The 57,671-nt window shown below is 42.3% G+C and carries 46 protein-coding genes and 1 tRNA gene (1 of these 47 running past the window's edge); 26 read left to right on the forward strand and 21 right to left on the reverse strand.

What is annotated here, in order from left to right; translation table 11 throughout:
• Window positions 1-45 precede the first annotated feature (45 nt).
• Both WAA15_RS11465 and gldA read right to left on the reverse strand, forming a co-directional pair.
• Window positions 46-4,131, reverse strand: a complete 4,086-nt coding sequence (locus WAA15_RS11465; RefSeq protein ID WP_337042891.1) for an immunoglobulin domain-containing protein — start codon at window positions 4,129-4,131, stop codon at window positions 46-48.
• Between the two features lie 428 nt (window positions 4,132-4,559).
• Window positions 4,560-5,267, reverse strand: a complete 708-nt coding sequence (gene gldA, locus WAA15_RS11470; RefSeq protein ID WP_337042892.1) for a gliding motility-associated ABC transporter ATP-binding subunit GldA — start codon at window positions 5,265-5,267, stop codon at window positions 4,560-4,562.
• Between the two features lie 187 nt (window positions 5,268-5,454).
• On the opposite strand from gldA, the gene WAA15_RS11475 reads away from it, so the two are divergent.
• Entirely contained in the window at window positions 5,455-6,543 is a 1,089-nt protein-coding gene (locus WAA15_RS11475; protein WP_337042893.1) for a Gfo/Idh/MocA family protein, read from the forward strand.
• 1 nt (window position 6,544) lies between these two features.
• Here WAA15_RS11475 and WAA15_RS11480 read toward each other — a convergent pair whose 3' ends face one another.
• On the reverse strand, window positions 6,545-8,335 hold the full coding sequence (locus WAA15_RS11480; protein ID WP_337042894.1) for a family 43 glycosylhydrolase: 1,791 nt from the start codon (window positions 8,333-8,335) through the stop codon (window positions 6,545-6,547).
• Window positions 8,336-8,431: 96 nt separating this feature from the next.
• On the opposite strand from WAA15_RS11480, the gene WAA15_RS11485 reads away from it, so the two are divergent.
• A complete protein-coding gene (locus WAA15_RS11485) occupies window positions 8,432-8,854 on the forward strand; it encodes a hypothetical protein (protein WP_337042895.1) in 423 nt (140 codons plus the stop codon).
• An 88-nt stretch (window positions 8,855-8,942) separates the two neighbouring features.
• Here the strand turns inward: WAA15_RS11485 and guaB are convergent, their stop codons facing one another.
• From guaB to recG, 5 genes are all read right to left on the reverse strand, one after another.
• Window positions 8,943-10,409 carry an IMP dehydrogenase gene (gene guaB, locus WAA15_RS11490; protein WP_337042896.1) on the reverse strand — a complete coding sequence of 489 codons (1,467 nt, stop codon included), beginning with the start codon at window positions 10,407-10,409 and terminating at the stop codon, window positions 8,943-8,945.
• Window positions 10,410-10,557: 148 nt separating this feature from the next.
• Window positions 10,558-11,898: a xylose isomerase gene (gene xylA / locus WAA15_RS11495; RefSeq protein WP_337042897.1), complete on the reverse strand. Its 1,341-nt coding sequence runs from the start codon at window positions 11,896-11,898 to the stop codon at window positions 10,558-10,560.
• A gap of 215 nt (window positions 11,899-12,113) precedes the next feature.
• On the reverse strand, window positions 12,114-12,374 hold the full coding sequence (locus WAA15_RS11500; RefSeq protein ID WP_337042898.1) for a SemiSWEET transporter: 261 nt from the start codon (window positions 12,372-12,374) through the stop codon (window positions 12,114-12,116).
• A 242-nt stretch (window positions 12,375-12,616) separates the two neighbouring features.
• Window positions 12,617-13,891, reverse strand: coding sequence for an Hsp70 family protein (locus WAA15_RS11505; RefSeq protein ID WP_337042899.1), 1,275 nt, complete (start codon window positions 13,889-13,891; stop codon window positions 12,617-12,619).
• A 115-nt stretch (window positions 13,892-14,006) separates the two neighbouring features.
• Window positions 14,007-16,112, reverse strand: coding sequence for an ATP-dependent DNA helicase RecG (recG, locus tag WAA15_RS11510; RefSeq protein ID WP_337042900.1), 2,106 nt, complete (start codon window positions 16,110-16,112; stop codon window positions 14,007-14,009).
• Between the two features lie 91 nt (window positions 16,113-16,203).
• Between recG and WAA15_RS11515 the strand changes: the two genes are divergently transcribed.
• The 4 genes from WAA15_RS11515 (at window position 16,204) to WAA15_RS11530 (ending at window position 19,093) form a co-directional block, all read left to right on the forward strand.
• Window positions 16,204-16,277: transfer RNA gene (locus WAA15_RS11515), tRNA-His, on the forward strand.
• A 187-nt stretch (window positions 16,278-16,464) separates the two neighbouring features.
• Complete coding sequence (locus WAA15_RS11520) at window positions 16,465-17,217, forward strand: GNAT family N-acetyltransferase (protein WP_337042901.1); 753 nt, start codon at window positions 16,465-16,467, stop codon at window positions 17,215-17,217.
• Window positions 17,218-17,234: 17 nt separating this feature from the next.
• Window positions 17,235-17,978, forward strand: coding sequence for a hypothetical protein (locus tag WAA15_RS11525; protein ID WP_337042902.1), 744 nt, complete (start codon window positions 17,235-17,237; stop codon window positions 17,976-17,978).
• An 89-nt stretch (window positions 17,979-18,067) separates the two neighbouring features.
• The gene (locus WAA15_RS11530; protein ID WP_337042903.1) at window positions 18,068-19,093 is read left to right on the forward strand and encodes an energy transducer TonB; all 1,026 of its coding nucleotides are present in this window, start codon (window positions 18,068-18,070) and stop codon (window positions 19,091-19,093) included.
• Between the two features lie 58 nt (window positions 19,094-19,151).
• Here WAA15_RS11530 and WAA15_RS11535 read toward each other — a convergent pair whose 3' ends face one another.
• Window positions 19,152-20,132, reverse strand: a complete 981-nt coding sequence (locus WAA15_RS11535) for an acyl-ACP desaturase (RefSeq protein ID WP_337042904.1) — start codon at window positions 20,130-20,132, stop codon at window positions 19,152-19,154.
• Between the two features lie 135 nt (window positions 20,133-20,267).
• On the opposite strand from WAA15_RS11535, the gene WAA15_RS11540 reads away from it, so the two are divergent.
• The gene (locus WAA15_RS11540; protein WP_337042905.1) at window positions 20,268-21,014 is read left to right on the forward strand and encodes a lysophospholipid acyltransferase family protein; all 747 of its coding nucleotides are present in this window, start codon (window positions 20,268-20,270) and stop codon (window positions 21,012-21,014) included.
• A gap of 53 nt (window positions 21,015-21,067) precedes the next feature.
• Here WAA15_RS11540 and fabD read toward each other — a convergent pair whose 3' ends face one another.
• From fabD to WAA15_RS11555, 3 genes are all read right to left on the reverse strand, one after another.
• Complete coding sequence (fabD, locus tag WAA15_RS11545) at window positions 21,068-21,961, reverse strand: ACP S-malonyltransferase (RefSeq protein ID WP_337042906.1); 894 nt, start codon at window positions 21,959-21,961, stop codon at window positions 21,068-21,070.
• 42 nt (window positions 21,962-22,003) lie between these two features.
• Window positions 22,004-22,549 (reverse strand): SPOR domain-containing protein, encoded by a 546-nt coding sequence (locus WAA15_RS11550; RefSeq protein ID WP_337042907.1) that lies wholly within the window; start codon window positions 22,547-22,549, stop codon window positions 22,004-22,006.
• Between the two features lie 116 nt (window positions 22,550-22,665).
• Window positions 22,666-24,294 carry an NADP-dependent glyceraldehyde-3-phosphate dehydrogenase gene (locus WAA15_RS11555; protein ID WP_337042908.1) on the reverse strand — a complete coding sequence of 543 codons (1,629 nt, stop codon included), beginning with the start codon at window positions 24,292-24,294 and terminating at the stop codon, window positions 22,666-22,668.
• 340 nt (window positions 24,295-24,634) lie between these two features.
• On the opposite strand from WAA15_RS11555, the gene WAA15_RS11560 reads away from it, so the two are divergent.
• Genes WAA15_RS11560 through WAA15_RS11570 form a run of 3 tightly spaced genes read left to right on the forward strand, consistent with a single transcriptional unit; the run spans window position 24,635 to window position 26,682 of the window.
• The gene (locus tag WAA15_RS11560; RefSeq protein WP_337042909.1) at window positions 24,635-25,438 is read left to right on the forward strand and encodes a 1-acyl-sn-glycerol-3-phosphate acyltransferase; all 804 of its coding nucleotides are present in this window, start codon (window positions 24,635-24,637) and stop codon (window positions 25,436-25,438) included.
• Window positions 25,439-25,465: 27 nt separating this feature from the next.
• Complete coding sequence (locus WAA15_RS11565) at window positions 25,466-26,200, forward strand: ribonuclease H-like domain-containing protein (RefSeq protein ID WP_337042910.1); 735 nt, start codon at window positions 25,466-25,468, stop codon at window positions 26,198-26,200.
• Window positions 26,201-26,220: 20 nt separating this feature from the next.
• Window positions 26,221-26,682, forward strand: coding sequence for a protein-disulfide reductase DsbD domain-containing protein (locus WAA15_RS11570; RefSeq protein ID WP_337042911.1), 462 nt, complete (start codon window positions 26,221-26,223; stop codon window positions 26,680-26,682).
• 69 nt (window positions 26,683-26,751) lie between these two features.
• Here WAA15_RS11570 and nagB read toward each other — a convergent pair whose 3' ends face one another.
• Together nagB and WAA15_RS11580 are read right to left on the reverse strand one after the other, a co-directional pair.
• Window positions 26,752-28,674, reverse strand: coding sequence for a glucosamine-6-phosphate deaminase (nagB, locus tag WAA15_RS11575; protein ID WP_337042912.1), 1,923 nt, complete (start codon window positions 28,672-28,674; stop codon window positions 26,752-26,754).
• A 188-nt stretch (window positions 28,675-28,862) separates the two neighbouring features.
• A complete protein-coding gene (locus WAA15_RS11580; RefSeq protein ID WP_337042913.1) occupies window positions 28,863-29,756 on the reverse strand; it encodes a PIG-L family deacetylase in 894 nt (297 codons plus the stop codon).
• Between the two features lie 281 nt (window positions 29,757-30,037).
• Between WAA15_RS11580 and WAA15_RS11585 the strand changes: the two genes are divergently transcribed.
• Together WAA15_RS11585 and WAA15_RS11590 are read left to right on the forward strand one after the other, a co-directional pair.
• A complete protein-coding gene (locus WAA15_RS11585) occupies window positions 30,038-30,358 on the forward strand; it encodes a putative quinol monooxygenase (protein WP_442892786.1) in 321 nt (106 codons plus the stop codon).
• Window positions 30,359-30,402: 44 nt separating this feature from the next.
• Window positions 30,403-30,615, forward strand: coding sequence for a hypothetical protein (locus WAA15_RS11590; protein ID WP_337042914.1), 213 nt, complete (start codon window positions 30,403-30,405; stop codon window positions 30,613-30,615).
• 1 nt (window position 30,616) lies between these two features.
• Here WAA15_RS11590 and WAA15_RS11595 read toward each other — a convergent pair whose 3' ends face one another.
• The gene (locus tag WAA15_RS11595) at window positions 30,617-31,480 is read right to left on the reverse strand and encodes an AraC family transcriptional regulator (protein WP_337042915.1); all 864 of its coding nucleotides are present in this window, start codon (window positions 31,478-31,480) and stop codon (window positions 30,617-30,619) included.
• Between the two features lie 286 nt (window positions 31,481-31,766).
• Here WAA15_RS11595 and WAA15_RS11600 point away from each other — a divergent pair, with 286 nt between their 5' ends.
• The 5 genes from WAA15_RS11600 to WAA15_RS11620 all read left to right on the forward strand — a co-directional run bounded on the left by WAA15_RS11600 (window position 31,767) and on the right by WAA15_RS11620 (window position 40,374).
• Entirely contained in the window at window positions 31,767-34,805 is a 3,039-nt protein-coding gene (locus tag WAA15_RS11600) for a SusC/RagA family TonB-linked outer membrane protein (protein ID WP_337043169.1), read from the forward strand.
• 38 nt (window positions 34,806-34,843) lie between these two features.
• Window positions 34,844-36,526, forward strand: a complete 1,683-nt coding sequence (locus tag WAA15_RS11605; RefSeq protein ID WP_337042916.1) for a RagB/SusD family nutrient uptake outer membrane protein — start codon at window positions 34,844-34,846, stop codon at window positions 36,524-36,526.
• Window positions 36,527-36,633: 107 nt separating this feature from the next.
• Window positions 36,634-37,521, forward strand: a complete 888-nt coding sequence (locus tag WAA15_RS11610) for a sugar phosphate isomerase/epimerase family protein (protein WP_337042917.1) — start codon at window positions 36,634-36,636, stop codon at window positions 37,519-37,521.
• 118 nt (window positions 37,522-37,639) lie between these two features.
• Window positions 37,640-38,989 (forward strand): 3-keto-disaccharide hydrolase, encoded by a 1,350-nt coding sequence (locus WAA15_RS11615; protein WP_337042918.1) that lies wholly within the window; start codon window positions 37,640-37,642, stop codon window positions 38,987-38,989.
• Window positions 38,990-39,039: 50 nt separating this feature from the next.
• Window positions 39,040-40,374, forward strand: a complete 1,335-nt coding sequence (locus WAA15_RS11620; protein ID WP_337042919.1) for a Gfo/Idh/MocA family protein — start codon at window positions 39,040-39,042, stop codon at window positions 40,372-40,374.
• A 57-nt stretch (window positions 40,375-40,431) separates the two neighbouring features.
• Here WAA15_RS11620 and WAA15_RS11625 read toward each other — a convergent pair whose 3' ends face one another.
• The 3 genes from WAA15_RS11625 to WAA15_RS11635 all read right to left on the reverse strand — a co-directional run bounded on the left by WAA15_RS11625 (window position 40,432) and on the right by WAA15_RS11635 (window position 44,029).
• The gene (locus WAA15_RS11625) at window positions 40,432-41,160 is read right to left on the reverse strand and encodes a LytR/AlgR family response regulator transcription factor (RefSeq protein ID WP_337042920.1); all 729 of its coding nucleotides are present in this window, start codon (window positions 41,158-41,160) and stop codon (window positions 40,432-40,434) included.
• An 11-nt stretch (window positions 41,161-41,171) separates the two neighbouring features.
• Complete coding sequence (locus tag WAA15_RS11630; protein WP_337042921.1) at window positions 41,172-42,287, reverse strand: sensor histidine kinase; 1,116 nt, start codon at window positions 42,285-42,287, stop codon at window positions 41,172-41,174.
• A gap of 191 nt (window positions 42,288-42,478) precedes the next feature.
• Window positions 42,479-44,029, reverse strand: coding sequence for a long-chain-fatty-acid--CoA ligase (locus WAA15_RS11635; RefSeq protein WP_337042922.1), 1,551 nt, complete (start codon window positions 44,027-44,029; stop codon window positions 42,479-42,481).
• 222 nt (window positions 44,030-44,251) lie between these two features.
• Here WAA15_RS11635 and WAA15_RS11640 point away from each other — a divergent pair, with 222 nt between their 5' ends.
• The 7 genes from WAA15_RS11640 (at window position 44,252) to WAA15_RS11670 (ending at window position 51,026) form a co-directional block, all read left to right on the forward strand.
• Window positions 44,252-45,097, forward strand: coding sequence for a DUF2911 domain-containing protein (locus WAA15_RS11640; protein ID WP_337042923.1), 846 nt, complete (start codon window positions 44,252-44,254; stop codon window positions 45,095-45,097).
• 75 nt (window positions 45,098-45,172) lie between these two features.
• On the forward strand, window positions 45,173-46,249 hold the full coding sequence (prfA, locus tag WAA15_RS11645) for a peptide chain release factor 1 (protein WP_337042924.1): 1,077 nt from the start codon (window positions 45,173-45,175) through the stop codon (window positions 46,247-46,249).
• A gap of 77 nt (window positions 46,250-46,326) precedes the next feature.
• Window positions 46,327-46,911, forward strand: a complete 585-nt coding sequence (gene rdgB / locus WAA15_RS11650) for an RdgB/HAM1 family non-canonical purine NTP pyrophosphatase (protein ID WP_337042925.1) — start codon at window positions 46,327-46,329, stop codon at window positions 46,909-46,911.
• A 226-nt stretch (window positions 46,912-47,137) separates the two neighbouring features.
• A complete protein-coding gene (locus WAA15_RS11655; protein WP_337042926.1) occupies window positions 47,138-47,983 on the forward strand; it encodes an AraC family transcriptional regulator in 846 nt (281 codons plus the stop codon).
• Window positions 47,980-49,470, forward strand: coding sequence for an ATP-binding cassette domain-containing protein (locus WAA15_RS11660; RefSeq protein ID WP_337042927.1), 1,491 nt, complete (start codon window positions 47,980-47,982; stop codon window positions 49,468-49,470). The genes WAA15_RS11655 and WAA15_RS11660 overlap by 4 nt, the downstream gene beginning before the upstream one ends.
• A 93-nt stretch (window positions 49,471-49,563) precedes the next feature.
• Window positions 49,564-50,142, forward strand: a complete 579-nt coding sequence (locus WAA15_RS11665; protein WP_337042929.1) for a TetR/AcrR family transcriptional regulator — start codon at window positions 49,564-49,566, stop codon at window positions 50,140-50,142.
• Between the two features lie 53 nt (window positions 50,143-50,195).
• Window positions 50,196-51,026, forward strand: coding sequence for an SDR family oxidoreductase (locus tag WAA15_RS11670; RefSeq protein WP_337042930.1), 831 nt, complete (start codon window positions 50,196-50,198; stop codon window positions 51,024-51,026).
• A gap of 18 nt (window positions 51,027-51,044) precedes the next feature.
• Here WAA15_RS11670 and WAA15_RS11675 read toward each other — a convergent pair whose 3' ends face one another.
• Window positions 51,045-53,099 (reverse strand): glycosyl hydrolase family 95 catalytic domain-containing protein, encoded by a 2,055-nt coding sequence (locus WAA15_RS11675; RefSeq protein ID WP_337042931.1) that lies wholly within the window; start codon window positions 53,097-53,099, stop codon window positions 51,045-51,047.
• Between the two features lie 123 nt (window positions 53,100-53,222).
• Here WAA15_RS11675 and WAA15_RS11680 point away from each other — a divergent pair, with 123 nt between their 5' ends.
• Entirely contained in the window at window positions 53,223-54,068 is an 846-nt protein-coding gene (locus WAA15_RS11680; protein WP_337042932.1) for a c-type cytochrome, read from the forward strand.
• A 78-nt stretch (window positions 54,069-54,146) separates the two neighbouring features.
• Here WAA15_RS11680 and WAA15_RS11685 read toward each other — a convergent pair whose 3' ends face one another.
• Window positions 54,147-55,631 carry an outer membrane beta-barrel protein gene (locus WAA15_RS11685; protein ID WP_337042933.1) on the reverse strand — a complete coding sequence of 495 codons (1,485 nt, stop codon included), beginning with the start codon at window positions 55,629-55,631 and terminating at the stop codon, window positions 54,147-54,149.
• 45 nt (window positions 55,632-55,676) lie between these two features.
• Window positions 55,677-56,243 (reverse strand): RNA polymerase sigma factor, encoded by a 567-nt coding sequence (locus WAA15_RS11690; protein ID WP_337042934.1) that lies wholly within the window; start codon window positions 56,241-56,243, stop codon window positions 55,677-55,679.
• Between the two features lie 479 nt (window positions 56,244-56,722).
• Here WAA15_RS11690 and WAA15_RS11695 point away from each other — a divergent pair, with 479 nt between their 5' ends.
• Window positions 56,723-57,671 carry the 5' portion of a hypothetical protein gene (locus WAA15_RS11695; RefSeq protein WP_337042935.1) on the forward strand. It continues 1,058 nt past the right edge of the window, so 949 of the gene's 2,007 nt are visible here — the first part of the coding sequence; it begins with the start codon at window positions 56,723-56,725; the stop codon falls past the right edge of the window.

Genomic DNA, 57,671 nt, shown 5'->3' on the forward strand with positions numbered 1-57,671 from the left:
ACCATAAAAGTAAGTCTTAGTTGTCTTGGCTCTATTTCTGCTCTTTCAACCCATTATTCGCATATTTAGTTTATAAGTAAACGGCGGGCTAGAGGTGAAAGATAGTTTCAGATTGGCAGTATCGCCGATATTCAAAGTAGTATCGCCTGAGATTGTTGCAGTTGGTACTTTAGCACTCTCATAAATTTTAATCGCTGGCGTAAGCACAGAGCAATCACCTGATTGAATAAGGGCTCTGTATGAACCTTGTTGGGTAGCTTTTATGCTAGACGAACTTTCTTGCAGGCTTTTATTATCTTTAAACCATTCGTAAGAGTATCCGGTTTCTTTAACGGCATTAAGGTTCTGAAAACCGCCATTTAGACATATGGCTAAACTATCTGCAAGTGGTGAAATCTGGTTTTTTATTTTTAGTAAATCTACTTTAACAATATTGCTGGTTGCCGCGCAGTCTTTATATCTGACTTTTGCTAAATATTCTCCTGCCTGATTGGCTTTAACGAAACTTAAAGTATCAGGTAATTTCTGCTGATTTCTATACCATTCGAAAGTAGAATTGTTGGCATTGTTTATATATAGAATATTATCCTTATCATTACAGAAACTAACTAAACCATTCGGATTGTCACTTCCAGTCCATATAATCGGGTTTATCTTTTTTTGCACTAAAACTGGTTGTATAGCGCCACATGTTCTTGTTTGCTTTACCTCTACTGTGTATACACCTTCTTCGAGTGGAGCTATTAAAGAATAACTGGTACTAATAACTTTATTTTTAAAACTCCATTGATAAGTCTTTGAAAACCCATTCATAGTTGGAGGATATAAATAAATGGAGTCAGTACATGCGATAACAGTATCAAGAGGGAGATTGAAAGTTTTATCAACAAATAAGATATTGCTTGAGTCTGTGTAAGCGATACAATTTTTCTGACTATCAGGATATAATTTTATCGAATATTTGCCCGACTCTTTAATAGAAAAATAACTAGAATAATTGGATTGATCTATAGCAGAATAAGTTTGAATTAGCTTACCATCTTTGTATAATTCTTTGTTCCAACGATACATTGCTTCATCTTGTTGATAAGCGTAAATATCAATATTGGAGCCTTCGCATATAGTGAGTGTATCTTTAGGATTTAGGGCGCTGTAATTATAAGTACTCAATAATCTAACTGATAATGTATTCTGTTTTACGACTTCAACCCTATTAGAATTAACAATACAATCTCCTTGTTTTACCTGAAGTGAATAAATTCCCGGCTCGTCGGATTGATAAGAGCTGTAATTTGCGCGGTCAATATTTTTATCGTTTCGTTTCCATTGAAAACTAAAACCATATTTAGCCGCTAATACGCTATCTGATTCATTAATAGCAGAAGGAAAATAGTAATCTGGGGTATAGAATGTGGCCTTAGTCTGGTCACATATAGTTACTTTATTCTTCGCCAATTCTGTGATTCCATAGGCAACAACTCTATTAGGTAAATATTCACCGATTTCGATTTCAATAGAGTCAGAAGTTGCTTTACACGAGCCCTGATAAGCTGTAAGGGTATAATATCCACTTGCTTTTGCTTCAAAAGCCGCTCTATCAGATTTTTTTTCAATTAACTGATTACTGCGTTTCCATTCAAAACTGGTATATGGGAAGTTTGCGTTCTCTGATAATGGAACAAAGAAACCGCTGCAAGCATTTTTTAGGCCGGTCAGAGATTGTATTTCCGGCTTAGGAATCTGCCCTTGCTTAACATTTATAGAAGAAGATTCAACGATACATCCCTGTTCATTCATTGCTAAAGTGTATATGCCACTTTCTTTCGCCTCAAAGTCCGCCTTTGTCGCTCCGGGTATATTTAATCCATTTTTTTTCCATTGAATAAACTGACTAGTAGAATCATTTCTAAACGAGATCAATTTAGTAGAAAAACCTTCGCACTGCATAACAGGACCGGATGTATACCTATCGCCGACAAATGCATAGACATCCGGCCTACGACCTTTTACATTAAATTCTTCGCTCATTCCAATAAATCCGTGATTTTCATCTTCAACAGTAAAAAACATATAATCACTACTTACATCTGGCATTATAAATTGTATACTATCAGCTGAAAAAGAACCCAAATCATATTTGTCCGAGTAGGTCTCTAAATTAAGTTTTAGTTTCTTACCGGCCGGCAAATTGGTCGGCAAATTGAATTTAAGCGTAATTTTCTCTTTAATACAATAGACTTTTCTCAGACTTTTAAATTCAAAGATATCTTTACAGCCTTCGGAAGTAATAGCATGAGGAGGAACGGCAAGAGGGAAAGAACAGCCTGAATAAGATATATTAAATTTTGGAGTATATCCTTTCGGGGCTATTTTACCCAGATTTACATATTTTTCATTAGGACCTTTTGATGGAATATAAAAAACCTTCCAGACTGTCTCACTCCCCAATATACTGTAATTTATATCATAATAACCCGGTGTTCCTGTGAATCTGGCTGCTACATTTTGATTGAGACAGATGGGATTAGCAAAATCGAAAGAAATTTGAGGGTTTTCGGTAATAGTCAGATTTACGGAGTCTTTAAGTGTACATCCGTCTTTGGTAACAGACAGAATATACCAGCCTTTCTGATTAATTCTGATACTATCAATACTAAAATCTGATTGATTTGAAGTAAAATTATTCGGGCCTTTCCAAAGATAAACTCCGTCTTTTACATTTGTTGCAAGCGAAAATTTACTTCCCTCACAAATAGCTGTACTACCAATTATCCGGGTACCGATTTCGATTGATTGTGTGGTAACTGAGCATAGCCCCTTTTGCAGAACTGCATAATATGTACCCGACTCTTTTTTCGATACCTCTAAATTGGGAGTATTTTGATTAGGTATAATATTACCATTCTGATACCATGAATAGGTGTAATCAGAATATTCTTTTGCGCTTAATTTATATTGTCCGGTATTACAGTTCTCGGTTATAAGTGTTAAAGATGTTTCAACAGGTGCCGGTGCGTCTATCTCAACCGTATCAGATACAAATGTCATAGAGGGGGTGCAATTCTGAACAATTTTAAAATAGTATTTGCCTTTTTGAGAGGCAATAAAGGTTATCTTTTTTTCTTTGGCGGCTTTTCTCTGAATGAGGGTATCGTTTCTGTAAAGTGATACTTCATCATTATCGTAATAGTACATTTTTAAAGGGAAAAAGCCATTGGCACATAAAGAAACCTTTTTGTCTATTATATTACCGTTAACATCAGTTATTGGATAACGTTTTTTGATTTCTATAGTAGTTGGCGGGCTTTTGCAAGTTCCTGTTTCGTACTCAAAAATATTTTTACCGACTTGACCCCATATTTGATAATAATTATAAAGACTACCATATGTGTAGGTTTCTGCGGCTGTATAAGGAGGATAAATAATCTTCAATCTATTATTGCCGATGAGGTTAGGATCATCGAGAAGGATTGAAGTCTGAGTACAATAATTGTAGACAAAGCCAGTCTCTAGAAAATTTAATGGTTTTAAAACTTTTCCAAATGAAATATATAGTGGTTTACTTTCTACCATACAGTTTTGGGCTATTTTCTTTTGTATGAAATAAGTGCCTGATTCTGAAATAGGGAAAATATTGTTGTTAGAGACAAAAGTTCCATTCTTATATAGATTTGTTGTACCTAACATTGCTCTGAAATTAAAGCTATAATCGCTACATAAAAAAATGCTATCGGTTTTAATACTTGAGCGACTCCTGTCATCAACAAATAAGTAATCTCTTATTTTATTGTCGGGGCTGACTTTCACTGTAACAGGAGCAGAGGTAGCCGAACAATTACCTGCAGTAACTCTTATTGAATAAAGACCAGGGGTTGAGGGAAAAAAGCTATTATAGTTTTCCTGAGGGATATCTTTGCCATCTTTTTGCCATTGATAATTAAAAGTAGGGGCAGAAAGTTCGGAATAAGGCCATAAGCCAATTGGAGAGGTCACATTCTCACAAATGGTCAATTCCTTTTTAGGCATGTATACATCCATGTTTGTAATAGCCTTTAGCTCTAAAGGGCCAATTGTATATTTACAGTCTCCATCGATTACTTCTACACGAAAAATGCCTGTTTTATCGGTCATGAATACTGGAGATGAGGAGTTAACGAGGAGCGAGTCATTCATATACCACTTAAAGATGGGTTTTTCTGAGCCGAGCTTGATAAACTCAAACTTATTCACATTTCCTTTGCATACAAAAATCTGGTTTTCCGTTATTGTATATCTGGTTTGAAATGTTTTCGAATTTAGAGACAATATAAAATTCTTACTACATTGCGCTTGTACAAAAGAAACAGAAACAAAACATAAAACAACAAAAAGCAGTAAACATCTAGCCATAGAGAATAGTAAAAATTTAGATAGTGATTGGTTAGATAATCCGAAGAAGCATTTTAATCAACAGGCAAAACAATTCATTAACTTCATTTGAATTAATGAAGCAAAAATACACATATTTCTGGAAGGATAATATCTGATAAAAGACTTCTTAAAAGATTTGTGAAATCGTTTTATATCGTCAGTTCCCTGAAAACCTCCTCAATGGCTTTGCCACCTTTTTTGAGGTCAGACAGGGTGCTGTCGGTCACTATTTTACCTCGATTGATGATAATGACGCGGTCGCAGATGGCTTCAACTTCCTGCATGATGTGCGTACTGAAAATAACGGTTTTGTCTTTACCCACGTTTTTGATTAAGTCTCGAATCTCGACCAACTGATTAGGGTCAAGGCCCGTAGTGGGTTCGTCCAGAATTAATATATCGGGGTTGTGAATCAGGGCTTGTGCAAGGCCCACACGCTGCCGATACCCCTTCGATAACTGGCCTATTTTCTTGTGTTTTTCGAGACCCAAGCCAACTTTTTCGATGGTTTCATCAATCTTTATTTTTAAAGCGCGCCCTTTTAAGCCGTAAAGTGAACCAGCGAAGGCAAGAAACTCCTTCACGTACATATCCAGATACAGCGGGTTGTGTTCGGGCAGGTAACCAATGTTACGTTTAACCTGCATCGGCGATGTTTTTACGTCGAAACCATTCACTTCGGCGGTTCCGTCAGTAGCCGGTATATAACCCGTCAGGATTTTCATGGTGGTTGACTTCCCTGCGCCATTAGGCCCCAGAAAACCAATGATTTCTCCTTTGTTGACCTCAAACGATATATTATCGACGGCTTTTTGTGTGCCGTATACTTTGCTTAGATTCTGAACTTTAATAGACATTGCCGGGCGGTTCTATAAGATATATACTGGCAGTTTAGGGTTTATGATTGGCCCTTTGCTATCAGTATGAACGATGAATTACCTATTCTAAACGCAAAATTATGTTTTATCGTGAAAAGATTATCGAAAAAATATCTTTCCTACGCTTTTTAATTAAATTTGTTTCAATTCAACCTTTAAAAAATCTATGAAAAAATTTCTCCTGTTTTGCTTTCTGGCTACGCAGATAGCCTTTGCTCAAGATAAAGTGGTGCGTATGGGTATTGTGGGTATGACGCACGACCACGTCAGACAGATTTTACATGACATAACCCACGATGGGGTCGAAATTGTGGGCTTCGCCGAGCCCGACAAAGCATTGGCCATGAAGTATCTGGCGCAATACAAACTGCCCGAAAGTTTATGGTATGCCAGCCTCGACGAAATGCTCGACAAAGCCAAACCCGAAGCAGTATGTGATTTCAGAAGTATTTTTGAACACCTTGAAACCGTGCAGAAATGTGCGCCAAAAGGGGTACACGTAATGGTTGAAAAACCATTGGCGGTTAATCTGGAAACGGCTAAGCAGATGGAGGCTTTGGCTAAAAAACACCATGTTCAGTTGTTGACTAATTACGAAACAACGTGGTATGCCAGTAACCATGAAGCCTATAAAATGATTCATGAACAAAAAGCGATTGGCGATATTAGAAAAGTGGTAATACACGACGGGCATTCGGGGCCTAAAGAAATTGGCGTAAGCAAGACCTTTATGGACTGGCTGGGCGACCCCGTAAAAAATGGTGGCGGGGCTATTATTGATTTTGGCTGCTATGGTGCCGACATTATGGCATGGATAATGAAAGGCGAAAGACCTACGTCGGTAACGGCAATTACGCAGACTATCAAGCCGGATATGTACCCGAAGGTAGATGATGAAGCAACCATTGTTGTTACTTACCCAAAAGCACAGGGTATTTTTCAGGCCTCATGGAACTGGCCTTTTGATAGAAAAGATGCTGAATTTTATGGTAAAACCGGATACATCATTGCTGACAGAAGCCTGCAAATGCGTGTGAGAAAAGGCGACAGAAACGCTCCGCCGGAAGAAAAGGTCGAGATAAAGCCATTGCCGTCGCCCCTGAATGACCCCTTCAGTTACTTTGCCGCCGTTGTACGAGGCAAAGTAAAGTCAGAAGATGATTTGGGGTCTTTGAAAATCAATATGGTAGCTATGGAAATTCTGGATGCTGCCGTGAAATCGGCTAAAGCCAAAAAAACCATTGAACTCAAATAACCTAGCGCGGGCCAATTACCTCACTCAGGGTTGAAACGCCGTTTTCGTTAAATGCTTCAATAGCAAAATAGTATTTTTGCCCGACAGTTAAGGCTCTTAGCTCAAGGCTTGAGGGGGCATCGCCCCAAATCTGATAAGTCTGATACAACTTGTCGGGTGCGATGCCCCATAATATATTATATCCTACGGCGTCGGGTACTTTTTGCCAGCTAATGTCGGCGTTGCGGTCGTCGGTTTGGCGGCTTACCTGCAAGCCCTGTGGTGTAGCAGGAGCCTGCCCTGAGCCTTTCCCGAAAATACGTATGTCGCTAATGGCCAGATTAGGCATCGGAACATGTACGTTCTCAAACTTGATATAACGTGCTTTTACAGGTTTTGCCAGTTCTTCGTAGGCATTGGGGCGGTCGCGTTTTTCGTTGGTATTATCTACAATCTTTGTCCATGTTTTGCCGTCTATCGACGCATATATTCTGTATTGAATATATACTTTAGGTAAGGCGCTATCATAAATATCTGATTTATAATCGGTATAATTAATTTGTAATGAATGCACCTGCTGTGGTTTTTCCAAATCGATGGTTAGGGTTTCGCCACTTTTGTTGGTTTTAGCAACCCAGAAAGTACGCGGGTTTTCGTCGGTTACTAAATCGGCCGAGAATTTATCTTCCTGTACCGATGAAGCCCTACAAGGCTTTTTGTAAGAAAGCAGCATCCATCCTGCAAATAGTTCGTTTTTATCGGCCCATTTTTTAGTGGGCAACAATTGCGGGAAATCGGCGAAGCGCGTATTGGCAAACATTTGTCCGTCTTTATCGAAGCCCGCCGGAACCATTTCAATGCGGCGTTCAAAATTCCAGTTAACGGCAATCCATGGGGTTCCGGTATTCCAGTAGTTTCCATATAAATCCTGAAAAGTGTTGCCATGCCCCATGCCTGTCATGAAACCCCCGGGTTTGTAAGAAACGGGATTATAGGGTGCATACGTAAACGGGCCGAGGGGGTCGTCGCCTACATAAGTACCATTGGCATAGACGTTGAACTCTGTGCCGGGTGCGCCGTATTGCAGGTAATATTTGCCGTTATGTTTGGTCATCCATGCACCTTCGGTAAAAGGCTTGATGGTGTCGCGGTGGTCACGGCCGAAACGCTCCCAACCGTGTTTTTCGGGGTGCAGGTAAATAAGACCTTTGTAATTGTTTTTTTCCTTGTAGGTCAGGTTTTTGCTTTTGTCTAGCTCTGCCCCAAAAATAGGATACACATTTGAAGAACCCCAGTACATAAACCAGCGGTCGGTGGCATCGTCATGAAACAGGGCGGGGTCCCACGGGCCAATGTCTTTCGGCAATTGGGGTAACCAGCGGTTATAAAAATGCAGTTTGCCGTTTTCGGGGGTTGTTGTATAAAAAATGGGTCTTTGCTGAAATGTAGATTGGAACAGATAAAGGGTGTCTCTCACTGAAATAGCCGCAGGTGCGCACATATCTTCCATAGGCCAGCGGCTCGGAACAATATAATGCCAGTTTAATAAATCTTTCGATTTCCAGTAGCCCCCCTGAATGGTATGGAAAAGGTAATACTCGTTTTTATGGGTGATAATTACGGGGTCGGCTCCTGAGCGATAAGATATTTTTTCGTTGGTTTGCTCCCAGTTATACTGATAATTAATGTCCATGGGGTTGCAGAAGGTTTTCTGCTTAAATGGTTTAGGCTTGGCAATATTTAATTGTGGACTTTGGGCAAACCCTATGGTAACAAAAAACAACAGGATAAATAATGACAGAACAGGTTTCATAGGTTATGGTTTTGTTTATGCAAAGATAAAATAAGTAAGCATAAAACCATGAATTTGGGTATTTTGTGTATATTGGTTTATTAATGAGGCTGCCTTATGAAATTTCTTTCTGCAAAAACAATTATTATCTTACTCGGCTGCCATGAGCTGAAAGACATGCCCACTAAAGTTGTGGCATCGGGTATTAAGGAAGAGGCTTCTGATAGTGAAATTATCTGTTATTTCCCGACTCCTCCCTCATTTGTTGGTGGGCATAAAGAAATGTTAAAGTATATATCGAAACATTTACAAATTGATTCAAGTGAAGTAACACCCACCGAGAAGATATTTGTGCAGTTTTATGTACTAAAAAATGGAGCAATTGACGAAGTTGAGATACTGAAAGGAGGAGAGCAATGCCCTAAACTTAGAAAAAATTTGATTAGGATATTTGAAGGTATGCCAAAGTGGAACTGCGGTGATATAGGTAACTCGCCTAAAACAAGAATGACTGTTCCTGTAATTGTTGATTTAGAGTAGCAAGTTTATATAGGCGATTTGAAAAATCGTTATACAAACAGAAAACGGCTCTTTCGGAGCCGTTTTCTGTGTATTGTTACGCCAATTATTATCTCGAATAGTTTGGTGCTTCACGCATAATCTGGATGTCGTGCGGGTGGCTTTCCTTGATACCTGCGGCTGTAATTTTTACAAATTTAGCCTGTTGTAAGGTAGCAATATCGCCGGCACCACAGTAGCCCATACCAGCCTTCAAGCCACCAACCATCTGGTAAAGGATTTCGGCTGCACGGCCTTTGTAAGGCACACGCCCTACGATACCTTCTGGCACCAGCTTCTTAATATCATCTTCGGCATCCTGAAAATAACGGTCTTTTGAGCCATCTTCCATGGCTTCTACTGACCCCATACCACGATACGTTTTGAATTTACGTCCTTCGTAAATAACCACTTCGCCGGGGGCTTCTTCGGTTCCGGCTAATAATGAACCCATCATTACGGTATTGGCTCCGGCGGCGATGGCTTTGGTGATGTCGCCCGAGAAACGGATACCACCATCGGCAATTACCGGAACACCATATCTGGCAGCAGCTACTGCCGAGTCGGCCACGGCTGACAACTGCGGCATACCTATGCCGGCAATAATACGGGTGGTACAGATACTACCCGGTCCCACACCCACTTTAATGGCATTGGCACCTGCTTTGGCAAGGGCCTCGGCGGCTTCGGCAGTAGCAATGTTTCCGACAATTACATCCAGCTTAGGAAAAGCCACTTTGATGCGTTTCAGGGTATCAATTACACCTTTTGAATGGCCGTGGGCGGTATCAATACTAACTACGTCAACACCGGCTTTTATAAGACTTTCTACGCGTTTTTCAATGTCGGGGGTTACACCTACGGCTGCACCGGCAAGCAGGCGGCCGAGGCGGTCTTTTGCTGCATTGGGGCGGTCTTTCTTTTTCAGGATGTCGCGGTAGGTGATTAGTCCGATTAGCTTGTAGTCTTTGTCAACAATCGGTAATTTTTCGATTTTGTAGTTTTTCAGAATTTCTTCTGCTTCTGCCAAACCTGTGCCTTCGTAGCCAACAATCAGGTTTTCTTTTGTCATGATTTCTACAATCGGTTTCGACATTTCGGTCTGGAAACGTAAATCACGATTGGTAACAATGCCTTTTAATTTTTGATTTTCATCAATTACGGGAATCCCCCCAACTCTAAATTCTTTCATTAAGCGCAGAGCATCGCCGAGTGTAGCGTTTTCGCTTAAAGTAATGGGGTCTATTATCATGCCACTTTCCGAACGTTTCACCTTGCGTACTTGCTCGGCTTGTTGTTCGATTGTCATGTTTTTATGGATGATACCGATACCTCCTTCCTGTGCCATTGCAATGGCCATTTCATATTCTGTAACGGTGTCCATAGCCGCAGAAATGAGCGGAATATTCAGTTGTATATTTTGAGTCAGATAAGTTTTCGTTTGCGTGTCGCGGGGAAGAACTTCTGAGTAAGCCGGAACGAGGAGAACGTCGTCGTAGGTAAGTGCTTCGTAAAGCAACTTTGAAGAATCTAACATAGCAAATAATTTTCGTTTTCTTATTTGCCAAGCAAAATTACGGAAAATATTGTGAATGGCAATAAGGTAAATCAAATTAATTGAAAATTAATATAAAAAGCCCTGTAAATTCTATTTTACAGGGCTTTGTTGGGGCAAAAGCAAAGAATTAGATGTACTGATTGATAATCATTTCATAAAGCTCTTGTTTACCACTTACTTGTTTTGGTTCGCCGTCTCTGAGGGCAATTTCTCTGAGGTCGGTCAGTTTCAGTTTACCTGCTTCAAACGCAGCACCTTCGCCGCTATCGAACGACGCATAACGGGTCTGGCGTAGTTTTCTGTAATCTGATTTCTCCAGAATATTGTTTGCAATCAGCAAGGCTCTTGCGAAAGCATCCATACCCGAAATATGCGCAATGAAAATATCTTCAAGGTCGGTTGAGTTTCTGCGGGTTTTGGCATCGAAATTAATACCACCGGTTTTGAATCCACCAGCTTCCAGAATAACCAGCATTGCTTCGGTAAGCTCAAACAAATCAATCGGGAACTGGTCGGTATCCCAGCCATTCTGGTAGTCGCCGCGGTTGGCATCAATACTACCCAGCATACCGGCGTCAGCCGCCATTTGCAGTTCATGTGCAAACGTATGGCCTGCTAATGTGGCGTGGTTTACTTCGGCATTTATCTGGAAATCTTTATCAAGGCCATAGTGGCGTAAGAAACCAATTACGGTTTGTGAGTCGTAATCGTATTGGTGTTTCGATGGCTCACATGGTTTTGGCTCGATATAGAATTTGCCTGTAAAGCCCTGGCTGCGCGCGTAGTCACGCGAGATAGTCAGGAACTGTGCAAGGTGGTCAATTTCGCGTTTGGTATTGGTATTGAGCAATGACATATAGCCTTCGCGGCCACCCCAGAACACATAACCTTCGCCACCTAATGCAATGGTTGCATCAATGGCATTTTTTACTTGTAAACCTGCATGAGCTACCACGGCAAAATCAGGGTTGGTTGAGGCCCCGTTCATGAAACGTGTATGTGAAAACAGGTTTGCTGTACCCCATAATAATTTTATGCCACTTTCGGCTTGTTTTTGTTTGGCAAGCCCAACAATGGTTTGTAGGTTTTTCTCGAATTCGCTTTGTGAATTGCCTTCAGGAGCAATATCAATATCATGGAAACAATAGAAAGGTGTACCTAGCTTTGTCATGAATTCAAAGGCGGCATCGAGTTTATCTTTTGCTGCCTGAAGTGGGTCGTTAGCGGCATCCCACGGAAATACTTTCGTGCCCGGGCCGAATGGGTCGCCACCTGTGCCGCAGAACGTATGCCAGTAAGCCGTTGCAAAACGCAGATGCTCTGCCATAGTTTTGCCTGCTACTACTCTGTTGGCATCGTAATACTTGAATGCCAAATAATTATTAGATTCTTTTCCCTCATAAGCAATAGGCCCTTTAATGAACGGAAAATATTCTTTTTCACCTATCGTAACTTTTAAATCTGCCATGATTTTCTGGTCGGTTGAATATGAATAATTTGAAATATGATGCGAAGTAAAATATTAAGTGTCAAATTTACAATTATTTTTTTGTTTTTTATCCAAGCCGATAAATATAAATGGTAAAATGGCCTGAAAACAAAAAAATCAGACATGAAAATGCCTGTTCAAAATTGTAAGAAAATTCTGAATATTAAAAGGGAGCAACCGATTCTTGCGGAGGCTTATTTAAGAGAGTGGTTTTTGTACTTAAACTTGAAGAATAAAATAACCAACGAGAGTATCAGCGTTACGCCATTGGCAGCAATTACCGGAAAAGCATGTACTTTTATACCGTAGATTAACCACATGGTAACACCCAACGTAAAAATCAGGAACATGGCTAAAGAAACGTCTTTAGCAGATTTGGTTTTGTAAATTTGTAGTACTTGCGGCACAAACGCAACAGTTGTTAATATGCCGGCTATGTATCCTAAGGTTTCCATAATATTTAGCAATAAACACTTATGATTCAAGGGTTTACATTTAGCAGTCAATTGAATCATTTCTGCTAAAATAATGGAAAAGTTATATTAATTAGTTCATTTTAACCGATAATCACAGGTAATACTTTATATAATACAATTTTGTGTAGAAGGCACTAGGTGCTGCGGCAATTGCCTTTGTTTATTTGCCAGATAAAATCTGTGGTGTTCGCCCACAGATTTTATGCTGTTTGGGTGGTGTATCAGGCAGGTTGTGCCACCACTTTATAGCTATAAGCCAGCCCCATGGCAACACTATTGAAGTTATCGCCCGATTTGATTTTGTTTTCGCCGAAACGCTCAACAAAAATATTTTTCAAGGGCCTTACCATTGATGTTCCGCCCGTCATGAAGATGGCGTCAATGTCCTGAGGATTTATTTGTTGCCTGTTCAGAAATTCAATGAGGTATTGGTTAATCCTATCCAGATTTTTCTGAATAATATTGTTTTCAAAGTCATTGAGGGTAACCAACTCGCTGAAATCAATCTCATGCTGGTTAAACTCGAAAAAGGCTTCATCCTGATGGGTGAGGTCTATTTTGGTTTTTTCTATTTGTTTAAAAAGAATATAACCGAGGTTGTCTTCAATGAGGGTAAGCAGATTTTTCACCAACGGGTTTTTGCCTGAAAACATATACGACTTACTGATGTTAGTACGCATACGTAGGGTATCCAGAAAGTTCATTTTCTCCCAAGAGCAGATATTCTGGAAATAGGATAGGGGCAGGTCGAGTGGTTTGCCGGGAGTAAATTCTTCTTTTACACCTCGGCCGAAGTGGGTAGTGCCTTTGTACCACATAATGTCGGAGTCAAAACTATCGCCGCCAATATAAATACCGCCTTTTGCAATCATGTCGGTTCGCCTGTCGGCCAGATGAATGGCGTCGGGGTTGAGGCGCATCAGCGAGAAATCGGAAGTACCACCGCCAAAGTCGGCTACCAATACGAGTTCCTGCTTGTTTAGCTGGCGTTCGTAAGTAAAGGCGGCTCCTATGGGTTCCATCTGGAAATAGAACTCGGTAAAACCTGCAATTCGGGCAGCTTTTGATAGCCTTTCCTGTGCTAGTGCATCTTTTTCGGGGTTTTCGTCGAACACCACAGGGCGGCCTATTACGGCAGTAGTGATGTTTTGGCCCAGAAACTCATCGGCTTGTTTTTTCAGATGAATCAGAATCAGCGACACCAAATCTTCGGCTTTATAGCTTTTGCCATTAATGCGGGTATCAATAAAACTTTTGTTGGGTAATACCTTTTTAATAGATTTCATGAAACGGCCTTTGCGGCGGTTCTCTACGTAACGTTCTACGGCTTCATGGCCTATCGAGAAGTTAAAGCCTTCGTAAGCCGTTTTTGCTTCTGGAAAAAATAATAAAGAAGGGGTTGTAAATAATTTAACGATATTGTTCGTGTGGGTATCAAGAATAACAAGTGCAGAATTGCTGGTGCCAAAATCAATTCCGTAAATATACTGGCTCATGAGTGAATCTGGAAAATTTAGTGGGGAAAAACACAACAGTTAATCCGGCACAAAAAGTTTCCTTTGGCAGAATAAAATCTCAGGCACACGTATTTACGGCACAATAAGGTCAGTCTTAGCTTATTCGGCTCCAGTTGGTTTCGTTGTTGCGCAAATGCTCGATATGCGACCTGATGGGGGCGTTGTCGGGGCTTTGCAGGTCGGGGTCGTTTTCCAGAATTTCGACGGCCGACTCGCGGGCATATTTTAGTATTTCGCCATCTTTGGCTAAGTCGGCTACTTTTAAATCGAGCATACCACTTTGTTGTGTGCCTGCCATGTCGCCGGGCCCTCTTAACGATAAATCTACTTCTGAAATCTCAAAGCCGTTGTTAGTGCGTACCATGGTTTCAATACGCGTGCGGGTTTCTTTGCTGAGCTTGTAGTCGGTCATCAGAATACAATACGATTGCTCGGCCCCACGGCCTACCCTGCCTCTAAGCTGGTGTAACTGTGATAAGCCAAAACGATTGGCGTTTTCGATGAGCATCACCGAGGCGTTGGGTACATCAACGCCTACTTCGATAACCGTAGTTGCTACCAGAATCTGCGTTTCCTTGTTCTTGAAACGCTGCATTTCGTAGTCTTTTTCTTTCCAGCCCATTTTGCCGTGTACAATGCTGAGGGCGTATTCGGGAAAAGCCCGTGCAATGCTTTCGTAGCCATCCATCAGGTTTTTGATAGAAAGCGTTTCGGATTCTTCAATAAGCGGATAAACAATATACACTTGCCGCCCTTTCAGGATTTCGGTGCGAAGAAACTCAAAAACACGCAGGCGGTCGGAGTCGTAGCGATGAATGGTTTTAATAGGCTTACGGCCCGAAGGAAGCTCGTCAATGATTGAGATGTCCAGATCGCCGTAGAGGGTCATGGCCAGTGTTCTGGGAATAGGCGTGGCCGTCATGACCAGAATATGTGGCCTGAAATTAGGGTTTTTCTCCCACAGTTTGGCTCTTTGTGCCACACCGAAACGGTGTTGTTCGTCGATGATACAAAGCCCCAGGTTATTAAATTGCACGTGGTCTTCGAGCAGGGCGTGTGTGCCAACCAGAATATTCAGGCTGCCATCCTGCAAGCCTGCATCAATGTTACGGCGGGCTTTTTTACCCACCGAGCCCGTTAATTCGGCTATCTGGATGCCTATTAAATCAGCGAAACGTTTCAGGTTCGTATAGTGCTGGTCGGACAGAATTTCGGTAGGGGCCATTAAACACGCCTGTGCGCCGTTATCAATAGCCAGTAGCATGGTTATAAACGCTACAATGGTTTTGCCACTGCCTACATCGCCCTGTAATAAGCGGTTCATCTGTTTACCTGAGCGTAAATCCTGAAAAATTTCACGGATTACTCTTTTCTGTGCATTGGTGAGGTCGAAGGGTAAATGATGCTGATAAAACTCGGTCAGTAACTGGGTTTTGGTAAAAATCTGTCCGGCGTAGTCTTCCCGACGGATGAGTTTCTGTTTAATAAGCCTGAACTGGTTATAAAACAGTTCTTCAAATTTCAGCCGTCTTCTTGCCTGTTTGAGTGCCTCGGCATTAATTGGCAGATGTATATGGTAAATGGCCTCCTGTTTTGAAATAAGCCTGAACTTCTGCACCAGCGAGTGGGGCAAGGTTTCGCGGATATACGGCAGTGCCTGTTCGAGCAGTGTTTTCATCCAGCGGCTTATCTGCTTGCTGTCGATATACCTTTTCCGTAGCTTTTCGGTAAGTGAATAAACCGGCTGAAAATACCCACCGCGTTCGTTTTCTGGTGTCAGAATATCCATTTCAGGGTGGGTAATCTGCCATTTGCTGCCAAAAAGGGCAGGTTTGCCATACACGATGTAGTCGCCTTGCAGGCGTAGGCTTTTTTCCATGAAGGTAATACCCTGAAACCAAGTAAGTTCCATAATACCGGTACCGTCGGTAAACTGAGCTACCAGCCTTTCTTTTGACCCTTCGCCGATGCGTTCCCATGAGCGTAAACGCCCCTTGATTTGTGCCGCAAACATGGCTTCGTTGAGTTCGCTTATCCGATGAAACTGCGTACGGTCTTCGTGGCGGAAAGGGTAATATTCTATGAAATCACGATAAGTGAAGAGGCTCAATTCTTTATTCAATAGCTCGGCTTTGGTAGGGCCTAAGCCACGAATATATTCAATATTAGTATCAAAAAAAGATGTTCTTCTCTGGCTCATAGTGTCGAAATTAGTAGTAAGGGCAAAAATGAGCAAATTTTTTTTGATTTTTTATAAAAAGTCGCTACATTTGCAGTCCTAAAACAAGATGGAGGTTTTAGCTCAGTTGGTTAGAGCGTCGGATTGTGGTTCCGAAGGTCGTGGGTTCGAACCCCATAAGCCTCCCTTAATCCCCTTGGATATTATATTCGAGGGGATTTTGTTTTTCTAAGCTACTCAAAATTTCGCAAAAATCACTGTTTTCGGGCTGATTTATTTATAACCACAGGCCAACGGATTAATTTCTCAAAAAACCGTTAATTAACACAATAAAATACCCTCCAATAGCCTTATTGAGTTTTATCCATGCTCCATGAATCTGAATATTACCAAAGTAACACTCAACGATGTTTTACCTTTACGCGCCTTATACTTGCAGGAAATGAACCGGCAAATCAGGTATAATGCCTACCACGAACGTGGCTGGACGGATTCTTACCTGATTTATGCCGATACACAGCCTATTGGTTATGGGGCCATAAAAGGACAGGAAGTTGCCGACAGAAATACTATCTTTGAATTTTACCTGATTCCGCCGTATAGGTATCTGGCCAGTAGGGTTTTTGCTGAATGGATACAACAAACAAGTGTTAACTTTATTGAGTGCCAGAGCAACGACCAACTGCTTAGCTCAATGTTGTATGAGTTTGCCGACCGCATTCATGCCCCTGTTATTTTATTTGAAGATGACCGCCCCACTACTTTAAGTATAGCCGAGGGTGTTTTTAGGGCAAAGGCTGACTATGAAGCTACGTTTGGCCGGAAAGTAGAGGATGGCAGCGGGTATGTGCTGGAAAAAAATGGCGAAATAGTGGCTTCGGGCGATTTCCTGCTGCATTATAACCCACCTTTTGCCGATTTATACATGGAAGTAAAAGAAAGTGAACGCGGCAAAGGGCTAGGCGCATTTATTATTCAGGAATTAAGGCGGGTGTGTTATCTGGCAGGGCGGGTGCCGGCAGCGCGTTGTAATGTGCAGAACAAGGCATCGAAAGCTACCTTACTCAAAGGCGGCCTGAAGGTAGCGGGCTGTATGCTTATGGGTGAAATAAAACCGAAACAATGATAAACTTTCAATATAACATGACTTACCACATACTGAACGGCGATGCACTGGCCGAAACTTTTAAAAAAGCCGATATAACAGGCGAACTGATTATTACCAGAGAAGCCCTGATTGACGGCAATCTGGATGGAGATAGCCTGTCGGAATTCTGGCAGAACAGGGCCGAGAGCTTAGGTACTACGCTAGGCGAGTATCAGGCTTATGTGGTAAGCGAGTTTGAAAAAATTATGCTTGCGCCTAATCATTCGGTGTTTAACCTCTGGTTTGGCTATGATTTATTTTGCCAGACCAATATGTGGTTTGTGTTGTGGCTGATTGATAGCCTCGTTATTAGCAAAGATGTTTATGTGGTGTATCCTGTTTTTCTGGATGAGGCCGATAAGTGGAAAGAGTATGGTTTGGCTAATGCACAAGACTTACAAACCAGCCTGCATGGCAGGGTGCGGTTTCATGAACAGGATTTTGTACTGGCCCGACAACTCTGGCAAGCCTATAAAACCCATAATCTTGAGGCTTTGCAGGCGTTGGCATTAACGAAGTCGGCGTGTTTTCCGTATCTGGCAGAAGCCTGCCGGGCACATATTGAGCGTTTTTCTGACGGCGGCAAACCCAGCAGACCCGAAAGTGTGCTTACTGACATCATGAAACAGGGAGAAACCGATTTTTACAAGGTTTTTAGTGAATTTAACAGGCGGGAAGGGGTATATGGCTTTGGAGATATGCAGGTAAAGGTTATTTATGACAAACTGGTAAAACAATAGCCAACTAATACCAGCGGAAAAAAATTGCCAAAGTGCAATAATTTCTTTGGGTTTTTATTAACTTCGTTCGCAACTTATGAATGTACAGTATGTTTAGAATTTTGATTTTAATTTTCGTTTCGTCAGTAGCTTTTGCGCAAGACTTACAGGAAAAACTAGTAGGAGACTGGATAAAAGAAGAGATTCGTCTGAAAGACGGTAGCCCTATTTTAAATAAAAGTGTAAGAGATGTGCAGCTGCGTTATATTTTTCGTAAAGATGGTACTTTACGGGTGGTGTATGACGGCAAAGCCGGAGATAGACCCTTTAAAATAAAAGGAGACACGGTTGTTATTGGCACCGATGTACTTTATAAAGTAGAGTCAGTAAATGATGTAAGGCTGGTTCTACAACAAGTAAGTGCTGACTCGACGGCTAACTCATTGAAAGTTATTTTTACCCCTGCTCATTTGTATAATCTGGGTTTTGTGCCGGAAAAATACCGCACACGCGGGGGCGATACCATTTATGTGTATAAGCCCAATTATCTGGAGCCTTTTTTTATAGATGGCGAGCAGTCGGCCTCTCAGTTTATTTCTGAAAACTTCGATTTCCCTGATTTCCGAACCGGCGATTTTTATACCCGATTCATCATTACCAAAAAAGGTGAAGTAAAAGGAATTGAAATTTTAAGAAGTACAAACGAGAAATTTAATAACCGCCTTATTGCCGCTATCAAGAAGACCGAGGGTAAATGGAAACCGGGTATATGGGAGGGCCAACCCGTAAATATTGAGGTAATGATGGGTTTTGATTTGGGGTGGACAGAAAAAGAGAATGCCAAGAATGGCGTGCTGGAGGAATCGGAAGAAGAAAAAATGCAGGAATCGAACGATTACCTGATGGAAGGTAAATACTACCTGACCCTGAAAAACTATAATGAGGCCATCAGAAATTATACCTTGAGCCTCGACAAAAACCCCCTCAATGTTGATGCCTACTATGGCAGAGCAAGTGCCTATGCCCTGAAAAAAGACACTAAAAAAATGTGTGAAGACTTATTACAACTAAGAAACCTGCAACAAGCCAAAGGCATAGAGTTGTGGGAGAAATTCTGTAATACTGGTAAAAAGTAAATCCTGCCGAGCTTTAGCGAAGCAAGGCAGGATTTATAACTATATTGCGCGGGTTGTCTTAAGAGGCAATCCAGCTAAATTGATATTCAAGTGTTGGGGCTTTAGTCCGTTCGGCTACTTTGCGTAATCGGTTAGGCAGTGCCATCAGGTAATCTCTGGCGCGTTCGCCTGCATCGTTCAGGTTCATTACGCTCGAAATCTTCCATTCATCCAGCAAAGACTCCATAATTTCTATGTAATCGACGGTGGTATAAACGCCTAAACGTTGAGCGGCATCAGAGAAGTGTGAGAACGTCTGCCCGATTTTTACCCCTGTTTCACGCAGGAAGTGCGCAGGCATTACAATTTTCTTTTTCATCATATCTTCAAAGGCCAGCATCATTTCGGATGGGTCTACTTCAAAAATATTACTGATAAAAGTTTTGTAGGCTTTGGCGTGGCGCATTTCGTCAGAAGCAATTACACCACACATTTTAGAAAGCAGGTTGTTGCCGAATTTCTTGGCCAGCGTAGCTGTGCGGCGGTGCGAAATATTAGTAGCAAGCTCCTGAAACGACGTGTAAACAAAGTTACGGTAAGGGTCACGGCCTGTGCCAATATCGAAGCCGTCGGCAATCAGAAACTGGGTTGAGGTTTCCATGGCGCGCATATTTACCCGCCCCGAAAGGTATAAAAATTTATTCAGCAGGTCGCCGTGGCGGTTTTCTTCGGCTGTCCAGCCACGTACCCATTTTGCCCATCCGTTGGGTTCGTCTACTTGGTCAACGCCCACTACATCTATTAGCCATGACTCATACGTAGGGAGTGCCTCTTCTGTGATAGTATCGCCAATGAGTACGGCTATGTAATCGTATGGCAAGTCTTTGGCGTTTTCCTGAAGTAGCTTTACTTCCTGAAAAAAGTTTTCGTTTGTTGCATCCGGTAGGAAGTCAGCAGGTTGCCAGTTGGTTTCAATGGGTTTTAGAAACTCTTCAACAAAAGTATCTATCTTTTGTCCGACAAACTTCATTACTTCTAATCTTAAATTGGATAATTCCATGACAGTATTTTTTAAAGCTCTTTTTTTTGTAAAAACGCTGCAAAGTACGGTTTATTTAGCTAAAAACAGTAAAAGATTGACTTTAATTTATGATAAAGAGCTTTTTCTGTCTAATTTTGCAGAAAAAAAAACTTCATGAAAAAACTTCTTGACTACATACTTAGCGTTGTTTATTTACTCTATTTTGGACTATTATTAGTTATTTTTCATGTAGTTCAGGTAATTGCTTTTAATGTTTTTGGCAAAAAAGCGCATAAGAAGTCGGTCGATTTCTTTAATCTGATGCTTACAACGAGTTATTACGTAACAGGCTCAACCGTCAAATTCGAGCAATTGGAAGAATACCCCACCGACCGCCCTATTATTTTTATTGCTAATCACCAGAGTACTTTTGATATTCCGTCGATTATCTGGTTTTTAAGAAAACACCAGCCAATTTTTGTTTCTAAACAGGAATTAGCCAAGGGTATTCCGAGTATTTCGTACAACCTGCGCAAAAGTGGTGCAGCCCTTATTGACCGTAAAGACCCCAAGCAGGCAGTAGCAGAAATTCTGAAATTAAGCAGGTATATACATGAGCATAATTACTCGGCGGTTATTTTCCCAGAAGGAACGAGGTCAAAGACCGACGAAATGAAACCTTTTGCAGAGGGCGGAATTTCGGCATTGCTCAAAAAAGCACCGAATGCTTTGGTAGTACCGATAGCCATACAAGGCACACGAAGATTTAACCCCACCAATGGGATGTTTCCACTAACTTCGTTTTCAAAATTGTCGTGGACGGCCCTGAAAGGCATAGAACCTAAAGGCAAAACCACTACCGAAATAGCCGAAGAGGCCAAAGAAGCCATAGCGAAAGTGATATACAGCAAGCAGGCATAAAACAAAAAAGAGACGTAAGGAATTACGTCTCTTTTTTGTTACAAAGAATAGCATTATAAAGCTACGCCTGCGGTTTCGGCTTCGGGGGCTATTTTCTTTACCAAGCCCTGTAATACTTTACCCGGCCCACATTCTACAAACTTGGTTGCACCACCCGCTACCATATTCTGTACCGACTGTGTCCAGCGGACAGGGGCTGTTAACTGGGCAATCAGGTTGGCTTTAATCACTTCAATATCGGTCGAAGGGCTAGCATTTACGTTTTGGTAAATAGGGCATGAAGGCGCAGAGAACGTAGTGTTTTCAATAGCTTTGGCTAGTTCTTCGCGTGCTGGCTCCATTAATGGTGAGTGGAACGCCCCACCTACCTGCAATACTAATGCTCTTTTGGCTCCGGCGGCTTTTAGTTCTTCACAGGCAATGTTTACGCCCGAAATACTCCCCGAAATAACTAATTGGCCCGGGCAGTTATAATTAGCGGCTACTACTATGTTTTCGGCCGATTTGGCCGAGATAGCAGCACAAATATCTTCTACGGTTTTATCATCCAGATTCAGAATGGCGGCCATTGTTGAGGGTGTCAGTTCGCAGGCGCGTTGCATGGCATCGGCGCGTTGTGCAACAAGTCTGAGGCCATCTTCAAATGATAACGCTCCGGCAGCAACCAAAGCAGAAAACTCGCCTAACGAATGCCCCGCTACCATATCAGGCTTGAAGTCGGGCGTGTTTAATGCCATAATAACCGAGTGAAGAAAAACCGCTGGTTGAGTAACATTGGTTTGTTTGAGTTCTTCGTCGGTTCCTTCAAACATAATTTTGGTTATATCAAAACCTAATATCTGGTTGGCTTTATCGAAAAGTGCTTTGGCTTGGGGGAAATTCTCGTATAAGTCTTTGCCCATTCCGCTGAACTGAGCCCCTTGACCGGGAAAAACATAAGCTGTCATAAATGAATAAGAATGCTTTATATGAAATAATCTGTTAGGTTTTTATCGCGTCTGCATACTTTTGCGAATATCTATTTTTTCAGGCACTATCATAGCCAGCGAATAACGCTGCCGAATGGTATTATAATAACGTTCGGCATCCATACGGCTGGTGAAGTCGCCGGCTTTGAGGCGATACGTTGGCTGGCTGAAAGTAAGATACGTGTTGAGGTCAGGAAAATTCTGATAAATGAATGCTTTGGCTTCGTCAACTTCTCGGCGTTCGTTGCCTACATATACCTGAATTCTGTAACCTGCCGAGTAACGTATATTTTTATTATGTACCGACATGGAGTCAAGGGCGGCATCGAGCTGCTTGTTTATGTGCATCGGAAGCTCGTCTTTTGAGTCGTTGCGGTAGTTGTCTTTAATAACCTTGTTGTCGTGTATTTCGGTAGCCGGTTTTTTGTCATAGGTTACTCTTACGGCCGACAAATCTTCGTCATAGTCGCCAATGAAGGTATTGCCGCTTGAGATAGAAGACCTTTTACAGGCAGAAAAAACTCCCGTGAGTAAAAGACAAAATACTATTTTTGAGAAGACTTTCATAGGTTTTTGTTTCTAGTTTGGGATTTTGTTCTTTTAAATTTTTGTCAAAATTAGAAAAATATTCTCTTTTAACGTAAAAACTAAAAAAAATTGCCCCATGTGAGTGGGGCAATTTTTTAAAAGATATATTTTGTAGACAGAAAATGTGAGCTATGTTCTTCTACAATTTCATTGAAAATCTTTTTGTTTTCGGTTGTTTCCTTTGTGGCCACTACGGTTCTGATAGAAAAGGCCCTCAGGGCATCTTCAACCGATAATGTGCCTTCGGCCGAGTCTTTACGGCCCGTAAACGGAAAGGTATCAGGCCCGCGCTGGCATTGTGCGTTAATGTTTACGCGGCTTACCTGATTCACGAGGGGGTCAATCAGGTTGGCAATCTGGTCAGAGTTAGTGCCAAAAATACTTACCTGCTGCCCGTGCGAAGAGTTAATGAGGTATTGGATAGGCTCTTCAACATCGTCGAAAGGCACAATCGGAATCAGCGGCCCGAATTGCTCTTCGCTGTATACTTTCATTTTTTCGTTGACCGGATATAAAACCGCCGGATAGAAAAACGAATTAACTACCGTGCCACCACCTTCGTTAATTACCTCGGCTCCGTTAGCTTTGGCATCGGCAATACACTCGGTCAGGTAGGCAGGTTTGTTGGGTTCAGGTAGTGGGGTCAGGTTAACGCCTGCTTCCCACGGCATACCAAATTTCAGTTTTTCGAGTTCTTCGGTAAATCTGTTCAGGAATTTCTTGGCAATAGAACGATGCACCCAGATAATCTTGATGGCTGTGCAACGCTGCCCGTTAAATGACAACGAACCCAATATACACTCTTTTACTGATAGCTCGACATCGGCGTTTTTGAGTACAATTCCGGCATTTTTCGCATCAAGGCCCAGTACGGCTCTGAGGCGGTTCAGTTTCGGGTGCATTTTCTTTAAGTCGTTGGCTACTTTGCTTGAGCCAATGAGGGTCAGAATATTGATTTTACCACTTTGCATAATAGGCGGCACCACTGTTGCGCCACGCCCGTAGATAGTATTTACTACGCCTTTCGGGAAACACTCTTTAAACGCCTGTAACATAGGGTAGTGCAAAAGTGTGCCGTGTTTTGGTGGCTTGAAAAGAATGGTGTTACCCATCAGAATTGCCGGAATAAGCGTGGTATAGGTTTCATTGAGGGGGTAGTTAAACGGCCCCATACAAAGCACAACCCCAAACGGCGAGCGGCGTATCTGCCCGATAATACCCTGCTCGATTTTAAATCTTGACGAAGCGCGGTCAATATCTTTCAGGCAGTCGATAGTATCGTAAATATATTCGACAGTACGGTCAAATTCTTTAGTTGAGTCGGCCAGCGATTTCCCGATTTCAAACATCAGCAGGTTAACTATCTCGGTTTTCTTTTCGAGCATCTTCTTAATGAAGTTCTCCATGCAGATGATACGTTCGCTAACGCTCATGGTAGGCCATTCGCCACGCCCGTTGTCAAAGGCTTTTACGGCGGCGTCGAGTGCTTCCATGGCTTCGGGTACATCAGTAATAGGGAAACTGCCTATATACTTGCTTTCAAACTTACCCCCCTCGCCTTTGATATAAACCGGCGAGTATACATCTTGTGTAGGGCCTGCCCACTGGCGCATTTCGCCCCCAACGAGGTATTCTCTCTGGTGAACGGGTTGTATCTGGTAGGCTTCAGGAATCTGGTCGGCAGCAGGAAAAATGGCCGTAATTTTTTCTTGTAGGTTACTCATAATTATTCTTTGGATTGAAGCGTGTGTTAAATATTCCCAGAAACCTCTGTGGGCCTTCTTTGCTGGCATCTGTTAATAGGTAAACACACGCGGGTGAAGTTTTGTTGTAAAACAGCGACGAAATTACAGACCCCGTTCAGAAAACCAAACAGAATTTAATTTTTGTGAAATATTGGACAAAAAATTACTATTAAATGTTAAACAAATACTAATCTGCCCCGAATATTTGCAGAAGACCTTATTTCTTCTGAATTTTGAAGGTTAGTTAAATTTCGTTTTACCCCCTAAATATACTTAAACATTGCTTTACGATTTTCTGAGAGTTTTTTCTCCTTTTCTTTTGAAATTCTTTATTAAACGTATTGAATTTACTGGTTTAGAAAACATACCCAAATCAGGAGCCGTTCTGCTGGCTTCTAATCACTCTAATTCGTTCTTTGATGCCGTTGTGCTTTGTGGGCATTACGAGCGAAGAATTTGGTCGCTGGCGCGTGGCGATGTGTTCAAGAAACCGCTGGCAAAAAAAGCACTATCGAGCCTTTATATGATGCCGATGTACAGGTTGTCGGAGGGGAAGGAGTATCTGGGCGATAACGACGAAACTTTTAAAAAGTGTATTGAGCTTTTCAGGCAAGGCGAAATAGTGTTGATATTCTCGGAAGGGCTATGTACTAACCAGACAAAACTGCTGCCCCTTAAAAAAGGCACTGGCAGGCTGGCGCAAAAAGCATGGGGCGATAACATGGACCTGACAATAGTACCAGTAGCCATTACTTATAACAACTTTAACAAGTTTGGTAAAATAGTTAAGGTAAATGTTGGCGAACCCCTACAAAAAGAAGAATTGCCTCAGGATGCCACTGAAGGGTTGTACCTGAAAGAGTTTAACCGGATATTGAGCGATAAGCTGAACAAGTTATTAGATGTGCCTTTACCTAAGCCGAGTTTCTGGAAAAACCCGTGGTATTATATAGGCTTGGTTGTTAATTTTCCGCTTAATGCGGCGGCAACGGCGGTGTCGAGAAAGCTAACGAGAGGGTCGGTTTTCTTCGATTCAATCACGGGGGGGCTGGTTATGCTCCTTTTGCCAATATACTGGATTTTACTGGGCTTATTGATTTATTTTCTTACAAAATTTATGTAAATTTGTTAAGTAAATACACACAATAGAATGGATGAAAATACGCTTAAGCACCTCAGGAATATTCTTTTCATAGACATTGAAACTGTCTCGCAGGAGCCACATCTGGATTTGCTGGATGAACGCATAAAAGAACTTTGGCTCAAAAAAGCGGGTTATTTACATAACAACGATAATTTACCCGACGCTGACTTTTACCTGAAACGCTCGTCGATTTATGCCGAGTTTGGTAAAATTGTCTGTATTGGTATTGGTGGTATTTTTCTTGACGATACTCAGGAACCTACACTTCGGGTAAAAATGATTCGGGGGGAGGCGGAAGCCGAGGTGTTGGAGCAGTTTAAAACTATTCTCGAAAAACACAAAGCCGGAGCTAACCTGATGCTTTGTGCGCACAATGGCAAGGAATTTGATTTCCCTTATATTTGCCGCCGGATGCTGGTAAATGGTATTACGCTGCCAAGAATATTGCAGGTAACGGGCAAAAAACCGTGGGAGATAAACCATATTGATACGCTTGACCTGTGGAAGTTCGGAGATTTTAAACACTATGTGGCGCAGGATTTGCTGGCCGCTATTTTCGGGATTCCGGGCGGAACCACAGAAGTAAGTGGCGATTTAATTAACACAATTTATTATCAGGAGAGAGATAAAGCCAAAATTGAAAGATACTGCGCCGATTCGATAATAGTTTTAACACAACTATATATGAAAATGAATAATTGGCCGTTAATAAATGAAAATAATATAGAAGTAATTTTATAGGATAAATTTTGTAAAAAAGCATGAGAAAAATTCTTTTTATATGTTTGTTTGCCACGTCGCTGGCAGCTTCGGCACAGATTCTGAAACCTGCCAAGTGGACTTTCACGCCTTCAAAAACTTCGGCAAAAGTAGGCGAAACAATTGACCTTGTATTTACTGCCAAAATAGATGATAGCTGGTATATGTACTCGTCTGAATTAAAAGTGGATGGCCCGCTGCCTACTACTGCCAATTTCACTAAAAACGATACTTACACGCTGGTGGGGAAACTGGTACCAGTAAAGCCTAAAGAAAAATATGATGATATTTGGGGTGGCAAAGTGCAATATTTTGAACACGAAGCCAAGTTTATTCAGAAGGTAAAAATTACAAAGGCTAATCCGGTTATTGAAGGCAAAATCGAATGCCAGACCTGTACCACAAAAGATGGCAAATGTGTACCAAACAAAGATAAGTTCAAGTTTGAAGTAAAAACGATTTAAATGAAGTTTGTCTATAATGAAAAAGGCGTTTGAGTTCTCAAACGCCTTTTTCATTATTATCAGGGTGTCTTAAAACTTCCATCTTACAAAGGCTTCCATTGCCTCGTATTCGGCAAGGCCCAATTGGTTGTATAAACCAGCGGTGGCTCTGTTACGCTCTTCGGCACGTTGCCAGAACTCGCGCGCATCGGTTCCCTGAAACACCACACCGTCTTTTTGTGATTGGTGCTTGAAGATACCCATACGTTTTTGTAACACTTGGTCTGGCGACATTGGTACAGCCATTTCGATTTCGTGGATGTCCCACTCGGCCCATGCACCGCGGTATAACCATACCCAACAATCTTTCATGAAATTGTTGTGTTTCAGGCGTTCTATGGCAGCAAAGATGGCGTCCAGACAAACTTTGTGTGTGCCGTGTGGGTCGGCAAGGTCGCCGGCGGCATACACCTGATGTGGTTTTACCTGTTCGATTAAATCGGCTACTACGCGAATATCCTCTTCACCCAGTGGTTTTTTCTCGATACGCCCTGTTTCGTAGAATGGCATATCCATGAAATGCACGTTTTCGTCAGGAATACCCACAAAACGGCAGGTAGCTTTGGCTTCGCCTCGGCGGATAAGCCCTTTTACATATCTTACTGCCGGAGTATCTACGTCGCTATCTTTCTTGTTTTTCAGGAACTCTTTGGCTTCTTTAAACAAGGCTTTGGTTTCTTTGCTTTCAAAGCCGAACTTATGGTTAAAATCAACCACAAAATCGATGAAGCGGATGGCTTCGTCGTCGGCTACGGCAATGTTGCCTGAGGTCTGGTAGCCTATGTGTACATCATGGCCCTGGTCAACCAGTCGTTGGAAGGTTCCACCCATCGAAATGATGTCGTCGTCAGGGTGAGGGCTGAAAATAATGACGCGTTTTTTGGCTGGTAAAGCTCTTTCAGGGCGGTTGGTGTCGTCGGCATTAGGTTTGCCACCCGGCCAGCCCGAAATAGTATGTTGTAATTGGTTAAATACATCAATATTGATTTCATAAGCCTGCCCGTGGCGTGCCAGCAAATCGCTCAAACCGTTATCGTTATAATCTTTATTGGTTAGTTTCAGTACCGGAATACCCAACGAAAGCGAAAGGTTGGTTACGGCTTTCTTCACCATTTTGCTGGTCCATTCTACATCTTCTACCAACCATGGGGTTTTCATGCGGGTTAGCTCAGAAGCGGCTCTTTCGTCAATTACAAATAGTGCATTGGCGTGTGTTTGCAGGTAAGAAGCAGGCACCGACTCCGTTACGCGCCCCTCTACGGCTTCGGCAATAACTGGTGCTTTGCGTTCGCCCCAAGCTAGTAGTACTACTCTTTTGGCATTCAGGATTTTGGCTACTCCGAGCGTAATGGCTTTTTTAGGTACTTTTACAAGGCTTCCGCCGAAATCACTGGCAGCTGCTACACGTGTCGAGTGGTCGAGCATCATGAGGCGTGTTCTTGAGTTAATCAATGACCCCGGCTCGTTAAAACCAATATGACCATTGGCACCAATACCCAACAACTGCAAATCAAGCCCGCCCAAAGCGTCGATTTTTCTCTCATATTCTTCTGAAAAATCTTTTATTTTATTGGCTGGAACAGTACCATCAGGAATAAAATAATTTTCTTTCGGAATATCGACTTTATCAAAGAGTTGCTCTTTCATGAAACGAACATAACTTTGCAGCGAGTCTGGCTCCATAGGGTAGTATTCGTCCAGATTAAACGAAACCACGTTCTTAAAGCTCAGGTTTTCCTCTTTGTGCATCCTTACTAGTTCGGCATAGACAGATTTAGGCGATGAACCGGTAGCTAAACCCAATATACATTGTTTGCCTTGTTTTTGTTTCTCCCGAATCAAATCGGCAATTTCCTGTGCAACGGCTTTTGACGCTTCTTTTGAATCTTTAAAAATTTTGGTTGGAATCTTCTCGTAAGCAATAGGTTCATTTGTGATAATCTGCTGTTCCATTATGATTGTAGTTTTGTTTTAGAGGCAATAGTAGGATATTTCGGCAAATTTAAGGCTTTTAATTATACCAAAGCATTTTTTTGTTGTACAAAAAGCATGATTTTTAAAATTTTTTAAAAATTGGTTTCCATTCTCAATCTTAATACCCCGCCAGAGGTAAAAATGGCTAACCAAAAGCGCATAATATTTTATTTTGTAGGAAACCCGCTGCTTTTGAGTTGTTCAAAAAAGGTTTTGGTTTTTTCGAGATTCTGCTCGCCGTTTATGCTAAAATACCAGAAGGTTTCGAGGTCGCCGCGGTGCATGGCGGCGTTCATGTCTCCACTCTGAGACTTGTGGCAGGCTTTTACCCAGTCGGCCACAATCATGTAGCTATGTTTGTTGTTTTCGCCGAAACCAAACGAGCGGTCGAAGTAAAACACGGGGGCTTTTTCAAGAATATGCGTTTCGGCGTAGCCATCGAGTTCTGTAAACCTAAAGGTATAATCTTTACTGGCCGACCTGCCACCAAGCACAATGGGTTTATTGGCTCCTTTAAAACGTTGCGCTGCCCGTATAGCCATAATAGAGGCCGACTTATGGTGTGCGTGTTGGCCAGCGTCAGGAACGAGACAGAAAATGAAATCGTATTTGCCTTGTTCCAGAATTTTGTCGAGTTTGCGTTCGCAGTAGCCCATATCCCAGCGTTCGCCTGAAAGAAAAGGCTCTGGGCTCAGTTGATAGAAATCGTCAATCTGGTCGAAAAAGTAAAAATTTCGGATGCCCATTACCTCGCCAGAGCAAAGCATTTCTTTTTTTCTTATTAAAGGCAAATAGGTGCGGCCTGTGGCCGAATCGGTCATGTTTTTGCCATAATAGCTTGAGGCTATCAAGCCGTTGTACCCGCCCGAACCATCGGTTATGAGGGCCAAGTCGGCGGTGCCTTTCATTTCGTGGGTAATTTTAAAAACCGTTACCGGAAACATGGTTTCGTCGTCGGGGTGGGCAGTAATAATCAGTACTTTGGGGCCTTGTGCGTAAAGGCTTTGGCCGAAAGTACTTAAAAACAGAAGCAAGCACAGGGCATGAATGGCTTTTTTCATGGGCGTTAATATAAATCAGGTTAAAATAATAGTACTGGGGCTGGGCAAATATAGGGCCTAAAGCCCTGTTTTCTTTTTTTGAATCAGCACTGTTTGCAGAAACGGACTATTCATCAAAAGAAAGCCTTCATGGCATAAATAAATAACAACGAAGTTTAAACAAATATTTTATAAAAGCCATAAAAAGGTAGTACAAAAATCTTGCAGCTATGCCTGCTATAAAACTGCATCTTATATATAAGGATATAGATTCATGAATGGTGTAAGTAATTTTTATATATTTGCTTAATAACAGCCACCTTAGTCAGATGCTGATACGCTATGTAAGAATGAGTTTTCAGGAAGATAAAGTGACCGATTTCCTGAGCGTTTTTGAAGAATCGAAAGAGAAAATCAGAGCCATGAAAGGCTGCCAGTATCTTGAACTAATGCAAGACCTGCACCAGCCTGCTGTTTTTATGACACATAGCCACTGGCTTTCGGAAGAGGACCTGAACGCTTACAGGGATTCGGAACTTTTCAGAGCAACATGGGCCAGAACCAAAGTTTTATTTGCCGATAAACCACTAGCGTTTTCGATGGAAAGTGTAATAGTGGTGTAATTTTTGTTTGTATTTTTTCGTTCAATCTGAAAACAGACTAACCAATGAAAAAAATAATAATCCTTTTAAGTTTAAGCCTTTTTGTGTTGATGCCGGAGTTCTCGCAGGCAAGTGTTGATGCTAAACACACAACCCTCAGCGTAAAAAAAGAGCTTGGCAAAGGCCGAAGAAAGAAAAACGGTTCTTACCGCAAGAAAAAAGGTTTCCTTTGGGGGATATTTAAAGGTAAAAACCAATGTGACTGCCCCAAACACTAGTTTATTCCAGAAATTTGGTTCGGTAGGTAAGTGGGGTTATCTTCTTGATAGCCTTGAATTGCCTGTTAAAATTAGAAAGGTTGTTAAACCCACTTTCAAACGAAATCTCGGCTACACTCATTTTATCGGCCATTAGTAGTTTGCAGGCGTGTTCGATGCGTATTTCGGCAAGAAACTGCGAGAAAGTGCGGCGGGTACGTTTTTTAAAGTAACGGCTAAAGGCCGATTCGCTCATATTGGCAAGTTCGGCTACATCGCTTAGCTGAATCTCCTCCTGATATTTCTGCATTACATATTCAAATACCTTATTCATACGGGCCGAGTCTACTTCATTCCGTAATGAAATAGGGTTGGTAGTAAGGTCTTGTTTATCTTCACTTTCGCTTAGAATCGTCAGAATAGAAATCATTTCAAGCAAACGGCTCATGCCTGTCAGGTTTGGCAGATTCTTGAATTTGGGTTCTACCTTCTGCACTGTTTTTTCGCCAAAAGAAAGCCCCCTTTTGGAGCGTTCGAGCAAGGCTTTAATGGCTTGGCTCTCGGGAACATCCAGAAATTTATCTCCCAGAAAATCTTCCAGAAAATGAATAACCAGCGAGCGCGCTTTCAGGCCAGAGTTTTTGGCATAAAACTCTTCGTCGTTGCGGTAGTAATGAGGCAGGTAAGAGCCAATCATACATAAGTCGCCCGGGCCATAGTCAGTAATGCTGCTGCCAATAAATTTTTTGCCTGTGCTTTCAAGAATCAGCACTATTTCGTATTCGGGATGATAATGCCAGGGCGTAGGGAAAAACGGGCACTCCTGCACAAATAAATTAAACGAGTAATCGGCAGGGTTTGATATTTTCAGCAATTGGGGTTTCATTTCTTTGGTCGCTATTAATTCCGGTTCAGTCGATGCTCTATCACATTTGATAGCCTTTTTAAAAAACATGTAAATATAATGGCAAAATTCGTTTGACCTAGCTTTTAATGTCTAAATGTTTGAATAATATGTCAAAATCATATTAGAAAATGACTAAATTTTAGTGGTAAAAGCCTATATATCCACCTAAATTTGTAACTATTCTAATAATAAATTTTCTTTTTTTTAGCGGAGCCTAATTTTATATTTAACCTTTCAAAATTGTATGAAACAACTACTACAAAAAATGTTGATTGGGCTTGCTGTCATACTAAGTGTTCAGTTGACACAAGCTCAAAGCCGGACTGTTTCGGGTAAAGTCTCTGACGTTGGGGGTTCTCCTCTCCCAGGCGTTAGTGTTACGGTAAAAGGTACTTCTCAGGGCGCAATTACAGATGCTGCCGGAAAATTCTCATTGCCAGCCGCTAGTAATGCGGTTTTAGTGTTTAGTTACATTGGTTACAAAGCACAGGAAGTAAGTTTGGGAGGTAAAACTTCTGTGGATGTAGCTCTTGAGGAAGACGCGGCTGCCTTGAACGAGGTGGTTGTTGTTGGTTATGGTGCTCAGAAGAAAAGCCAGACAACGGGTGCTATTTCGCAGGTGAGTGCCAAGCAGATTCAGGAGATGCCCATTACGAGCTTAGGCCAAGCTATGCAAGGCCGTGTAGCTGGGGTTGATGTGTCTCAGTCTGGTTCAAGACCCGGAGCTGTGCCAAAAATCCTGATTCGTGGCCGCCGTTCGTTCAACGCCGGAAACGACCCACTCTATGTAGTTGATGGTATTCCGCTTTCGGCAGGGTATGAAGACCTTAACCCAAGCGACATCCAGTCGATGGAGGTTTTGAAAGATGCAACCGCAACCGCTATTTATGGTGCCAGAGGTGCTAACGGCGTTGTGATTGTAACTACCAAAAGAGGAGCAGTTAAAGGAAAAACCACAGTAAGTTTTGATACTTATGGCGGGGTTTCGACACCGCTTGATAAAATCAAGTTATTTAATGGCCCTGAATTTCTTGAGTTCGTAAGAGAGGCCTATCGTGCTACTAACCTTTATAAAGATGCAAACGGAAACCCTGTGCCAACAGGTGTGGGTGACCCCGCTGCCGATGCTAAAGTTGCCGTATTGGGTGGTGACCCTGCCGTTGCCAGAGGTATTGCCAATGGTACTAACACCGACTGGCAAGATTTACTTCTACACAATGGTGTAATGCAAAACCATTCGTTGGGTGTACAGGGTGGTAACGACAAAACACAGTTTTATATTTCGGGAGGTTATTTTCAGGATAAAGGTGTAACAGACGGCCTTGATTTTACCCGTATGTCGTTAAGGGTTAATATTGACCACAACATTAACAAACACCTTAAAGTGGGTATTTCGTCTTATACAATGTATAGTATCAGAAATGGCGAAAACCTGAACCCATTTGCCATGACAATTCAGCAAAACCCGCTGGCCAGACCTTATGATGATAATGGTAACATTATTTTCTCGCCAACGAACGATGCCTTGTTAACTAACCCATTGGCTGAAATTGTGCCGGGCGCACAAGTTGACCAGACCAAAAAATATCGTTTGTTTAACAGCCTTTACGCTGAAGTTAAAATTCTTGAAGGTTTAAAATACCGAGTAAACTTTGGCCCTGACTTTACTATTACCAGATGGGGAAGATTCATCGGTGCAGCTACCAATGCCCGTAAAGGCGGAGATGCTCAGGCTTCAAGCCAGAATACAGTTGGTTTCAACTGGACACTCGAAAACATTCTTACCTATAACAAGACGTTCAGCGGTAAGCACAATTTGGGTGTTACTTTGGTACACTCAATCCAGAAAGATAATTATGAAACTTTCAGAACAGATGTTCAGGGTGTGCCGGCAGAAACGCAACAGTTTTATAACTTAGGTAATGCAAGTTCTGTATTGGGTGTAGGAAGTAGCCTTACTCAGTGGACTATCAACTCATACATGGCTCGTATTAACTATGACTTCAACGATAAATACCTTTTAACAGCTACTATACGCCGTGATGGTTCAAGCCGTTTCGGTGCTAACACCAAGTATGGTAATTTCCCGGGTGTTGCGTTGGGCTGGAATATCAGCAATGAAACATTCCTGAAAGAAGTTTCATGGATTGACCTCTTGAAACTAAGAGTAGGTTGGGGTGTTGTGGGTAATCAGGGGGTATCGCCTTACCAGACACAAGGTTTGTTAACAAGAACAGCCTATGCTTGGGGAACAGCCGCTGCTTTCGGGTATAGACCAAACACTATCGGTAACCCTGATTTGAAATGGGAGTCGTCGGCTACGGCTAACATCGGTTTAGATTTCAGCTTCCTGAGAGGCAGAATTCAGGGGTCATTAGAGTTATATGAAACCAATACTACCGACCTTTTATTGTCTGACCAGTTGCCGGGTTCAATCGGCTTTGGCTCTGTAACCAGAAACGTTGGCCAGACACGTAATAAAGGTATTGAGTTAGGCTTTACGACTGTAAACGTAAACTCGCCAAGTGGTTTCAAATGGACTACCGATTTCACCTTCAGCAAAAACAAAGAAGAAATTGTTTCGCTTTACAACGGAAAAGTTGATGACTTAGGCAACCGTTGGTTTATTGGCCATCCATTGAACTCGTACTACGATTATAAAAAAGTAGGTATCTGGCAATCGAACGAAGCAGACCTTGCTAAGTCGTATGGCAGTGAGGTTGGGCAAATCAAGGTTCAGGATACAAATAAAGATGGTAAAATTACGGCTGACGACAGAGTATTGCTTGGCTCGGATATTCCGAACTTTAATGCCGGATTTACCACCAGATTCGAATACAAAGGCTTTGATTTATCAGCTTTCTTGTTTGGCCGTTTCGGTAATATGATTGTGAGTGGTTTCCACCAAAACAGAAACCAGCTAGCAGGTAGATACGAACAAATTAAAGTTGATTACTGGACACCAAATAACCCAACTAATGAGTTCCCTCGTCCGAAAAGCACGCAGGAGTTCCCGGTTTATAATACAACTTTAATTTACTTTGATGGTACTTTTATTAAGCTAAGAAATATCAATTTCGGGTATACATTCTCGCCAAGAATTGCTAAAAAATTAGGTATGGAGTCTCTGCGTGTGTACACAAGTATTCAGCAACCTAAAATCTGGTCTGTGTATCGTGACAAATACAATGGCATTGACCCAGAAGCAACAATTACATCTTCTGGTAATGGAACAACTTCGGTTAGTGAGAACATTGTACCGGCTACATCGGTAACCACTTTTGGTTTGAATATCAGATTCTAAGCAGAAATTATTGACAAAGTATTTTAATTATTAAGAAAATGAAATTAAGAAATATATTAAAACCTATTAAAATCTTTGGGGTAATGGGTATGCTGATGCTAACCCAGTCGTGCAAAGACATATTGGATGAAACCGTAATATCGGGGATAGGTAACGACTACATGAATACGCCTAAAGGCTTTGAAGATGGTGTAAAAGCTGCGTATTCGTCGCTCAGGTATTATTATGGTACACAACAAGGCTTAACCTTAACAGAATACGGTACCGATATTTATGCCACAGGAGCCGATGGTGGTTACAAGGGTTTTCACTTTTATGATACCCAGCTAAACCCAACCGTTGACTACCTGATTAATACTTGGGACGAGCTTTATAGAGGAGTTAACACTTGTAATGCAGTTATTGGCAGAGCCCCAAAAGTAAATATTTCGGATGCCGTAAAAAAACAAAGAATTGCAGAAGCTAAATTCCTGAGAGCGCATTATTATTATATTTTGCATCAGCAATGGGGTGGTGTTGATTTAAGATTAACCGAAACACTGTCTCCTACGAAGGATACAAAAAGAGCTTCAGACGCTGAAATGTATAGCGCAATTATTAAAGACCTGAACGAAGCTATACCAGATTTAGAGGCAAAGGCGCAGTCGTCAGACTACGGCCGTGCTACCAAACCTGCGGCCGAAACACTATTGGCTAAGGTATATCTGGCAAAGGCTTATTCGGCATCAAAAGCAGCTGACGATTTTACAAAAGCAGCCGAACTTTGCAAAAGCGTTATTAATAACTATGGTTTTAAACTATTAGATGATTACGCGCAAGTGCATGATGAAAACAATCAGGTAAATAGCGAGGTTGTTTTTGCCGTACAGTATACAAGTGACCCTCTGACAAACCTTACCAACAATACTGGTTCTGTAAATGGTGGTAATAACCTTCACTTGCTTTTTGGAATGCAGTATGACGTACAACCGGGTATGAAACGCGATGTATTCTATGGCAGACCATTCAAGCGTTTACGCCCTACGGCTTATTGCCTTGATGTTGTTTTTGGCGAAAGAAAAAATGACTCACGCTACAAAAAAACATTCAGAGATACATGGTTAAGCAACAACCCGGGTGCTAACCTGAATGCTTCGTTCGATAACTCTAAATCGAAACTTACTTTTGCCGCTGGTGATACCGCAATTTTTATTCCGGGTTACGAGATGTCGAAAGAAGAGCGTGCTAAAAAGAAATATCAGGTATTGGTACCAAGTGCTTATAACGAAGCCTTGTTTCCGACCTTACAGAAGTTCTTTGATACCAAACGCCCTGACCTGACTTATGAAGCAGGTAGCCGCGATTTCTTCGTTTTCCGTCTGGCTGATGTGTATCTGATGCTGGCAGAAGCGCAACTGAAAGCCAATAATATTTCAGAAGCTACCAAAGCTATCAATGCGGTTCGTTACAGAGCGGGCTGGCCGGGTAAAAAAGATGCCATGTTAATTACTGATGCTCAGATGAACTTCGAAATGATTATCGAAGAAAGAGCAAGAGAACTGGCAGGAGAACAAACCCGCTGGATGGATTTGAAACGCTGGGGCTTGTTAGTAGAAAGGGTTAAAAAATATAACCCACAAGCGGCTGTTAATGTGTCAGACAAGCATTATGTGCGTCCGATACCACAAACACAAATAGACCGATCAACCAAAGGTGCATTTGCACAAAATACAGGATACTAGTTAGTTTTGTTTCATCATAGTTTATAGAGAGGCTCCTTCATTTCAAGGAGTCCTCTCTTTTTAAGTTTTAGTAACTCAATATTTATTCATATAAACAACCTTAATCTATGAACCGCAGAGACTTCCTCACGCAGGCGTCGCTACTGACCGCATCTTCACTTATCTCATTAGAGAGCCTTGCCGCTGCCAAAAGCAAGCATAAAATGGCTTACTCGGCTATTACTTGGAACGGAAACGACCTCGTAGCCATAAAAGATATTGCCGCTTTAGGTTTTAAAGGTATTCAGTTAAGGGCAAATACCTACGCACCATTTAAAGATAAACCACAAGACTTAAAAGATTTACTTGACCAGAATGGCCTTACGTTGGCTATGTTTTCGAGCGGAAACGTAGGTATTCAGGATGATATTTCAAAAGATGCCGAAACCCACCTGAACCACGCCCATTTTATTAAAGCCTTAGGTGGCAAATCTTTACAGATTACCAATACCTCACGCCCGAAAGACAGAATGCCTACTACCGACGAATTGAAGAAATATGCCAGAAATATGTCGGAAGTAGCCAAAAGAGTATTGGAAGAAACGGGGGTTCAGCCGGCATGGCATAACCACATGAACCAGCTAGGCGAAACACCCGAAGAGGTCGATATCATAGCTACTACGATGGATACACGCTATATTAAACTATTGCTTGATGTAGCCCATTATACACAAGGCGGTGGCGTGGCAGCCGATGCGGTTATTAAATACAAAGACATACTCTATGCAACGCATATAAAAGATACTAAACCAGCCGAAAGCAAATCTGGCTACCAGTTTGTTGAGTTAGGGCAGGGGAGAGTCGATTTTCCGGCTGTTTTCAAGGCACTCGATAAAATTAAATTCAAGGGCTGGAATGTAATTGAGCTTGACTCTGTGCCGGTAAAAGGCCGTACAGCCTTAGAGTGCGGGCAAACCAGTAAAAAATATCTGGAGTCAATAAATATTAAATTCTGACCAGTTAGCTGGGTATGTTTATCAAATTTTATGAAGTTTTAGCCAAATAGATACTAGATTGGTAAATGCCTAAGGTGTAATTTTGGATAAAAATTATTCAACTCTATTCGTATCCTCAATGAAAAAAATTATTATTGTTTTTCTGTTTGTACATTCGTTTTTCTACGGAGCTACCGCACAGAAATGGACTAATCTGTTTAACGGAAAAGACCTTAAAGGCTGGAAGCAACTGAATGGCAAAGCTAAATACACCGTCGAAAATGGCGAGATTGTAGGCACTACCGTAGCCGACACCCCTAATTCATTTCTGGCTACTGAGCAGGATTATGGCGATTTCATCTTGGAATTGGAGCTAAAGGTCGATAACTCGATGAATTCAGGCATACAATTCCGTAGTTTGTCAAAACCCGACTACAAAGATGGCCGTGTGCATGGGTATCAGATGGAAATTGACCCCTCAGACCGCGCATGGTCGGGTGGTATCTATGATGAAGCCCGTCGGGACTGGCTCTATATTCCGAATGCCAACCCTGAAGGTAAAAAAGCCTTCAAAAAAGGCGAGTGGAACAAATACCGCATTGAGGCCATCGGTAATATTATCCGTACGTGGGTAAATGGTGTGCCTGTGGCTTATCTGGTTGATGATGTAACCCCGAAAGGCTTTATTGCCCTGCAAGTGCATGCCATTGGTAAAGATGACAAGCCGGGGAAACAGATACGCTGGAGAAATATCAGAATTCAGACAGATAACCTGAAACCAAGCCCAACCGACAACACACCTGTGGTGAATTTGTTGCTCAATAATTTGTCTCCACAAGAGCAGGCGCAAGGCTTTAAATTACTCTTCAACGGCAAAGACTTTACAGGCTGGAGAGGCGTACACCAAACCAAAATGCCAGATAAACACTGGAGCGTAGTAGACGGTACAATCAATGTGAGCCCGTCGGATGGCTCAGAAACCGGAAATGATATTGTTACAGACCAGCAATTCGGGGCTTTTGAACTGACTTTTGAGTTTAAATTAACTGAGGGGGCTAACTCCGGTTTGAAATACTTTGTAAACGAAGATTTTGATTCGGGCGGGAAATCGGGTATTGGTCTTGAATATCAGGTGCTGGACGACGAACGCCACCCCGATGCTAAAATGGGAGTAGTTGGTAACCGTACGCTGGCGAGTTTGTATGATTTAATACCTTCTTATAAACTGGATAAGCGTTTCCAGCGTAAAATTGGTGACTGGAATCAGGCTCGGCTGGTGGTTTACCCTAATAACATTGTTCAGCATTGGCTTAATGGCTTTAAAGTGCTCGAATATGAAAGAAAAAGTAATATTTTTAATGCACTAGTAGCCCGAAGTAAATATGCGAAGTATACTAACTTTGGAGCAGGCGATAAAGGCAATATTCTGTTGCAGGACCACGGCAATAATGTGTCGTTCAAAAATTTGAAAATTCGTGAGTTGAAATAATTATCCGAACACTAGTAATCTGTTAAGTATCATTCAATCCAAATAAAACTATGACAACCCGCAGAGATTTTATTATCAAATCAGTTCTGGCTACTGCAGCCACTGGCTTTTCGGCCAAGAGTTATGGCAAAATCATTGGAGCAAACGACCGCGTGCGTGTGGGCTGTGTGGGTTTCTCTGACCGCCACCGTTCATCTCATGTAGGCCCGTTCAAAGCATTGCAAAAAGAAATGAACTTTGAAATGGTTGCTTTGTCAGACATCTGGAATCGCCGTCGTGAAGAAGGGAAAGCCTATTTAGATAAACAATTAGGTAGTGATGTAAAAGTTTTCCGTAATAACGAAGAGCTTTATTCTTCTAAAATGGTAGATGCAGTTTTTATTTCAACTGCCGACTTCCAGCACGCATTACATACAATTGAAGCCGTACAGGCGGGTTGCGATACTTATACCGAAAAACCATTGGCCGAAACCATGGAAGACAACCGCGCGGTATTGAAAGCAGTAAAAGCCTCAGGCAAAATTGTTCAGATTGGGTCACAACGCAGAAGTGGCGAAAACTATTTCGCGGCGGAAGACTTCATTAAATCAGGTAAGTTTGGCCCGATTGTGATGGTTGAACTGATGTGGAACGTAAACCAACCTGGCCGTTGGAGAAGACCAGAGTTAACTAAAGATTTAAAAGAGTCGGATGTTGACTGGAAACGTTATCTGATGAATCGCCCGATGGTTCCGTTCGACCCTCGTAAATACCTTGAATACCGTTTGTTCTGGCCTTATTCGTCGGGTATTCCCGGCCAATGGATGAGCCACCAGATTGATACTGTACACTGGTTCTCTGGTTTGCCACACCCGCGTTCGGTAGTAGCTAACGGTGGTATCTACCAATGGAAAGATGGCAGAACTAATGCCGATACCTTAACGGTAGTATTTGATTACGGCCCATTGAACGATAAATCGTCAGGCTTTCAGGTACAATTTACGTCTCGTTTCTCGAACTCGGCCGGTGACACCAAAGAGTTGTACTATTCAAACGGTGGTATGATTAACCTTGACACGAACGAAATTTCTCCGACAGGTGGGTTGCGTGAGCGTGAAGCAAAAGCGATGGGCCTACCAGCAAACTTGTTACCAACAGTGAAACTGGAAGGCACAAAAGTAGAATCAGGTGCTAATACAGGTGGTGACTCACTTACATTTGCCCATATCAAAAACTGGATGGAATGTGTGCGCAGCCGTAAAACACCTCATGCGCCAATTGAAGCGGGGTATTCTCACTCAATTGCTACCATTATGTCGAACGCTGCTTACCGTACTGGTTTGAAAGTTACTTTCGATGAAAAAACACAGGAAGTACTGGCTGGCGGCAAACCATTCAAGTATTAATCCTGACAGGTGCAAGTATATACAAATAGGCTTTTCTTCGGAGAAGCCTATTCTTTTTTAATGGCCTTTCTTCCAGAGTTTTTCTTCCAGAACTATTTTTAATACTTCTTCCCGAAAGTTACGGCTGATAGGAATCACATGAGGGCCAACACGAATTTCGTGGTTTTCGATGGTAGTGATTTTGTTCATAGCTACCAGATACGACTTATGTGTTCGGATAAAATTCTCCTGTTCAAGGTATTTCTCAACTGTTTTTAAAGGAAGCAGGGTCATGTAACGGCCTTGCTGTGTAAAAATGTTTACGTAGTTTTCGAGGGCTTGCACATACAGCACTTCTGATTTTTTGATACGCTCATATTTGTTTTCGCACTTGATAAAAAAGTAATCGTTGTTTTCGGCAAGTTCCTGTTCAGGTGTTTTGTGCATAAGCAGGTGCAGGTCGCGGGCTTTGGTAACAGCCTTGAAAAAACGGCTGAATGTGATGGGTTTCACCAGATAATCAATTACGTCGAAGGTGTAGCCATCGAGCGCATAATTCGGGAAAGCCGTTGTAATAATAACCTTTGGCATTTGGGTGTTTAATTTCAGGTATTCGAGGCCATTCATGAGGGGCATCTGAATATCCAGAAATACCAAATCAACGGCTTGTTTCTGGAGGATTTTATCTAGCTCGATGGGGTTCGAGCATTCGCCTGCCATTTCCAGAAACTCCACTTCATGAATATAGCGGGCAATGCCTTCTTTGGCCAGCGGTTCATCATCGGTTATGACACATTTCAGTTTCATGCTTTGCTCACTTAATAGAGGTTCGTTTCCAGATTAATTTGTAGCTGTACCTCAAACCAGTCGGATGTTTTAGAGATATTGAGATGATGCCTTTCAGGGTAAAGTAACGATAAACGCCTGAAAACGTTTTGTAAGCCTATGCCACTTGTTTTTAATACCTCTGGCTGAACAGGTTGCAGGGCCACTGTATTTCTGATAGTAAAAAATAAATGTTGTGCGTCGGTCTGTAAACTCATCATGATTTTACCCCCGTCGAGCGTGCTTTTTTCAACGTGCTTGAAGGCATTTTCGATGAAGGGCATCAGAATAAAAGGAGCAATCTGTAACGAGCCAAAACCATGCGCTGGAAGGCTCTCTGAGACACTTACGTCTTTGGGGTCGAGTCTTAGTTTGCTTAGCTCAATAAAACTTTTCAGATAGCTTAATTCACGGTCGAACGGAATATGGTTTTCGTTACACTCATAAAGCTGGTAACGTAGTAAATCAGAGAATTTAGCCAGAGAATCGGAGGCCATATCCTGATTTTTATGAATCAATACAAAAATGGAATTAATGGTATTAAACAAAAAGTGTGGATTAAACTGAGACTTCAGGAATTTCAGTTCTGTTTCCAGCTTTTCTTTCTCTAGCAGCCGTTGTTTTCGTTCGGCCTGAATCCAGTTTTTAGTTAGTTTCACACTCATGCCCAAAGTGGTGCTTGCCATAGTTGAGGGCAGCGCATTAATAGAAAAAAAGTACATAAAGTTGCTGGGAGGCTGACTATAAAGATACTGGAAGGGGTATTCTGACAGGTATGCACTGGTATAATACCCGCTTACAATACAAAAAGCAACAACAATAATGGTAATGAGTAAAAACAAAATATAAAGGGCATATTTGCCTTTGTGCAGAAAGCGGGGTATCAGGAAATAAAGGTTAAAATAAACCCCGATAGCCTGAAAAATAACATAAAACAGAAACTTTATTGAATAGGCCGAATACAGAATGTTGTTGGCTACGGCACTCAGGCTTCCGATGGTGATGGTCCACCACATTACATGATAAGCAAACCAGAACGGAATGTGGTAAAGTTTATATTTAATAAACCATGAGTTATCTGAAAATATGTATGCTAAAGCCTTCTTCATTGCCTGTTCAGGATAGCCCGTAAAGTTATTTTCAGAAATATAAACAATTACATTTAATTGACGAAGCGTTGCATAAAATTGACCACAGGTAACAAAAAGACCCTATTTCTGTTGCTGATGTTTTAATCATACACACAACAACAGAAATAGGGTACTACTACGACGCAAACAAACGCAAGCAACCAGCCTGTTTATTTGGCTCTTAGTTCGCGTTTTAATATTTTGCCCGAAGCTCCCATGGGTAAGCTACTCATAAATTCGATAATGCGCGGGTATTTGTAAGAAGCAATGCGGTCTTTGGTCCAGCCGATAAGTTCTTTTTCTGACACCTCGGCGTTGGGTTTCAGTACCACACAGGCTTTTACTTCCTCGCCGTATTCTTCATTTGGCACACCAATCACGGCCACTATCGAAACCGCCGGATGTTGTATCATGAGTTCTTCTATTTCGCGGGGGTAGACGTTATACCCACCTCTGATAATCATGTCTTTGGTGCGGTCAACAATAAAATAGAAACCGTCGTCGTCTCGGATACCAATATCGCCCGAATGCAACCAGCCATTAGTAATGGTTTCGGCGGTGGCATCGGGGCGTTTATAATAGCCTTTCATTACATTATGCCCCCGATAACATATTTCACCCTTTTCGTTATTGCCTAGCTGGTTGCCGTTTTCGTCCATGATACAGACCTCAACGCCCCAAACCGGAGTACCTACCGAACCCGGCTTGCGTGTGCGGTCTTTCTGGTTAAAGGTTACCACCGGAGACCCCTCCGACATACCGTAACCTTCCAGTATAGGCACATCAAATTTCTGCTCGAAGTCTTTCAATACTTGTACGGGCAAAGCCGCCCCGCCCGACATGCACACTTTCAGGGTATTTTTAATGGCTTGTATATCAAACTTATGAAGGTTGGGGTAGGTTAGCAAGCCCCAGTACATAGTAGGAACACCTGCAAAGTGCGTTATTTTTTCGTTCTGCATGAGTGTTAAAACCATTTCGGCATCGAAACGCGGCACAAGCACCGCCGTTGTGCCGCGGTAAATACTAGCCAGCATACAAACCGTTTGCCCAAAAATATGGAACAAAGGCAACACAAGCATCGATTTATCGTCGGGGCCTAAGTCTTGTAAATCTTTACTCAGGCAGGCATTCAGGAAAAGGTTTGAATGCGTGAGTTCGGCTCCTTTGGGGCGGCCAGTAGTGCCAGAGGTATAAATAATAACGGCGGTGTCGTCAGGAGAAGTAAAGTAACTTTCAAAAACCGGCGATTGCCCTGCCATCAGCATTCCCATGGTTTGCGTGCCTTCAATAGGCGAGGCATCGGTTGCCGATGGGGTTATCATAAAGAAATGCTGGCAGGTATCGGTCATGCCAAAACCTGCGTGGCCTTCTTGCCCCATAGGCATTTCGGGGGTTCCTACAAAGCAAAAGTAGGCTTTGGCGTCAGAGTCCTGCAAATGAAAAGCAATTTCGTGGCGTTTCAGTAAAACACTCAAAGGCACTACGGTAGCACCTGTTTTCAGGATGCCAAAATAGATAATCGGGAAAAAAGGCAGGTTGGGGCAAGTAAGAGCCACTTTGTCGCCATGCCCGACACCTAACGATTTCAGGCCGTTTGCAATCTGGTTGGCGGCAGCATCGAACTGCCCGAAGGTTATTCTTTTATCGGCAAAAATGAGGGCTTCTTTAGCGGGTGAGGTACGGGCATGATGCTCCAGAATGGTTGAAAGGTTAAACATAGCGTAACAGGTTTTATTTTTGTGCAATCTAAAGATTATGTTGTACTATTAAAAGGAGATTTTGCATAAATCTTGCCCTTTCATGATACATTTTTATCTGCAAAAGCCAATGTAGGTAAAGGTTTTTGGGGGTAATACTAAAAAACTATTCAAAAAGCACATTCCAACGAAAGATAAATCTTAAATTCGCATCTTAAAACCTATATATCAGAGACAAAACCAATGAAAAAATTAAACTTAAAGCTATTTCTTGTTTGTACCGTTATTTCAATTTCGAGTTTTGCACAAATAAATACACCTGCGGTAAGCCCATCGGCTACGGTTTCGCAAGGGGTTGGCTTAACTAAAGTAACAATCGATTACAGCCGCCCATCGACAAAAGGCCGCAAAATTTTTGGTGATTTAGTGCCTTTTGGCAAAGTATGGCGAACAGGCGCAAACAAAATCACGTCAATTAAGTTTGATGATGATGTGGTAGTAAACGGAAATCCGGTAAAAGCAGGAAGCTACGGGCTTTATACGATTCCGACAGCTACCGACTGGACTGTCATCCTGAATACAGATGATAAACAATGGGGTGCGTACGGATACGATGAAAAGAAAGACGTACTTCGTTTTAAAGTGAAATCGGCCAAGACAAAATCGTTGGTTGAACAAATGGCTATTGATTTTGAAGGCATTAACCCTACTACTACCGACATAGTTATTAAATGGGAAAACACCGAAGCCAGATTTAGAGTAGAACAACAGGTGGACGATAAAATTATGGCAGAAATAGAAGAAAAAACTTCAAAACCTGAGGTAAGTATCGATACCTATTTTGCCGCTGCCGATTATTATTACCAGAAGGGTATCCATCTGGATAAAGCATTAGTATGGGCAAATAAAGTAATTGAAAAAAATAAAGAATACTGGGCGTATCAGCTAGTGGCACGTGTGGCTGCCAAACAAGGTAATTGTGCAGTAGCGTTGCCAAACGCCGAAAAATCGATGGAATTAGCAAAAAAAGCAGGTGATGACGCTTACATTAAGCTGAATCAGAATGTTTTTGCACAATGTAAGAAATAATTTAAGCTCATCCGGTAATTCTCCCAATTCTGTTTCGTACTAGACTTGGGAGTTTTTTTAATAGTTTATAAAGCTATGTTAGAACAGTTAGAAGCCATAAGAGAACGATTTGAGGAGGTATCTCAACAAATTACGATGCCAGAGGTGGTATCGGACATGACAAAATTCAAAAGACTAAGTAAAGAGTATAAAGATTTGGAGAAGATAGTAAACCAACTGAATCTTTATAAAAATATTTTGTCGAATATCGAAGGCGCAAAAGATATCATAGCCAATGAGAAGGATGAAGAGATGCGCGAACTGGCCAAAGAAGAGCTTGATATGCTTTTGCCTCAAAGGGAAGAAGCAGAGGCGATTCTGAAAGAAATGTTGATACCGAAAGACCCGAACGATAGCAAAAACGTGATTCTGGAAATACGTGCCGGAACCGGCGGTGATGAAGCCTCGATTTTTGCCGGAGATTTGTTCAGGATGTATCAGCGGTATATTGAACGACAAGAGGGCTGGTCGATGTCGCTTCTTGACCATAGCGAGGGTACTGCCGGAGGCTACAAAGAAATTATTGTACAGGTAGAAGGCGAAGACGTATACGGAAAACTAAAGTATGAGTCGGGCGTGCATCGGGTACAGCGGGTTCCGGCTACGGAGTCGCAGGGGCGGGTGCATACATCGGCGGCATCGGTAGCAGCCATGCCTGAGGCCGACGAAGTAGACGTGCAGTTGAACATGAACGATATACGGGTTGATACCTTTAACTCGTCGGGTGCAGGTGGGCAGTCGGTTAATACAACTTACTCGGCTGTTCGGATGACGCACATTCCGTCGGGCATTGTTGTTTCCTGTCAGGATGAGCGTTCGCAGATTAAAAACCGTGAAAAAGCCCTTTCGGTATTACGTTCGAGGCTCTATGAAATGGAGTTAGCTAAACACAATGCCGCCATTGCCGATGCCCGTAAGTCGTTGGTAGGAAGTGGCGACCGTTCAGATAAAATCCGCACCTACAATTATCCGCAAAGCCGTGTAACAGACCACCGTATTGGTTATACCGTTTATAACCTGCCAAGTGTAATGGATGGTGAAATTGACGCTTTTATTGAGCAACTTCGTATTGCAGACAACGCCGAGAGAATGAAAGAAGGCTTTAAAGCCTGACATTGAAGGCTAAAAAATACTTTATAATCAGGAGAAAGGAAAACCTCACCCTTTCTCCTTTTTCAATCCTTACCGTTATGATTCTGTGCCTTGCTACCAATAACCAGCACAAAGTAGAAGAATTACAAGCCCTGCTTGGAAGCCGCTACGAACTGAAAACCTTGTCGGACATTGGCTGTTTTGACGATATTCCTGAAACTGAAAATACTTTTCAGGGAAACTCGCGCCAGAAAGCCGTATTTGTTCGGGAACGCTTTGGCATAAATTGTATAGCCGACGACTCGGGGCTGGAAGTAGAAGCCCTCAACGGCGAACCTGGCGTTTTTTCGGCTCGTTATGCAGGCGAACACGGCAACCATGATAAAAACAATGTCCTTTTGCTGAAAAACCTTGAAGGTGTTGAAAACCGCTCGGCGCAGTTCAGGTGTGTAATTACGCTTATATTGGGCGATGATATTCATCAGTTTGATGGTATTATCCGTGGAACCATCCTGCATGAGAAACGTGGCAAAGAAGGCTTTGGCTATGACCCACTTTTTGTGCCTGACGGCTACACCCGCACCTTTGCCGAAATGGGGCTGGAAGAGAAAAACCCCATTAGCCATAGAGGCTTAGCGGTGCAAAAACTGATTGATTTTCTGGATTCTCTTGTACTGAGTTAACTATATTTTGCCGGAAAGAAACTACATTAATAAAAAAAGCGGAACGCAGGCTCCGCTAATTCAATTATCATAGGTAAAGTATATTTGTCAAAAGAAAGGCTGTATTACTGATTTCTGGTTACAAAATTCAACTATTTTTCTGCAATAAACTATTCCATCATTATCAAATACTTGTACTTTATTAACATATTTTATAAATTTGTTTTACTGATAATGATAATAAAGCATGAAAGTAGAATACGAGAAAATCTCCCCCGATAGCGGGAGTTCTTTTCGTCTCATTCATTGGAAATCAGAAAATGACCGTTTCTTCTGGCATTATCATCCCGAATATGAGATAGTATTTGTACGGAAGGGTTCAGGTAAATTACACATTGGAGAACACTTAACCACTTATGAAGAAGGCGAACTGGTTTTTATTGGGCCAAATTTGCCGCATACAGGTTTTGGCTATGGCGTAATTGGCGAACACGAAGAAATTGTTGTGCAACTGAAAGAAGATTTTTTAGGCGAAGATTTTTTGCTAACCCCTGAAATGGCTGCCGTCAGGCAGTTATTTGAGAAGGCACGCCAAGGGCTTTCGTTTCAGGGAAAAGCCAAAAGACTGGTGGCATCGAAACTTCAGCGAATGTTGCAGCTCAATTACTTTGAGCGGCTGGTTGAACTCTTGAAAATATTTGAAATACTGGCTACCACCAACGAATACGTTACCTTAAACTCGCCAGAAACACTGTTTGATTTCAGCCATAAAGACGAAAACCGGATTAACAAGGTTTACGAATACGTTGAGCAACACTATCGCCAGCCAATTGATATTCAGGCAGTGGCCGATTTGATAAATCTTACGATTCCGTCGTTTTGCCGTTATTTTAAAAAAATCACACACCTAACCTACACCGACTTTGTGAACGAATTCAGGGTGAATCAGGCTTGCAGATTATTGCTCGAAAACCATTCTATTGCCGACATCTGCTATGAAGTAGGCTTCAATAATATTTCTCATTTCAATAAAACTTTTAAGCAGCTTAAAGGCAAAAGCCCTCGTGAGTACAGGCTGGCTCTAACCAAATGATAGATTTACAAAAAGTATTTGTGCAAAAAGGTGACCGACTGGTGCTTGAAAATATTGACTGGCAGGTAAAACCACACGAGCATTGGGCCATAACAGGCGGCAACGGAGCCGGAAAAACTACTTTGCTCGAAATAATAGCCGGAAAGATATTTCCTTTTAAAGGCACTGCCCACATACCCGTTTATACCGACATAGCCTTTGTTGCCAAAGATTACAGCTTTAACCGCATTGTGCAGTCGGCTACGCAGTATTATCAGCAGCGGTTTAATTCGATAGATGCCGACATTGCACCTACCGTTATGGAAATTCTGCAAAACCAGATTAAGCCCATTGGTACAGTCAACGAAAAATCGGTTAAGTTACCTCCGCCCGAATTTTCAGAAGACCAAATCAGGCAGGTGGCTGGCTTGTTAAGAATTACACATTTACTGGAGCGTAGTATCGTTACGTTATCGAACGGCGAAACCCGCCGCACGCTCATTACGTTATCGTTACTCCGAAAACCCAAATACCTCTTATTAGATAACCCTTTTATCGGGCTTGATGTTGAAAGCCGCCACACCTTGCACGAAGTACTGAGTCAGGTGGCGCAGTCGGGTGTTCAGATAATTATCGTAAGTTCAGCCAATGAAATTCCGGGCTGTATTACGCACGTGCTTACCTTGCAGGAGGGCAAAATAGTAAAGACACAAACCAGACCCTTTACTTTTGATACGGCCGCCACAACTCAGGAAAAACTTCTGTACCCCGAAGTACTCGAGAGAATCAAGCAAGCTCCTGCCCGTAATGATTTCAGGTATGCCATTAATATGCGTGACATTGTGGTAAATTACCAGCAAAAAAACGTAGTTGACCACGTAAGCTGGCAAGTTAAAAGGGGCGAAAAATGGGCATTAATGGGGCCTAATGGCTCAGGCAAAAGCACATTGCTGAGTTTGATTACAGCCGATAACCCACAAGGCTACCAGAATACCTATGAATTGTTTGATATAAAACGTGGCAGCGGCGAAAGCATCTGGGATATTAAACAACGCATAGGGTATGTGTCGCCAGAACTGCATTTGTACTTTAATCGCCATACCGAAGTCTGGAAAGCCGTGGCATCGGGTTTGTTCGACTCGGCGGGTTTGTTTAAAAAACTCAACTCCGAAGAACGCAGTATTGTTGATAATTACCTGAAATTACTCAATATCACGCATTTGTCAGACCGTCAGATTACGCAGTTGTCTTCTGGGGAGCAGCGGCAGGTTTTTCTGGCAAGAGCTTTGGTAAAGAATCCGTCTTTGTTGTTACTCGACGAACCTTGTCAGGGGCTTGATTATAACCACATGGTGTATTTCAGAGATTTGGTTAATGAACTGGTACTGGAGCTTAACAAAACGCTTGTGTATGTAACACATTACCCCGACGAAATTCCGGCCTGTGTGGATAAAGTCATCAGGCTCGAAAATGGTAAAGTGGTCGAGTCGGGCAAAAGAAAAATCTAACAGCACATTTACAACCAGCTTATGAAAATAAGTTGGTTTTTATTTGTAAAATGAATTTTTATTCATTTATATTTGTGCCATGATTGATAAGGTATGAGAGCAAAAGATGAAAATAAAGAGATATTGATACTGGAATCGGCGTTGCGGATGATAGCCAGAGTAGGATTGGCGGGCCTGAAGATGTCGGAACTGGCAAAAGAAGCAAAACTAGCTACCGGAACAGTCTATATCTATTTTAGTGATAAAGAAGCGTTAATCAGAAAACTGTATTTATATTTATTAAGGAAATCGTCGGCGGATGTAACAAAAGATATTCCGGCCTCGGAGCCACTCAAGAAGCGGGTAAATAGCATCTGTCGTAACTTCCTGATGAATAATATTTTACATCCCGAATACGGGGCGTTTTTTGAGCAATATTTCCGTTCGCCGTTCTTTCATGAAACCGAAAGCATACTAGCTGAAGAAAACAAGGTAATGCAACCCATTTATGATGTAATAGCAGAGGGGCAGCAGCAGGGTATTGTGAAAGATGCCGACCCCGAATTGCTCGTGACGCTGGTGTGTGGTATGCTCGAAACCGTAGCTAAGGTGGCGTTTTACTCACAGAAAAGTGTATCAGAACAGGAATGGGACACCATTTTTGGCGTAATATGGGATGGCCTCAGAAGCTAGCCTATTTTTTTATTTATAAAATGAATAAATATTCACTATAAAATTTAATAACAATGAACAAAAAAACTATTCTGATAACGGGGGCCTCGACAGGTATAGGAAAAACCACCGCGCAATATTTTGCCGAACAAGGCTGGAATGTAGCCGCCACCATGCGCACGCCTGAAAAAGCCACAGGCTTTGAGGCATTTACTGGTATAAAGTTATACCAACTTGATGTAACCGACGAACAGAGTATAGCCAGAGCTATCGATAGCGTGATAAAAGACTTTGGCAAAATAGATGTGCTGGTAAACAATGCAGGGTATGGGGCTGTGGGTGTTTTTGAAAAAGCCACCAAAGAGCAGATTCAGAAACAGTTTGATACCAACGTATTTGGCGTAATGAATGTAACAAGGCATATTTTGCCACATTTCAGGGCTAATGGTGCGGGTACGCTTATTAATGTTAGCTCAATGGGCGGGCGGCTTACTTTTCCGCTTTATAGTGTGTATCATGCCACCAAGTGGGCGTTAGAAGGCTGGGCCGAGTCGTTGCAGTTTGAGGTGCGCCAGTTTGGTATCCGAATAAAAAATATTGAGCCGGGGGCTATAAAAACAGATTTTATGGGCCGTTCGATGGATGTTTTCAGCAAGCCAGACCTGATAGCCTACGATACCTATGAGGCCATTGCTACCAAAAATACGGAGGAGTCATACAAAAGTGCGCCAGATAGCGCAGTAGTAGCTAAAACTATTTTCAAGGCGGCTAACGACAGTTCTTATCAATTACGATACCCTGCCAGTGGTCAGGCTTCTTTATTTCTGTTTCTGCGTAGGTTGTTGCCTTTAGGTATCTTTAACGGCTTGGTTCGTTTGGCAGTAGAGAAAGGGTTTAAAAACTAAACCCTTTCTCTGGCTGGCTTATTTTACTGTAAAGGTTTTTTTCTCGGCACCTACGCCTTTCAGGGTAAGCGATTTCCAATGCGGCGGAAGTTTGGTTTTAAGCTGGATAATCCCTTCATCGGTAATATCAAGCCCGCCCCATCCATTCACAATCGTTTGTAAGAAACCACCTGCGCCTGTGGCAAAATAAGGGTTTGTGCCGCCTGCGGTTTCGGCCAATACGCCAAAAGGAGGCACTTCGTTTGGTTTATAGCTGTCAAGATACTGTTTATATGCCGTTTCGGTATCGCCCAAGCGTGTGTTCAGGATTGAAAAAACACCATGAGCCATAGCCGGACTGCTTCCTTTACCACCGGGCTGATTATCGCCGAGGGCTTTCCAGTAGAAATCTAAATCCTTTTTAATGATTTTAGGGTCGGTTATCTGTTTCATCGGGTACGCCAGCAGGTTTACGTCGGCCTGTTTAATAGGTTCACCGTTATAACTGGCGTGTTCACGCGTGGTTCCGTCAGGGAATTTAAGAATAACAATACCCTCCTGTACTTCTTTCCAGATTGGGTTTTGTGGTAAGCCCAGCTCTTTAGCTGCCTGATTCGCAAAGCCTAGTACTTCTTTGGCCATGCCGTTTGTGTAAGCGTTATCGTCCACGTTTTCGGCCCACTCATCGGCGCAAACCACGTTAATAATGTGGTATTTGCCATCAGTGCCTTTTTCGACGCGGCTTACCCAGAAATCGGCCACTTCTTTCAGTAAAGGATACCCCCTTTCACGCAGCCAGATTTTATCTTTTGTTACCTGATAGTACTTCCAGAAGGCAAAGCCTATATCGCCCGAAATATGGTGCTGAAAAGGCCCCGTAAGCGCCCATACAGGAGTGGCTTCCTGCCCTGAGTCGTCGGATTCCCACGGGAACATAGCCCCCTGAAACCCGTGTTCTTTGGCATTGGCTTTAGCAGCTTGCAGGCGTTCAAAGCGGTATTCGAGCAACGATTTAGCCAACTCTGGTTTCATTAACAATAAAGGCGGGTACATCCAGATTTCGGTATCCCAGAATACGTGTCCGTTATAACCCAAGCCCGACAAGCCCATTGGCGACAAACTATATGCCTGCCCTTCGCGACAAAACGAGTACAGATGGTATAACGAAAACCGCGCGGCTCTTTGTGCTTCGGCATCGCCTTCAATAATAATGTCAGACTCCCACAGTTTTGCCCATGCTTCTTTGTGCTTTTTGAGCAGACGCTCTCTTTTCTCGAGGGCGGCAAATATTGTCAGGCGTTCGGCTTCATTGTGTGGGTCGGCCACATGGGCTGTTGAAATAACCGAGCCAACTACGGCAAATTTGTAGGTTTCGCCGGCTTTCAGTTTTTTGGTAAACTTCAGGCGGTGCATACCGTTGTCCCATTCTTCATGTATCAGTTGGGGTTCTTTGCCGCGTTCTTCTTCAAACAGAAACGAGTTAGAAGCCGCAATGGTGTGTTTTCCGGTAGGGGTTTTTGCTACCGAAGTCATGAGCGGAATAAGCGAATGAGGGCGGTCGATGAGGTGATAAAAATTCTGTACGTCTCGTAGCATATCAGGCGTTTGCATAAGGCTGATAGGCGTAATTTCAATATCCTGTTTGGCTGTGATTTCCATATCAATCATGGCCGAGTGAGGCAAGTGCCTGAGCGACAATATATTCGATTTAACAGACGCTTTATTGCCCAAGTCGAAAGTAGTTGTAAAGATGGCGTTCTGCATATCGAGGGTCTGGGCAAAATTGCTGATGTTTTTCTTGCCAACAAGCTGGTTATCAATAATTAATTCCATGTTGGCAAACTCGAATACTTTCATGATGTTGGCTACACGCCCGCGCCCGTAGGTATCGAACGTGCCATTCAGTACGATGTCTTTGACTTTTAGCGGCTCCGGCGACGACACAATGCCCACCATGCCATTGGCAACAGTTACGCCATAATAATTGTTGGGGTCGAAGTTTTTGGCAGTTATTTGCCATTGGGTAAAGCCAAAAAAGGATACATGCGTGAGCAGACACAGGAAGAGAATTTTCCTGATTGTGATTTTGTTCATAGGTAAAGTTTTAATAATTAACCTTAAAAGTAATGCTTTTATAAAAAAAACCAAAATTGGTTTTAAGGTCAGATATTTTAAAGTAATTTTAAGTCTGTTACAAACCCCTTCTGATTTTTAGGAATGAAAAAGTATTTATTGTTCTTACTACTACCTGTTATTTTCTTCTCCTGTAACCGTTCGCAATCTTCTGATACTGATTCGTTACAGGTGGCTAAGCCTGAACCCATATTGTTGAGTTCAACCGATTCAATTTCGGTCGATTTGGTCGAACTGAAAGAGAAAGGGCTGCTCGAAAAAACACAGTTAATAACCATAGCACAAGACCCCGTTTATTTAAAAAAGAAACGGTATAATGTAATTTCGTTGAAAGAAATACTGGAAACTTACACTTCGGCAAAAAAACAGAATATTGCTGACACAAAAGTAGTTTTTGAGTGTGAAGATGGTTATAAACCCGAAATGCCACTTGATAAACTGCTGGCATCGAAGGCGTATCTGGCCGTGAGTGATGCCGATGCCCCTAAAGATACAGAGTGGGAACCCCTGCTGAAAGAAGGAAAAGAAACCAAAATAGCTCCTTTTTATCTGGTTTATGAGGGGGTATCGCCCGATGATATAGCGTATAAATGGCCTTATAATCTAGTAAAAATACATTTGGCTCCGCTGCACGAAAACGATGCGGCTTTGGTACCAAAGTCAGAAACGGCAAAGGAAGGATATGAGCTTTTCAAAAACCGTTGCCAGACCTGCCACAGCATTAATAAAATTGGCGGAAAAATGGGCCCTGAGCTTAATTTCCCGAAGAGTGTGACGGAATACTGGAACATTGAAGATTTAAAGGCTTTTATTCAGAAACCTGAAAGCTACCGTAACGACGTAAAAATGCCTAATCTGGGTATTAAAGCCAAAGAAGCCGATGCCATAGTGCGGTATCTGGAATATATGAGCAAGAATAAAATTGACTGATTACATAGCCCTGAAATAGTTAAGTGTTTCAGGGGGTGCTGCAAAAAAGCCCCTCTCAGAAAGAAGGGCTTTTTTCATCTAAAACCGATAATTTACGCCGTAATTTATTCCAAACATTTGTAATTTCATATTCAGGTCTGTTGAGGAACTAATGCCCGAAAACAAGGCTCGCTGATATGAAGTGCCAATATTGGCTTGCCAGTGTTTGCTTATCATGTAGTTGGCTCTTAGGCCACCTAAACCACTAAAATTAACTGGTTTATATATTTTGCTATCGCTGTTGATAGTATTTGTGTTTTTGACCAGACCGTTATCGGTCGAGATGCTATTCTGTAAGAAAATGTCTGTCGAGATACCAGCCAGTAAATTAAGCCCCAGATTTTTGGTAAGCCCTATCTTGTAGCCCATCTGCATCGGAATCATAAGATACTGGTAACGGTTGCCGAACTTTGCGGCATCGGCCACTACTGTATTGGTTAAATTGCTTCCTATACTTACGTAATCTTTGGCGGAGTTCTGCAAGAGGTAGTCGGCCAGAAAAGTATTTACATAACCGCTGTTCTGGAAGGCATACGTATTGGTTTCAAGGGTTGAATTCCCTTGCAGGTATCTGATGCCACTTTCGAGATGCCATTTTTTTGATAACTGATAACCCACCGCAATGCCATTATTGACTGCAATACCCGATTTAATAGCGTTCTGAGGTTTTGAAACCAGCGAAGTTTTATCGGTCGAGCCGGGGGCTAGCATGCTGTTTTGTGCGTATTCGTTAGCCGCGCTGTATGCTCTGGTATTGAGGCCCGACAATTTCATGTTAGGGTCGAACGGAGCCACACCTGATTGTACACCTACCCAGAATTTTGAATCGTTCGAGGCTAGTGTTTTTTCGTCGGTTTCTTCGTACTGTTCTGCATCAAAAGCCAGTTTGTTGCGATTCATGGTGTATCGGCTGCCAAAATAGCGGTATTTTTTGCCCTCTATTCTGTCAAGGCCAGCTATTAAACTTTTGGTTTCGTCGGTTTCTGTTTTATTGGGTACCAATGCAGAAATAACCGAAGAGCTAAGTTCGTTGGTGTTATTGCCTTTGGCTGCTAGCCCATTATGAGTAGTAACCTCGGCAAGTAGGGCGGTTTTAGCACTACGGTTAGGCATCCGATTTGCCTCATCAGGGCTTGTTTTAGCCGTTTTAAATGAGTTATCCTGAGCAGAACGTTGCGCTAATGTTTGCGTTGCAGAACTGTTGTCGGCCAGTGTTGTTGCCTCCTGACTTGGGGCTGGTATAACAGTGGCCGTTCGGGTATCGGTATTGGCTGGGTTGTTTTGTGCCGTTGGCGGGGTAGCTTCTTTATTAAAAAACAAAATACCCCCTAGCACTACAACCAAAGCGGCTGCAAGGCCCGTAGCTATGAGTGACGGACGAAGGAAAAACAAGAAAGGGCGTTTCTTTTTCTTGTCTAACTCCGATTCAATCTTTCCCCAGAGCGCATCTGAAGGCGGTACTGAAGCGTCTTCAAACACCCTTCTCCATTCGTCCTCAAAATTGTTTGGTTTCTGAACTTCCATTTTTTTATCACGAAATAAATTCGTGTCTTACTTGAGTGTTTATCATTATAATTTATTAACTGGGGTTTTGCTTTCCATCCGTCGCATACTGCTACCCAGTTTTTGTTGTAAAAGGCTTCTGGCCCTCGAATACTGCGATTTGGAGGTTCCCTCCGAAATGCCCAGTAACTCGGCTATTTCGTTGTGCTGATAGCCCTCAATGGCATACAGGTTAAAAATGGTTCTGCAGCCATCTGGCAAGCTGTTCACCATTTGCATTAATTGGTCGAACTGAAAATTTGAAAGCGTGAAGTCTGCCTCTTCAAGCGTATCGCCCACCAGTTCGCTGTCGGTGTGTTGCATCCAGTTAGGTTGGTTCTGGAGTTCTTTCAAGGCTGTGTTTACTACTATTTTTCTGAGCCATGCTTCCAGCGGGCAGTCGAACCGGAAAGTGGGTAGCTTCTGATAAATCTTTATAAACGCATCTTGCAGCACATCCTCGGCGTCGGCCTTGTTTTTCATGTACCGCATAGACGTAACAAGCAGCTTGCCCGCAAACAACTCGTATAGTTGTCGCTGCGCAAGACGTTCCTGCCTGATGCAAGCCTGCACTAATTCATGTTCGCGGTGCATGAAAAGGGTAAGTTTTTTAGCCAACCGTATGGATTGAAAAGGGGTTTTTTATTAAATGATTCCATTATTTCTGAAATGGTTGGAACCCGTAAGAAATATTTTAATATGATGACTGATAACCCTGATAAACATAAAATAATTCAGAAAAACTCCTTGTTTGAGTGAATAAAGCCAGTAAATATAAGCTAAAACTTAATAATTAGTGCCATTGCCTGCCAGTGTGCTTGTTGCTGAGGGTTGCAATAGCGCGCTATGCAAGAGTACCCGAAAGCCTACTGCTTAATCTTTCGGTGAGGCGAGGCATAGCCACAAAACCCCCAACTTGCCCCCTTACAACGTAAATATTAAAACTGCCTCAGTTGCTTGTTTATTGCCTATTAGTCAGGAAGTTAGGCTTCGCCATTAGATAAAAAAAGGCTTGTAAGTTCTTGTATATAACGGCTATTTTATAACTTTGTATATTACATGCTTATACATCAATGACAACTGAGACACTTGCTAAGCCCTTGATGTTCGATTTGTGGCGTCAGAATCATTATATATATAAAGATAAATATACCTCGCATCAGGCGTCTTATATAGAAAACTTATTGCCTGAAATAGCTGTTCAGATAAACATTTACGAAATTTTAGATATTCTTCAACGCCGCTTAGGTACCGAAACCCTCCAACGTGCTTTAGACCCCAATCAGGTAGTGCAAAGTCCGGTAAGCCATTATCCAGACGGACGCTGGCTGAAACAATCAAATATGGTGGGAGTAAATGTGCGCACGGTAGGTAATTTTTTCAATGTTATTAAATATGCTTTAACATTGCCTAAGTCGCAGGATTCTATTCACCTGTTACCTATCTGGGAGCCGGGCGTAGTAGGAAGCCTCTATGGCATGACGAGCTTTAATATTAACCCGCATTTTTTCAGTCAGGAGTTAGCCACGGCAATTCCGCAGCTTAACAGCGTAGAAAAACAACTTACGGCTGTTGTAAATGTGCTACACGCCATGGGTAAAAGTGTGGGTATGGATGTAATTCCGCATACCGACCGTTTTTCGGAAATGGCTATTGCAAACCCACGCTTTTTTGAATGGGTGCGTAGAGTAGGGGGGCGTATTACGAGCCATTCGGAAACGCTTTATCGGGAAATAGAAGAAATTATCTGGTTATACCTGCATCGGCACGGTACAGCCAACGGCACGCCCTTGTCTTATTCCAGAAATGTTTTCTTTTCGCCGGAAATCCCGATTCTGACAGACGAGCAACGGCTGGAAATACTATTCGGGCATAAAACCGATTATCAGGGTCGTTTGCGCCGCAGAATTGAAATTATGCAGGATATTGTTTATCAGGGATACGAAACCCTGCCTATGACAATGGCCCCGCCGTACAGAGGGTTACATATCAAGAACGAAGAATATATTCTGGACGGCAACG

The organism is Emticicia sp. 17c, assembly GCF_037153985.1.
Taxonomy (GTDB): Bacteria; Bacteroidota; Bacteroidia; order Cytophagales; family Spirosomataceae; genus Emticicia.

Bases quoted from the DNA above. Each gene is read 5' to 3' on its own strand.
- recG (WP_337042900.1), bottom strand. From the start codon at position 16,112: ATGAGCCAGAGAAGAACATCTTTTTTTGATACTAATATTGAATATATT.
- WAA15_RS11580 (WP_337042913.1), bottom strand. From the start codon at position 29,756: ATGAAAAAAGCCATTCATGCCCTGTGCTTGCTTCTGTTTTTAAGTACT.
- WAA15_RS11540 (WP_337042905.1), top strand. From the start codon at position 20,268: ATGAAAAAACTTCTTGACTACATACTTAGCGTTGTTTATTTACTCTAT.
- WAA15_RS11555 (WP_337042908.1), bottom strand. From the start codon at position 24,294: ATGAGTAACCTACAAGAAAAAATTACGGCCATTTTTCCTGCTGCCGAC.
- WAA15_RS11670 (WP_337042930.1), top strand. From the start codon at position 50,196: ATGAACAAAAAAACTATTCTGATAACGGGGGCCTCGACAGGTATAGGA.
- WAA15_RS11605 (WP_337042916.1), top strand. From the start codon at position 34,844: ATGAAATTAAGAAATATATTAAAACCTATTAAAATCTTTGGGGTAATG.
- WAA15_RS11500 (WP_337042898.1), bottom strand. From the start codon at position 12,374: ATGGAAACCTTAGGATACATAGCCGGCATATTAACAACTGTTGCGTTT.
- WAA15_RS11570 (WP_337042911.1), top strand. From the start codon at position 26,221: ATGAGAAAAATTCTTTTTATATGTTTGTTTGCCACGTCGCTGGCAGCT.
- WAA15_RS11475 (WP_337042893.1), top strand. From the start codon at position 5,455: ATGAAAAAATTTCTCCTGTTTTGCTTTCTGGCTACGCAGATAGCCTTT.
- WAA15_RS11520 (WP_337042901.1), top strand. From the start codon at position 16,465: ATGAATCTGAATATTACCAAAGTAACACTCAACGATGTTTTACCTTTA.
- WAA15_RS11465 (WP_337042891.1), bottom strand. From the start codon at position 4,131: ATGACCGATAAAACAGGCATTTTTCGTGTAGAAGTAATCGATGGAGAC.
- WAA15_RS11675 (WP_337042931.1), bottom strand. From the start codon at position 53,099: ATGAACAAAATCACAATCAGGAAAATTCTCTTCCTGTGTCTGCTCACG.
- WAA15_RS11565 (WP_337042910.1), top strand. From the start codon at position 25,466: ATGGATGAAAATACGCTTAAGCACCTCAGGAATATTCTTTTCATAGAC.
- WAA15_RS11485 (WP_337042895.1), top strand. From the start codon at position 8,432: ATGAAATTTCTTTCTGCAAAAACAATTATTATCTTACTCGGCTGCCAT.
- xylA (WP_337042897.1), bottom strand. From the start codon at position 11,898: ATGGCAGATTTAAAAGTTACGATAGGTGAAAAAGAATATTTTCCGTTC.
- WAA15_RS11635 (WP_337042922.1), bottom strand. From the start codon at position 44,029: ATGTTTAACCTTTCAACCATTCTGGAGCATCATGCCCGTACCTCACCC.
- WAA15_RS11615 (WP_337042918.1), top strand. From the start codon at position 37,640: ATGAAAAAAATTATTATTGTTTTTCTGTTTGTACATTCGTTTTTCTAC.
- WAA15_RS11595 (WP_337042915.1), bottom strand. From the start codon at position 31,480: ATGAAACCCCAATTGCTGAAAATATCAAACCCTGCCGATTACTCGTTT.
- WAA15_RS11530 (WP_337042903.1), top strand. From the start codon at position 18,068: ATGTTTAGAATTTTGATTTTAATTTTCGTTTCGTCAGTAGCTTTTGCG.
- WAA15_RS11660 (WP_337042927.1), top strand. From the start codon at position 47,980: ATGATAGATTTACAAAAAGTATTTGTGCAAAAAGGTGACCGACTGGTG.
- WAA15_RS11505 (WP_337042899.1), bottom strand. From the start codon at position 13,891: ATGAGCCAGTATATTTACGGAATTGATTTTGGCACCAGCAATTCTGCA.
- WAA15_RS11535 (WP_337042904.1), bottom strand. From the start codon at position 20,132: ATGGAATTATCCAATTTAAGATTAGAAGTAATGAAGTTTGTCGGACAA.
- WAA15_RS11655 (WP_337042926.1), top strand. From the start codon at position 47,138: ATGAAAGTAGAATACGAGAAAATCTCCCCCGATAGCGGGAGTTCTTTT.
- prfA (WP_337042924.1), top strand. From the start codon at position 45,173: ATGTTAGAACAGTTAGAAGCCATAAGAGAACGATTTGAGGAGGTATCT.
- WAA15_RS11590 (WP_337042914.1), top strand. From the start codon at position 30,403: ATGAAAAAAATAATAATCCTTTTAAGTTTAAGCCTTTTTGTGTTGATG.
- WAA15_RS11630 (WP_337042921.1), bottom strand. From the start codon at position 42,287: ATGAAGAAGGCTTTAGCATACATATTTTCAGATAACTCATGGTTTATT.
- gldA (WP_337042892.1), bottom strand. From the start codon at position 5,267: ATGTCTATTAAAGTTCAGAATCTAAGCAAAGTATACGGCACACAAAAA.
- nagB (WP_337042912.1), bottom strand. From the start codon at position 28,674: ATGGAACAGCAGATTATCACAAATGAACCTATTGCTTACGAGAAGATT.
- WAA15_RS11620 (WP_337042919.1), top strand. From the start codon at position 39,040: ATGACAACCCGCAGAGATTTTATTATCAAATCAGTTCTGGCTACTGCA.
- WAA15_RS11665 (WP_337042929.1), top strand. From the start codon at position 49,564: ATGAGAGCAAAAGATGAAAATAAAGAGATATTGATACTGGAATCGGCG.
- rdgB (WP_337042925.1), top strand. From the start codon at position 46,327: ATGATTCTGTGCCTTGCTACCAATAACCAGCACAAAGTAGAAGAATTA.
- WAA15_RS11625 (WP_337042920.1), bottom strand. From the start codon at position 41,160: ATGAAACTGAAATGTGTCATAACCGATGATGAACCGCTGGCCAAAGAA.
- WAA15_RS11690 (WP_337042934.1), bottom strand. From the start codon at position 56,243: ATGCACCGCGAACATGAATTAGTGCAGGCTTGCATCAGGCAGGAACGT.
- WAA15_RS11680 (WP_337042932.1), top strand. From the start codon at position 53,223: ATGAAAAAGTATTTATTGTTCTTACTACTACCTGTTATTTTCTTCTCC.
- WAA15_RS11600 (WP_337043169.1), top strand. From the start codon at position 31,767: ATGTTGATTGGGCTTGCTGTCATACTAAGTGTTCAGTTGACACAAGCT.
- WAA15_RS11525 (WP_337042902.1), top strand. From the start codon at position 17,235: ATGACTTACCACATACTGAACGGCGATGCACTGGCCGAAACTTTTAAA.
- WAA15_RS11640 (WP_337042923.1), top strand. From the start codon at position 44,252: ATGAAAAAATTAAACTTAAAGCTATTTCTTGTTTGTACCGTTATTTCA.
- WAA15_RS11480 (WP_337042894.1), bottom strand. From the start codon at position 8,335: ATGAAACCTGTTCTGTCATTATTTATCCTGTTGTTTTTTGTTACCATA.
- guaB (WP_337042896.1), bottom strand. From the start codon at position 10,409: ATGTTAGATTCTTCAAAGTTGCTTTACGAAGCACTTACCTACGACGAC.
- WAA15_RS11550 (WP_337042907.1), bottom strand. From the start codon at position 22,549: ATGAAAGTCTTCTCAAAAATAGTATTTTGTCTTTTACTCACGGGAGTT.
- fabD (WP_337042906.1), bottom strand. From the start codon at position 21,961: ATGACAGCTTATGTTTTTCCCGGTCAAGGGGCTCAGTTCAGCGGAATG.
- WAA15_RS11685 (WP_337042933.1), bottom strand. From the start codon at position 55,631: ATGGAAGTTCAGAAACCAAACAATTTTGAGGACGAATGGAGAAGGGTG.
- WAA15_RS11610 (WP_337042917.1), top strand. From the start codon at position 36,634: ATGAACCGCAGAGACTTCCTCACGCAGGCGTCGCTACTGACCGCATCT.